49 protein-coding genes (2 of these 49 only partly in view) are annotated in these 57,671 nt (G+C 70.8%); 32 read left to right on the forward strand and 17 right to left on the reverse strand.

The genetic code is table 11. The annotated features are described in order from the left end of the window. A protein-coding gene (gene glgC / locus ACFY10_RS22180) for a glucose-1-phosphate adenylyltransferase (protein ID WP_390666887.1) crosses the window boundary here: on the forward strand, positions 1–273 show its final stretch. The gene continues 948 nt to the left of window position 1, outside the view; only the last 273 of its 1,221 coding nucleotides appear in the window; its start codon lies beyond the left edge, outside the window; its stop codon occupies positions 271–273. 21 nt (positions 274–294) lie between these two features. Here the strand turns inward: glgC and ACFY10_RS22185 are convergent, their stop codons facing one another. Then, entirely contained in the window at positions 295–678 is a 384-nt protein-coding gene (locus ACFY10_RS22185; RefSeq protein ID WP_390666888.1) for a hypothetical protein, read from the reverse strand. 159 nt (positions 679–837) lie between these two features. Between ACFY10_RS22185 and ACFY10_RS22190 the strand changes: the two genes are divergently transcribed. The 5 genes from ACFY10_RS22190 (at position 838) to ACFY10_RS22210 (ending at position 9,208) form a co-directional block, all read left to right on the forward strand. Then, a complete protein-coding gene (locus ACFY10_RS22190; RefSeq protein ID WP_390666889.1) occupies positions 838–3,450 on the forward strand; it encodes a PA14 domain-containing protein in 2,613 nt (870 codons plus the stop codon). A gap of 29 nt (positions 3,451–3,479) precedes the next feature. Further along, positions 3,480–5,801: a GH92 family glycosyl hydrolase gene (locus ACFY10_RS22195; RefSeq protein ID WP_390666890.1), complete on the forward strand. Its 2,322-nt coding sequence runs from the start codon at positions 3,480–3,482 to the stop codon at positions 5,799–5,801. 144 nt (positions 5,802–5,945) lie between these two features. Beyond that, positions 5,946–7,277: a wax ester/triacylglycerol synthase family O-acyltransferase gene (locus ACFY10_RS22200; protein ID WP_390666891.1), complete on the forward strand. Its 1,332-nt coding sequence runs from the start codon at positions 5,946–5,948 to the stop codon at positions 7,275–7,277. Positions 7,278–7,402: 125 nt separating this feature from the next. Further along, complete coding sequence (locus ACFY10_RS22205) at positions 7,403–8,896, forward strand: SDR family NAD(P)-dependent oxidoreductase (RefSeq protein ID WP_390666892.1); 1,494 nt, start codon at positions 7,403–7,405, stop codon at positions 8,894–8,896. A gap of 75 nt (positions 8,897–8,971) precedes the next feature. Next, a complete protein-coding gene (locus ACFY10_RS22210) occupies positions 8,972–9,208 on the forward strand; it encodes a hypothetical protein (protein ID WP_390666893.1) in 237 nt (78 codons plus the stop codon). Positions 9,209–9,244: 36 nt separating this feature from the next. On the opposite strand, the gene ACFY10_RS22215 is transcribed toward ACFY10_RS22210, so the two are convergent. The 3 genes from ACFY10_RS22215 to ACFY10_RS22225 form a co-directional block, all read right to left on the reverse strand. Beyond that, on the reverse strand, positions 9,245–10,066 hold the full coding sequence (locus ACFY10_RS22215) for an SDR family oxidoreductase (protein ID WP_390666894.1): 822 nt from the start codon (positions 10,064–10,066) through the stop codon (positions 9,245–9,247). A gap of 25 nt (positions 10,067–10,091) precedes the next feature. Then, on the reverse strand, positions 10,092–10,541 hold the full coding sequence (locus ACFY10_RS22220; RefSeq protein ID WP_390666895.1) for a hypothetical protein: 450 nt from the start codon (positions 10,539–10,541) through the stop codon (positions 10,092–10,094). A 114-nt stretch (positions 10,542–10,655) separates the two neighbouring features. Next, complete coding sequence (locus tag ACFY10_RS22225; RefSeq protein WP_390666896.1) at positions 10,656–11,783, reverse strand: ABC transporter ATP-binding protein; 1,128 nt, start codon at positions 11,781–11,783, stop codon at positions 10,656–10,658. A 377-nt stretch (positions 11,784–12,160) separates the two neighbouring features. Here ACFY10_RS22225 and ACFY10_RS22230 point away from each other — a divergent pair, with 377 nt between their 5' ends. Continuing rightward, the gene (locus ACFY10_RS22230) at positions 12,161–12,334 is read left to right on the forward strand and encodes a hypothetical protein (RefSeq protein ID WP_180292383.1); all 174 of its coding nucleotides are present in this window, start codon (positions 12,161–12,163) and stop codon (positions 12,332–12,334) included. A gap of 54 nt (positions 12,335–12,388) precedes the next feature. After that, positions 12,389–12,871: a GNAT family N-acetyltransferase gene (locus tag ACFY10_RS22235; protein ID WP_390666897.1), complete on the forward strand. Its 483-nt coding sequence runs from the start codon at positions 12,389–12,391 to the stop codon at positions 12,869–12,871. A 23-nt stretch (positions 12,872–12,894) separates the two neighbouring features. Here ACFY10_RS22235 and ACFY10_RS22240 read toward each other — a convergent pair whose 3' ends face one another. The 3 genes from ACFY10_RS22240 to ACFY10_RS22250 all read right to left on the reverse strand — a co-directional run bounded on the left by ACFY10_RS22240 (position 12,895) and on the right by ACFY10_RS22250 (position 15,693). Continuing rightward, positions 12,895–13,539, reverse strand: coding sequence for a LysE family translocator (locus ACFY10_RS22240; RefSeq protein ID WP_390667110.1), 645 nt, complete (start codon positions 13,537–13,539; stop codon positions 12,895–12,897). Positions 13,540–13,609: 70 nt separating this feature from the next. Further along, positions 13,610–14,293 carry a hypothetical protein gene (locus tag ACFY10_RS22245; protein ID WP_390666898.1) on the reverse strand — a complete coding sequence of 228 codons (684 nt, stop codon included), beginning with the start codon at positions 14,291–14,293 and terminating at the stop codon, positions 13,610–13,612. A gap of 56 nt (positions 14,294–14,349) precedes the next feature. Next, positions 14,350–15,693, reverse strand: a complete 1,344-nt coding sequence (locus tag ACFY10_RS22250) for an amidase (protein WP_390666899.1) — start codon at positions 15,691–15,693, stop codon at positions 14,350–14,352. A gap of 266 nt (positions 15,694–15,959) precedes the next feature. On the opposite strand from ACFY10_RS22250, the gene ACFY10_RS22255 reads away from it, so the two are divergent. Genes ACFY10_RS22255 through ACFY10_RS22265 form a run of 3 tightly spaced genes read left to right on the forward strand, consistent with a single transcriptional unit; the run spans position 15,960 to position 21,715 of the window. Beyond that, positions 15,960–18,314, forward strand: a complete 2,355-nt coding sequence (locus ACFY10_RS22255) for an alpha-L-fucosidase (RefSeq protein WP_390667111.1) — start codon at positions 15,960–15,962, stop codon at positions 18,312–18,314. Continuing rightward, complete coding sequence (locus ACFY10_RS22260) at positions 18,307–20,154, forward strand: family 20 glycosylhydrolase (RefSeq protein ID WP_390666900.1); 1,848 nt, start codon at positions 18,307–18,309, stop codon at positions 20,152–20,154. The genes ACFY10_RS22255 and ACFY10_RS22260 overlap by 8 nt, the downstream gene beginning before the upstream one ends. 19 nt (positions 20,155–20,173) lie before the next feature. Beyond that, positions 20,174–21,715, forward strand: a complete 1,542-nt coding sequence (locus tag ACFY10_RS22265; RefSeq protein WP_390666901.1) for an alpha-L-fucosidase — start codon at positions 20,174–20,176, stop codon at positions 21,713–21,715. Between the two features lie 68 nt (positions 21,716–21,783). On the opposite strand, the gene ACFY10_RS22270 is transcribed toward ACFY10_RS22265, so the two are convergent. The 5 genes from ACFY10_RS22270 to ACFY10_RS22290 all read right to left on the reverse strand — a co-directional run bounded on the left by ACFY10_RS22270 (position 21,784) and on the right by ACFY10_RS22290 (position 25,010). Then, the gene (locus ACFY10_RS22270) at positions 21,784–22,401 is read right to left on the reverse strand and encodes a hypothetical protein (protein WP_390666902.1); all 618 of its coding nucleotides are present in this window, start codon (positions 22,399–22,401) and stop codon (positions 21,784–21,786) included. 82 nt (positions 22,402–22,483) lie between these two features. Continuing rightward, complete coding sequence (locus tag ACFY10_RS22275) at positions 22,484–23,101, reverse strand: DedA family protein (protein ID WP_390666903.1); 618 nt, start codon at positions 23,099–23,101, stop codon at positions 22,484–22,486. 23 nt (positions 23,102–23,124) lie between these two features. Then, a complete protein-coding gene (locus ACFY10_RS22280) occupies positions 23,125–23,655 on the reverse strand; it encodes a MaoC family dehydratase (protein ID WP_390666904.1) in 531 nt (176 codons plus the stop codon). A 47-nt stretch (positions 23,656–23,702) separates the two neighbouring features. Further along, the gene (locus ACFY10_RS22285) at positions 23,703–24,608 is read right to left on the reverse strand and encodes a helix-turn-helix domain-containing protein (protein WP_390666905.1); all 906 of its coding nucleotides are present in this window, start codon (positions 24,606–24,608) and stop codon (positions 23,703–23,705) included. Between the two features lie 159 nt (positions 24,609–24,767). Continuing rightward, positions 24,768–25,010, reverse strand: coding sequence for a DUF397 domain-containing protein (locus tag ACFY10_RS22290; RefSeq protein ID WP_123969107.1), 243 nt, complete (start codon positions 25,008–25,010; stop codon positions 24,768–24,770). Between the two features lie 249 nt (positions 25,011–25,259). Here ACFY10_RS22290 and ACFY10_RS22295 point away from each other — a divergent pair, with 249 nt between their 5' ends. Both ACFY10_RS22295 and ACFY10_RS22300 read left to right on the forward strand, forming a co-directional pair. Further along, complete coding sequence (locus ACFY10_RS22295; RefSeq protein WP_390666906.1) at positions 25,260–25,808, forward strand: ATP-binding protein; 549 nt, start codon at positions 25,260–25,262, stop codon at positions 25,806–25,808. 344 nt (positions 25,809–26,152) lie between these two features. Beyond that, positions 26,153–26,461, forward strand: coding sequence for a protease inhibitor I42 family protein (locus ACFY10_RS22300; protein ID WP_390666907.1), 309 nt, complete (start codon positions 26,153–26,155; stop codon positions 26,459–26,461). Between the two features lie 62 nt (positions 26,462–26,523). Here ACFY10_RS22300 and ACFY10_RS22305 read toward each other — a convergent pair whose 3' ends face one another. The 3 genes from ACFY10_RS22305 to ACFY10_RS22315 form a co-directional block, all read right to left on the reverse strand. After that, positions 26,524–27,039: a hypothetical protein gene (locus ACFY10_RS22305; protein ID WP_390666908.1), complete on the reverse strand. Its 516-nt coding sequence runs from the start codon at positions 27,037–27,039 to the stop codon at positions 26,524–26,526. A gap of 31 nt (positions 27,040–27,070) precedes the next feature. Beyond that, complete coding sequence (locus ACFY10_RS22310; protein WP_390666909.1) at positions 27,071–28,180, reverse strand: C1 family peptidase; 1,110 nt, start codon at positions 28,178–28,180, stop codon at positions 27,071–27,073. A 391-nt stretch (positions 28,181–28,571) separates the two neighbouring features. Continuing rightward, on the reverse strand, positions 28,572–29,618 hold the full coding sequence (locus ACFY10_RS22315) for a LacI family DNA-binding transcriptional regulator (RefSeq protein WP_390667112.1): 1,047 nt from the start codon (positions 29,616–29,618) through the stop codon (positions 28,572–28,574). Positions 29,619–29,838: 220 nt separating this feature from the next. Between ACFY10_RS22315 and ACFY10_RS22320 the strand changes: the two genes are divergently transcribed. The 9 genes from ACFY10_RS22320 (at position 29,839) to ACFY10_RS22360 (ending at position 43,541) form a co-directional block, all read left to right on the forward strand. Then, positions 29,839–31,131, forward strand: a complete 1,293-nt coding sequence (locus ACFY10_RS22320) for an ABC transporter substrate-binding protein (RefSeq protein ID WP_390666910.1) — start codon at positions 29,839–29,841, stop codon at positions 31,129–31,131. Positions 31,132–31,137: 6 nt separating this feature from the next. Beyond that, positions 31,138–32,058: a carbohydrate ABC transporter permease gene (locus ACFY10_RS22325; protein ID WP_390666911.1), complete on the forward strand. Its 921-nt coding sequence runs from the start codon at positions 31,138–31,140 to the stop codon at positions 32,056–32,058. Continuing rightward, a complete protein-coding gene (locus ACFY10_RS22330; protein ID WP_390666912.1) occupies positions 32,055–32,966 on the forward strand; it encodes a carbohydrate ABC transporter permease in 912 nt (303 codons plus the stop codon). Before ACFY10_RS22325 ends, ACFY10_RS22330 begins: the two co-directional genes overlap by 4 nt. A gap of 26 nt (positions 32,967–32,992) precedes the next feature. Further along, positions 32,993–34,252, forward strand: coding sequence for a glycosyl hydrolase (locus ACFY10_RS22335; protein ID WP_390666913.1), 1,260 nt, complete (start codon positions 32,993–32,995; stop codon positions 34,250–34,252). Beyond that, positions 34,249–36,279 carry an endo-beta-N-acetylglucosaminidase gene (locus ACFY10_RS22340; RefSeq protein WP_390666914.1) on the forward strand — a complete coding sequence of 677 codons (2,031 nt, stop codon included), beginning with the start codon at positions 34,249–34,251 and terminating at the stop codon, positions 36,277–36,279. The genes ACFY10_RS22335 and ACFY10_RS22340 overlap by 4 nt, the downstream gene beginning before the upstream one ends. Before the next feature lie 45 nt (positions 36,280–36,324). Further along, entirely contained in the window at positions 36,325–39,345 is a 3,021-nt protein-coding gene (locus ACFY10_RS22345; RefSeq protein WP_390666915.1) for an alpha-mannosidase, read from the forward strand. 180 nt (positions 39,346–39,525) lie between these two features. Then, positions 39,526–39,906: a hypothetical protein gene (locus tag ACFY10_RS22350; RefSeq protein WP_390666916.1), complete on the forward strand. Its 381-nt coding sequence runs from the start codon at positions 39,526–39,528 to the stop codon at positions 39,904–39,906. Next, positions 39,903–42,971, forward strand: coding sequence for a penicillin-binding transpeptidase domain-containing protein (locus ACFY10_RS22355; RefSeq protein ID WP_390666917.1), 3,069 nt, complete (start codon positions 39,903–39,905; stop codon positions 42,969–42,971). Before ACFY10_RS22350 ends, ACFY10_RS22355 begins: the two co-directional genes overlap by 4 nt. A gap of 102 nt (positions 42,972–43,073) precedes the next feature. Beyond that, complete coding sequence (locus ACFY10_RS22360; protein ID WP_390666918.1) at positions 43,074–43,541, forward strand: DUF4231 domain-containing protein; 468 nt, start codon at positions 43,074–43,076, stop codon at positions 43,539–43,541. A gap of 192 nt (positions 43,542–43,733) precedes the next feature. On the opposite strand, the gene ACFY10_RS22365 is transcribed toward ACFY10_RS22360, so the two are convergent. Next, on the reverse strand, positions 43,734–43,886 hold the full coding sequence (locus ACFY10_RS22365; RefSeq protein WP_390666919.1) for a hypothetical protein: 153 nt from the start codon (positions 43,884–43,886) through the stop codon (positions 43,734–43,736). A 165-nt stretch (positions 43,887–44,051) separates the two neighbouring features. Between ACFY10_RS22365 and ACFY10_RS22370 the strand changes: the two genes are divergently transcribed. After that, positions 44,052–47,693 (forward strand): tetratricopeptide repeat protein, encoded by a 3,642-nt coding sequence (locus ACFY10_RS22370; protein ID WP_390666920.1) that lies wholly within the window; start codon positions 44,052–44,054, stop codon positions 47,691–47,693. Here the strand turns inward: ACFY10_RS22370 and ACFY10_RS22375 are convergent. Then, on the reverse strand, positions 47,683–48,411 hold the full coding sequence (locus ACFY10_RS22375) for a FadR/GntR family transcriptional regulator (protein WP_390666921.1): 729 nt from the start codon (positions 48,409–48,411) through the stop codon (positions 47,683–47,685). The two genes, ACFY10_RS22370 and ACFY10_RS22375, sit on opposite strands and share 11 nt — an antisense overlap. A gap of 164 nt (positions 48,412–48,575) precedes the next feature. Here ACFY10_RS22375 and ACFY10_RS22380 point away from each other — a divergent pair, with 164 nt between their 5' ends. The 9 genes in view from ACFY10_RS22380 to ACFY10_RS22420 are tightly spaced (at most 54 nt apart) and all read left to right on the forward strand, a layout consistent with a single transcriptional unit that may run on beyond the window. Then, on the forward strand, positions 48,576–49,649 hold the full coding sequence (locus ACFY10_RS22380; protein ID WP_390666922.1) for a sugar ABC transporter substrate-binding protein: 1,074 nt from the start codon (positions 48,576–48,578) through the stop codon (positions 49,647–49,649). Beyond that, positions 49,646–51,163 (forward strand): sugar ABC transporter ATP-binding protein, encoded by a 1,518-nt coding sequence (locus tag ACFY10_RS22385; protein WP_390666923.1) that lies wholly within the window; start codon positions 49,646–49,648, stop codon positions 51,161–51,163. The genes ACFY10_RS22380 and ACFY10_RS22385 overlap by 4 nt, the downstream gene beginning before the upstream one ends. Then, a complete protein-coding gene (locus ACFY10_RS22390) occupies positions 51,156–52,184 on the forward strand; it encodes an ABC transporter permease (RefSeq protein ID WP_390666924.1) in 1,029 nt (342 codons plus the stop codon). Before ACFY10_RS22385 ends, ACFY10_RS22390 begins: the two co-directional genes overlap by 8 nt. Before the next feature lie 36 nt (positions 52,185–52,220). After that, positions 52,221–53,570 carry an L-fuconate dehydratase gene (locus ACFY10_RS22395; protein WP_390666925.1) on the forward strand — a complete coding sequence of 450 codons (1,350 nt, stop codon included), beginning with the start codon at positions 52,221–52,223 and terminating at the stop codon, positions 53,568–53,570. Beyond that, positions 53,567–54,322, forward strand: coding sequence for an SDR family NAD(P)-dependent oxidoreductase (locus ACFY10_RS22400; protein WP_390666926.1), 756 nt, complete (start codon positions 53,567–53,569; stop codon positions 54,320–54,322). Before ACFY10_RS22395 ends, ACFY10_RS22400 begins: the two co-directional genes overlap by 4 nt. Continuing rightward, entirely contained in the window at positions 54,319–55,311 is a 993-nt protein-coding gene (locus ACFY10_RS22405; RefSeq protein WP_390666927.1) for an aldo/keto reductase, read from the forward strand. The genes ACFY10_RS22400 and ACFY10_RS22405 overlap by 4 nt, the downstream gene beginning before the upstream one ends. Then, entirely contained in the window at positions 55,308–55,622 is a 315-nt protein-coding gene (locus tag ACFY10_RS22410; RefSeq protein ID WP_390666928.1) for an L-rhamnose mutarotase, read from the forward strand. The genes ACFY10_RS22405 and ACFY10_RS22410 overlap by 4 nt, the downstream gene beginning before the upstream one ends. Next, the gene (locus ACFY10_RS22415; protein ID WP_390666929.1) at positions 55,619–56,458 is read left to right on the forward strand and encodes an amidohydrolase family protein; all 840 of its coding nucleotides are present in this window, start codon (positions 55,619–55,621) and stop codon (positions 56,456–56,458) included. Before ACFY10_RS22410 ends, ACFY10_RS22415 begins: the two co-directional genes overlap by 4 nt. Before the next feature lie 54 nt (positions 56,459–56,512). Next, a protein-coding gene (locus tag ACFY10_RS22420) for a P-loop NTPase fold protein (RefSeq protein ID WP_390666930.1) crosses the window boundary here: on the forward strand, positions 56,513–57,671 show its 5' portion. 998 nt of this gene lie beyond the right edge of the window; the window shows 1,159 of its 2,157 coding nt (coding positions 1–1,159); it begins with the start codon at positions 56,513–56,515; its stop codon lies off the right edge, out of view.

Genomic DNA, 57,671 nt, shown 5'->3' on the forward strand with positions numbered 1-57,671 from the left:
ATCAGCGCCGGCTGCCTGATCCGCGGCCAGGTCACGCGGTCGATTCTGTCGCCGGGCGTCAGGATCGACCCGGGTGCGGTGGTCCAGGGCTCGATCCTGCACGACAACGTCCACATCGGCCGCGGCGCGGTGGTGCGCGGCGCGGTTCTGGACAAGAACGTCGAGGTGCCGCCCGGCGCGACGATCGGCGTCAACCCGGAACGGGACGCGGAGCTGTACACGGTCTCCAAGGGCGGGGTGATCGCGCTGGGGAAGGGGCAGCTGGTCACGTAGGCGCCGGGAGGTGTCGGAGCCTCAGCCGGGCGGCCGCATCGACTCGAAGTTCTTCATGATCACCTCGCTGGTCCGGCGCAGCTCGTCCTTGGGGCTGATCTGCAGATACTCGCTGCCGGGCTCGGTGTGGACGGGCACATGGCCGGGCGGGGCGTAGAAGGCGTCCCCGCTCTGGTAGGTCTCGTCGTGATCCGCGTAGTGGAAAGTCAGCTCGCCCTTGAAGACATAGCCCCAGTGCGGGCACTGGCACCGGTCGTCGGGCAGCCCCTTGAGCAGCGGCCGGTGGTCGACGTCCTCGCGGAACGTCAGGAAGTCCACCGTGTAGTCGTCGAACTCCTCGGAGCGGTCCACGACCATGCCGTAGTCGCCGCCCTGGGTGGCCGTGTCCCTGGAAACCTTCGGCATCTTCGTCGCCTTCTCTCCGCCGAGGTGGCCTCTCCTGCCCATCCTCCGCGTCCGCCCGGCGAACGGCATCCGGTGGGACTTGTCATGTCCCTGGACGCAATTCGGAATCCGTGTTGTCATGCCAACTGCTGTCCATGACAACGTTGTTATGGGGGTTCCGTGCACATCAGACGCCTCAGAGACCGACTCGCCCTACTGCTCGCAGCGGCCCTCGGCGCGGCCGGGCTGGCCACCGCCGCCCCGACCGCGACCGCCGCCGAGGACCCCGTGGAGATCCACGGCCTGAAGGGCGAGTACTACACCCAGTCCGCCCCCGGCGCCTTCGACTTCGACCAGCTCAAGGCCACCGGCTTCGACCCGAACCTCGACTTCGACAACCTGGAGCCGCGCCTCGCCTTCACCACCGGGCAGTCGGACGACGTCAGCGTCCGCTGGACCGGAAAGATCGTCCCGGAGAGGACCGGCCCCCACACCTTCTCGATCACCGGCGACAACGGCTTCCGGCTGTGGATCGACGGCAAGATCGTCATCGACCACTGGGTGGACGACTGGGACCGCGAACAGACCGGTGAACCCGTCGAGTTGACCGCGGGCAAGGCCTACGACATCAAGGTCGAGTACTTCGAGCACTACGGCGGCTCCAACCTCCACCTGCGCTGGACCCAGCCCGGCGGCAGCAAGGAGGCCGTCCCCCAGTCGGCCTTCCGCCTCCCCGACGGCTGGGCCTACGACGGCGCCACCGCCGCCACGGTCACCGGCACCGGCCGCACCCTCAAGCTCGACTTCGGCCGGCGCCTCGCCGCACCCCCGGCCGGCCTGACCGACCACCTCGAAGCGGTGATCGGCGGCGCCAAGTGGCCACTGGAGGCCGCCCAGCTGGATCCCGCCGACCCGAGGGCGCTGCTCGTCGCCCTGAAGGAACCGGTCGTCGGCAACAAGACCGGCAGCGCACGCGGCACCGCCGACGTCCGCTACGACGGAAACGGCGGCCTCGGCACCGCGGACGGCAACGTTGTCAAAGCGTTCTGGAGCAGCGGCCCCAACCACTCCACATACGAACTGCGCACGAAATGGGCCGACCAGGTGGGCCCGGACAACGCCCTCCCGGAGTACCCGCGCCCGCAGCTGACCCGCGCCGACTGGCGCAACCTCAACGGCCGCTGGCAGTTCGCCGCAGCCCGGGCGGGCGAGCAGCCACCCGTCGGCAGGACGCTCGCCGAGCGCATCCTCGTCCCGTACCCGGTCGAGTCCCAGCTGTCCGGGCTCGAACGGCACGAGGACCGCATGTGGTACCGCCGCACCTTCACCGTCCCCGCCGACTGGGAGATCGGCTCGGGCAAGCGCCTCCGGCTCAACTTCGGCGCGGTCGACTGGCGGGCCGAGGTGTACGTCAACGGCACCAAGGTGGCCCAACACCAGGGCGGCTACGACAAGTTCAGCGCCGACATCACCGACGCCCTCAAGCCCGGCCGCACCCAGGAACTCATCGTCGGCGTGTACGACCCCACCGACGCGGCCGACGGCGAGAACCCGCCGCTCGGCAAGCAGCGCCTGGACCCGAGCGGCATCTGGTACACGCCGACCTCGGGCATCTGGCAGACGGTGTGGATGGAGCCGGTGGCGGCCGATCACGTCGACTCCCTGAAGCTCACCCCGGACGTCGCGCACAGCACCCTCACCATCGAGGCGCAGGGCGTCCGCGACGGCGTACCGATCACCGCGACGGCGTACGACGGACAGCGCAAGGTCGCCACGGCCCGCGGCCGCACCGGCGGCTCGCTGACCCTGACCATCGACAACCCGCACCTGTGGTCGCCCGACGACCCGTTCCTCTACGACCTGAAGGTCACCGTCGGCGCCGACCGGGTCGGCAGCTACTTCGGGATGCGCTCGATCGCCGTCGAGAAGATCAACGGCGTCCCGCGCACCGTCCTCAACGGCAAACCCGTCTTCATGATGGCCACCCTCGACCAGGGCTTCTGGCCCGACGGCCTGTACACGGCACCCACCGACGAGGCCCTCGCCTACGACCTGAAGGTCCACAAGCAGCTCGGCTTCAACGCCGTCCGCAAGCACATCAAGGTCGAGCCCGACCGCTGGTTCTACTGGGCCGACCGCCTGGGCCTCATGGTGTGGCAGGACATGCCCGCGATGACGGCCGGGGTGAACCCGAGCACGGCCGCCCGCGCCGAGTACGAGCGCGAGATGAAGCAGATGATCGACGAGCACATCAGCAGCCCGTCGGTCGTCATGTGGGTGACCTTCAACGAGGGCTGGGGCCAGTACGACGAGGCCCGCATCGCCGACCAGGCGAAGTCCTGGGACCCGACCCGGCTGGTCAACTCCATGTCCGGGCTCAACCTCGGGGCCGACGGCGGCACCGGCGACATCATGGACGAGCACGGCTACCCCAGCCCCGCCCTGCCGCCCTACCCCGACGGCCAACGCGCCCTGGTCAGCGGCGAGTACGGCGGCCTCGGCCTCGCGGTGCCGGGACACGCCTGGTCCGTGCAGCAGTCGTACGTCGACGTCGACCCGACGGCCTACACCGACGACTACCTGGCCAAGCTCGCCGAGGTGCACGCCCTGGCCTGCAAGGGCGGCAACGGCGCGGTCTACACCCAGATCTCGGACGTCGAGGGCGAGCTCAACGGCCTGCTGACGTACGACCGAAAGGTCCTCAAGCCCGACGCGCAGCGGCTGAAGACCGCCCAGCAGGCCTTGATCCGAGATGCTTCGCAGGCGACTCCCGCAGGCTGCCCGACCACCTGAACCCCACGTCTTTTCGGAGGACTCCCGACATGAGATGGACCCGGCGCCTGCGCCTGTGCGTGGCAGGTGCGCTGGCAGCGTCCGCGCTGTTCGCCGCACCCGCCGCCGCGCAGGCCACCGAGCCGAGCGACGCCCAACTCACCGATCTGGTCAACCCGTTCATCGGAACCGAGAACGAAGGCAACACCTATCCCGGCGCCGCCGTGCCCTTCGGCATGGTGCAGCTGTCGCCGGACACCGGCCACAACACCGGCTACGACTACTCCCAGAACCACATCCGCGGCTTCTCCCTGGTCCATCTGTCGGGCGTCGGCTGCGGCCTCGGCGGCGATCTGCCCGTGCTGCCGACCACCGGTGACGTCACACAGACGGACTACGCCAAGTACGCCGCCGAGTTCGGCCACGACGACGAGGCCGCGAGCCCCGGCTACTACCGGGTCGGCCTGAGGACCGGCATCGAGGCCGAGCTCACGGCGACCGCGCGCACCGGCGTACAGCGCTACACCTTCCCGGCCACCGACAAGGCCAACGTCCTGCTCAACGCGGCCCAGTCCCTGCACACCACGGTCTCCACCAAGGTCGAGATCCTCGACAGCCGCACCGTGCGCACCGCCATCACCGGCCGCGGCTTCTGCCAGGACACCAAGCCGTACACCGTGTACACGATCACCCGCTTCGACCGTCCGTTCACCGCGTACGGCACCTGGGACGGCTCGACCGTGACCGCGGGTTCGAAGAGCGGGGCCGGCGGCGCGTACGTCCGCTTCGACACCACCAAGGACCGCACGGTCGAGGCGACCACCGCCCTGTCCTACGTCGACGCGCGCGGCGCGGCGGTCAACCTCCGTGCGGAGGGCGGCCGTTCCTTCGACGCCGTACGCCACAGGGCGCAGCAGGCGTGGGAGGACCGCTTGGACGACGTCCGCGCCCAGGGCGGCAGCGACATGCTGCGCCGGACCTTCTACTCGTCCCTGTACCGGTCGTTCCTCGCCCCGAACATCGGCAGCGACGCCGACGGCCGCTACACCGGCTGGGACCAGAAGATCCACCGGACCGACGGCTTCACCTACTACCAGAACTGGTCCCTGTGGGACACCTATCGCACCCAGTCCCAGCTCCTGTCCCTGCTCGCGCCGCGCGAGGCCCGGGACATGGCGATCTCGGTGATCAAGATCTCCGAGGAGAGCGGCTGGCTGCCCAAGTGGGGCTACGGCACGGTCGAGACGAACATCATGACCGGCGACCCGGTCACCCCGTTCCTGACCAATGCCTACCAGCAGGGGCTGCTCAAGGGATACGAGGAGCGGGCGTACCGGGCGCTGAAGCAGAACGCCGACGGGGTGCCGCCCGCCGACTCGCCGGCGGTGGGCCGGGAGGCGAACAAGGAGTACATCGCCGAGGGCTTCGCGCCGTACATCAAGGGCCGCCCGCATGTGAAGCCGGGCGACTCGGACTACGACCACGGGGCCTCGGCGACCCTGGAGTACGCCCTGTCGGACGCGATGCTCGCCCAGATGGCGCGCGGCCTCGGCCACGACGCCGACGCGGCGCGCTATGCCGCCCGCGCCCAGAGCTACCGGCACATCTTCGACCCCTCGACCGGCTTCTTCCGCGCCCGCGACGCCTCCGGCGCCTTCACCGGCCCGGCCGACCCGGCGCAGAGCGAGGGCTTCCACGAGGGCACGTCCTGGCAGTACCAGTGGCTGGTGCCGCAGGACCTGCCCGGCATGGTCGGCCTCATCGGCGGCAAGCAGGCGGCCAACGACCGGCTCGACTCGTTCTTCGCCTACGACCAGCTGCTGGCCGACCCGGCGAAGACGGCCCGCGAGGTGTGGGTCAACGGCCCGTACGACTACTACAACGCCGACAAGTACAACCCGCAGAACGAACCCGACCTCATCGCCCCGTACACCTACCTGTCGACCGGCGAGCCGTGGAAGACGACCGACGTCGTGCACGCGGCGCTGACCCTCTTCACGGACGCGCCGACCGGCATGACCGGCAACGACGACCTCGGCACGATGTCCGCGTGGAACGTGCTGTCGTCGATCGGGATCTTCCCGGTGCAGCCGGGCTACGACACGTGGGGGCTGTCCACGCCCGTCTTCGACCGGGTCGATGTGACGCTGGACCGCCGCTACTACCCGCGCGGCGCCCTGACGATCACCGCGCGGGGCACCTCCGCCGCCGAGCGGTACATCCAGTCGGCCCGGACGGACGGGGCTGCCTACGACCGGACCTACCTGACGACCGGTTCGCTGCGCTCCCTGCGCTCGCTCGACTTCACGGTCGGCCCGCGCCCGTCTGAGTGGGGTACGTCACCACAGGCGGCGCCACCTGCACTGAAGTGACCTCAGGTGTCTCTTGAGTCCCGCCTCTCACAGAGGGGCGGGACTTAATCTGCTGTTAACTGTGCGTAGCTTGATCGTACTTGACCGTAATCGCCCAGGGGGGGTTGACTGCTGGCTCACCCTTCGTCGACGCGAGGCAAGCCATTGACTTCTGACCTGCTCGCTCCTCTCGACCTTGCGTTCTGGAACATCGAGTCCGCCGAACACCCCATGCACCTCGGCGCGCTGGGGATCTTCTCGGCGCACTCGCCCACCGCGGGCGCCCACGCCGCCGACCTGCTCGCTGCGCGGGCCGCGGCCGTACCCGGACTGCGGATGCGCATCCGGGACATATGGCAGCCGTCCCCCCTGCAGCCGCTGTCCTTCGGCAGCGCCAGCCGCGAGCCCGACCCCGACTTCGATCCCCTCCACCATGTGCGGCTGCACGCCCCGACCGCGGACTTCCACGCCGAGGCCGGCCGGCTCATGGAGCGGTCGCTGGAGCGCGGCCGGCCGCCGTGGGAGGCGCATGTGCTGCCGGGGGACGACGGCGTCTCCTTCGCCGTGCTGTTCAAGTTCCACCACGCCCTGGCGGACGGCCTGCGCGCGCTCACGCTGGCCGCCGCCATCCTGGACCCGATGGACATGCCCGAGCGCAAGCCCCGCCCGGAGGAGCCCAGGCGCGGCCTGCTGCCCGACGTGCGCAAGCTGCCCGGGCTGGTCAGGGGTGCTGTGTCAGACGTGGGCCGCGCCCTCGACATCGGCGCCTCGCTGGCCGTCTCCAGCCTGGGGGTGCGCTCCTCGTCGGCGTTCACCGCGGAGGCCACCGGCACCCGCCGCACCGCCGGAGTCGTCCTCGACCTCGACGACGTGCACCGCGTGCGCAAGGCCCAGGGCGGCACCGTCAACGACGTCCTGATCGCCCTCGTCGCGGGCGCCCTGCGCCGCTGGCTCGACGAGCGCGGCGACGGCAGCGACGTCCGGCCGCGCGCCCTGATTCCCGTCTCCAAGCGCCGCCCGCGCACCGCGCACCCACAGGGCAACCGGCTCTCCGGCTACCTGATACGGCTCCCCGTCGACGACCCCGACCCGCTCGGCCGGCTCGACACGGTCCGCTCCGCCATGGACCGCAACAAGGACGCCGGCCCCAACCGCGGCGCGGGCGCCGTCGCCCTGCTCGCCGACCATGTCCCCGCGCTCGGCCATCGGCTCGGCGGACCGCTGGTCAGCCAGGCCGCCCGGCTCTGGTTCGACATCCTGGTCACCAGCGTGCCGCTGCCCAGCCTCGGCCTGAAGCTCGGCGGCAACCCGGTCACGCAGGTCTTCCCGTTCGCCCCGCTGGCCCGCGGCCAGTCCCTGGCGGTGGCCGTCTCGACCTACCGCGGACACGTCCACTACGGCCTCGTCGCCGACGCCGAGGCCGTACCCGACCTGGACCGGCTGGCCGCCGCCCTCACCGAGGAGGTGCAGACGCTGATCACCGCCTGCCGTTCCTGAGCCGCATCCTTTTTGCTCGTTCGCGGGCGGGTTTGGTGGACCGGCCCGGCGCTCCGTAAAATTCGCCCTTCGAAAGCGAGCGCGACCGGAGCGCCGCGACGGCAGACCAGGGAACGGCAGCGGCGATGACGGTGACAGACAACGGCTCGGCGGCCATGGACGAGGTCGTGTACGGGCCCGGCATCGACCCGGAGCGGCTCGCCGTCTGCCTCAGCGTGCTGGAGGAACTCGACAAGCTGGAGGTCGACCACCCCGACGCGATCGCCGTGCGCCGGGCCACCGCCGGCATCTACCGCACGGTCAAGCAGCGCCGCCGCCAGGAGCGCCGGGCCGCCAAGACCGCCCATGACAAGGCGGTCACGGAGGCCACGGCGACCGGCTCCGCCCAGCGCATCGACGACGAGACGGAGGGCATCCTGCCGTCGTCGGTCACCGAGGAGGGCAAGATCGCGGGGATACTCCAGCGCCCGCGCTCCTGCTACACCTGCAAGACCCGGTTCGTGGAAGTCGACTACTTCTACCACCAGCTCTGTCCCGACTGCGCCCGCCTGAACCGCGGCAAGCGCGACGCCCGCGCCGACCTCACCGGCAAGCGCGCCCTGCTCACCGGCGGCCGCGCCAAGATCGGCATGTACATCGCGCTCAGGCTGCTGCGCGACGGTGCGCACACGACGATCACCACGCGCTTCCCCAAGGACGCCATCCGCCGCTTCAAGGCCATGGACGACTCGGCGGACTGGATGCACCGCCTGGAGGTCGTCGGCATCGACCTGCGCGACCCGGCACAGGCCGTGGCCCTCGCCGACCAGGTCGCCGATGCGGGCCCGCTCGACATCCTCGTCAACAACGCGACCCAGACCGTGCGCCGGCTGCCCTCCGCCTACGCCGCCCTCATCGACGGCGAGAGCGCCCCGCTGCCCGCCGGGGAGCTGCCCGCACACCACGTCATCGGCGCCTTCGGCTCCGGTGCGGTCGACGGCCTGGCCGCATTGCCCGTCGGGATCTCCGGCCTCGACGCCCAGCAGGTCGCCGACCTCGCGCTGGTCGCGGGCAACGCCAGCGTCGCCCGGCATCTCGACGGCACCGCCATCGACGCGGGCGGCCTGGTCCCCGACGTCGTCGACACCAACACCTGGGTGCAGACCATCGAGCAGATCTCCCCGGTGGAGCTCCTCGAAACCCAGCTGTGCAACTACACGGCCCCGTTCATCCTGATCAGCAAGCTCCGCCCGGCCATGGCCGACGCCGCCAGGAAGGCGACGAGCGGACGCGCGTACGTCGTGAACGTCTCCGCGATGGAGGGCGTCTTCGGCCGCGGCTACAAGGGCGCGGGCCACCCGAACACCAACGCCGCCAAGGCCGCGATGAACATGGTCACCCGGACCAGCGGCCAGGAGATGTTCCAGAGCGACGGCATCCTGATGACCTCGGTCGACACCGGCTGGATCACCGACGAGCGCCCGCACTACGACAAGCTGCGCCTCGCCGAGGAGGGCTTCCACGCACCGCTCGACCTGGTCGACGGGGCCGCACGGGTTTACGATCCGATTGTGCGCGGCGAACAGGGCGAGGACCTGTACGGCGTCTTCCTCAAGGACTACGCGCCCGGCAAGTGGTGAACCACCGGCCGTGACGTGTGGCCCGGCGCCCGTGGGGAACTCGGGCCCTGGTGAGTACCGCGCCAGGGAGTGACCATGGGCAGTCCACACAGCATTGATCCGCGAGCGTTCAACGATCCGCGCAATCGCTACGAGACCGACGAGGAGTTCTACGCGAGCGATCGCCCGGAACACGCCGTAATCCCGGAGGACCGGCCCCGCGGAGGCGGGACCGGGTACGCCCCGCTCAAGCACCGCGGCACGTGGGCCACGGTCGCCCTCGTCGCCGGCATCATCCTGCTGATCCTTGTGGGGATCGCGCTCTTCCCGTGAGGGATGCAAAGCCCTCCCGGGAACACATGGCCACCGTCAAGAGCGAGGTGGTGCGTATGAGCGAAGGCGGTCGTGGACGGCGTACTCCCGCGCGGAGTGCGCCGTCCTGACGCGTGTGCCCCCGTCCACCAGCAGATCCGCCCCGGTGATCCACTGCGCGGCGTCCGAGGCCAGCCACACCACGGCCCGTGCGACGTCCTCCGGCTCACCGATCCGCCCCAGCGGCAGCCCTGCGGCCAGCTGTTCTTCGCCCGGCTCCCACACGAACCGCGCCATCTCGGTGCGCACGAGCCCGGGGGAGACCGAGTTGACCCGCACCTTCGGCGCCAGCTCCCCGGCCAGCTGCTGCGTCAGGTGCAGCAGGGCCGCCTTGCTCGTGCCGTACGCGCCCACATGGGGCCCGACATGCCCGGCGCCCTCCGTGCACACATTGACGACCGAGCCGCCGTGCTCCCGCATCCAGGCCCGCCACGCCCACTGCACCAGCCGCAGCGGCGCCTCGACGTTCACGGCGAACGCCTCCCGCCAGGCATCGGGATCGGCATCCATGAGCGGCCCGTACGGCTGGTTCGTCGCCGCGTTGTTGACCACGACGTCGATCCGGCCGAACGCCCGCAGGGCCAGCTCCGTGACCTCCCGCAGATGATCCGGATCCCCGACACTGCCGCTCACACCGATGCCGCCCAGCTCGTCGGCCGTGCTGCGCACCTCCTCCGCATCCCGCGCGGTCACGCACACCAGCGCCCCCGCCGCGGCCAGCTGCCCGGCGACGGCACGTCCGATCCCGCGCGTCGCTCCGGTGACGACGGCGGCCCTGCCCTGGAGCCCGTACCCCTCGAGTGCGTACGACGACGTCATCGCCGTACCGTCTCATGACGGACCGTCAGTCGACAGCCCCGAGACGGGAGTTCCGTGCCGCGACGAGCTCCAGCACCGTGCGCCAGTCCTCCAGCACCCCCGCGTCGAAGCCGGCGCTGCGGCCCTCCTCGTCCGCCTGCCGCAGGCGCAGCAGATCGTCGTCGGCGGGCAGCTCGCAGCGATGGTGCTCGCGCACGAGACGGGCGACCCGCTCGCCGAGCAGGCCCCGCACCGCGTCGGCCGCGCAGTCCGGGTGGGCACTCTCGTCGCCCGGCCGCAGCAGCGGGCCGATGGCGTGGACCAGGCCCGCGACCTGGAGCTCCTTGTCGGCGGGGCGGCGGCGCCGCAGCAGTGCGGCGGTCTGCAGCGCGTGTTGATGCAGATCGACCCGGCGACTTCGCAGGCCCGGGGCGTCCCATGAGCCCCGGCAGGCGTACAGCAGATCCATCAGCTCTTCGACACTGCGCAGCTCCATGCGCCAGTCCTTCCGCCGGACAAGCCGTTGCCGTCCCGCCAGCAGATCATGGCCGCCTTGCGATTCGGCCAACGGGACTTGAACTGCGCGGCCAGTTCACGGCTCTGCGTGACCTCACCGCAACGGCGAGGCGTCCGCGTCCTCGGGAAGCCGCCGTCCCGTCACGGCCGAGAAGCAGTGCACGCCGTCCGCGCGGACGGCCACCCGCAGCGTGGCTCCCTGGCCGTAGGTGGGACGTCCCGGTAGGCGGACGACGATGTGGGCGAGCCCCTCGCCGGACCACGCGGTCGTGTGGAGGTAGACGACGGCGCCGGTGTCCTCGACCGTCTCCACCACGAGGTCCAGCCCCGGTGTCTCCCGGTCCTGGGGCGAGAGGAACTCGAACTGCTCGGGCCGGACGCCGAGCACGATCTCGTCGGCGCCCCCGGCACCGGCCGCGCGCAACGTGCCACGGGGCAGCGGCACGTCGAGGGCGCCGAGCCGGGCCCCGGCCGCGGACAGCGGAAGCCTGAAGAGATTCATCGCGGGCGAGCCGATGAAACCGCCCACGAACGTGTTGACCGGATGCGCGTAGAGCTCCTTCGGCGTGCCCACCTGCTGCAGCACACCGTCCCTGAGCACGGCGAGGCGATCGCCCACGGCCATCGCCTCGGCCTGGTCGTGGGTGACGTACACCGTGGTGATGCCCAGATGGTTCTGCAGCCGGACGATCTGCATGCGGGTCTGCGCCCGCAGCCGGGCGTCGAGGTTGGACAGCGGCTCGTCCATCAGATAGACCCGCGGGTCCCGCACGAGCACCCGCCCCGTGGCGACACGCTGCTGCTCGCCGCCCGCCAGCGATCCGGGCCGGCGGCCGAGGAACTGCTCGATGTCGAGGACGGAAGCGGCGTACTCGACCCGCTGCCGGGCGCGCACCCTGGACATGCGGGCGATCTTGAGGGCGAAGCCGATGTTGTCGGCAGCCGACAAATGCGGGTAGAGGGCGTAGTCCTGGAACACCATCGCGATGTCGCGGTCCCTGGGCGGAAGATGGGTGACGTCCCGGACGCCGATGAGGATCGAACCCGAGTCGACGTCCTCGAGTCCGGCGAGCATGCGCAGGCAGGTCGACTTTCCGCACCCGGAAGGACCGAGCAGGACCATGAACTCACCGTCCCCGATCTCGAGGTCGAGCGAGTCCACGGCCGGCCGGTCCGCCGACGGGAAGCGCCGGGTGGCCTTGTCGAAGGTGACGGACGCCATGACATCCCCCTCCCGGACATGTCCCTCGCACCCAGCATGGAACGGGTGTTGCCCCTTCGGCACGCCTGTAGGCCGAACGAGTGACAGGAGAGGGGTCTGAAACCGGACGACTTATGACAGTAACCCCAAATTTTCAGCCCCATAGAGCGGATGCCCGCTCATTTGGTTAATCTGGAGTGGACGGACAGTACCACCGGGTCCAACCCACACCCACGTCCGTCCCGGGGCAGGCCGGTCGACAACGGCCTGTTCTCACACGAGTTACCGGCGCCACCGCGTCCTAACTGCTTTCGACTCACACCCGAGCGGGCGTCAGGCGCCGGAACGCCAAGGGACCGGCCCGCCCCGAGGGTGACCCGACACATAAGGAGTGCGCGGTGACACCGGAGAAGACGAATCGCGAACAGCGCCCCAAGGAACGCACGGAGCGCCCCGGCCGACGGTCGGACGAACTCGGCAGCCTGGAAGTCTGGGCCCACGCGGCCCCCATCCGCCTGGCAGGCTACGAGGACGACCTGGCCGAGCCCCACATCCTGCCCAGCGTGGACTGAACCCGGCAGGACCTTCGCGATCGCCGACTGCATGGGCGTGCGACACTCACGCCCATGCAGATCAGAGAAGCCGCGGCCGAGGACTGGCCTCGGATCTGGCCTTTCTGGCACCGCATCGTCGCCGCCGGCGAGACCTACGCCTGGGACCCGGACACCTCCGAGGAGGCGGCCCGGGCCCTGTGGATGAACCCGGCCAAGCGCGTCTACGTCGCCGAGGACGAGACCGGCGCCGTCGTCGCCTCCGCCTACGTCACCCCCAACTACGGCGGCCCCGCCGCCCACATCGCCAACGCCGCCTTCATGGTCGACCCCGACCGGGCAGGCCGCGGCATCGGCCGCGCCCTCGCCGAACACATCCTGGCCGCCGCCAAGTCCGACGGCTACGACGCGATGGTCTTCAACGCGGTTGTCGAGACGAACCCGGCCGTGCAGCTGTGGACGTCCCTGGGCTTCGAGATCCTGGGCACGGTGCCGGACGCGTACGAGCACCCACGGTACGGGCGGGTGGGGCTGCACGTGATGTACCGGGCGCTCTAGGCCTTCTCCGGCCCGCCCGGACCTCACCCGTCCTTGCGCCCCGTCACCGCCACGGTCACACCCAGACCGATCATGGTCAGTCCGCCCGCCCCGCCGACCGCCGAGAGCCGTCGTGGCGAGCGGGCGAACCAGTCCCGGGCGGTTGCCGCAGCCAGGCCCCAAAGGCTGTCGGAGGCCACGGCGATGGCGTTGAAGACCAGGCCGAGCAGCAGCATCTGCAGCGTGACGTGGCCCGCGCCGCGGTCGACGAACTGCGGCAGTACGGCCGCGAAGAAGACGATGGTCTTGGGGTTGGTGACGCCGACGGCGAACCCCTCCCAGAACGTGCGCAGACCGCTGTGCGCCGCCACCTCGCCGCCCGCGAACACCGCACGCAGCGAACCGCGTTCGCGCCACGCCTTGACGCCGAGGTACACCAGGTAGGCCGCGCCGGCCAGCTTTAGCACCGTGAAGACGAGGACCGAGCGTTCCACGACGGAGCCGATGCCGAACGCCACCGCCACGACGAGCAGATACGCGCCGAGGGTGTTGCCCACGACGGTGGTCAGCGCGGCCCGGCGCCCCTGCGCGAGCGCCCGCCCGATCACGAACAGCACACTCGGCCCGGGTATCACGATCAGCAGGAGGGACAGCGCCGCGAAGGCGAGCAGACGGTCGGTGGACATCATGCGGTCCATGCAAGCACGGGCAGGGGCCGGTCTTCAGCCCGATTTATGCCGGGGCCCACCGACCCGGGACTTACGCCTCCGCTTGCGTCGCGGACGCGGGCCGTGCGGTGCGCCGGCGCAGGCGGTCGGCGAGGGGGAGGGCCGCCGCGCCGAGGAGGAAGCCGTAGACGGCGACCAGGCCGTGGCCGTTGTCCTGGGCCAGCCACATCGCCAGGCCCGCCGCGGGCACGCTCAGCGCGAGCAGGCGCTGCCTGGTGTCGGCGGTGGTCAGGAGGAGGGCCGCCGCGAGGGTGGCGGCGAGGAAGTACGTCGCACCGGAGCTGCCGGCGAAGTTGCGCGGGTCGGTGCTGCGGGAGCTCTCGCCGAACAGCGCGTCGATCCGCTCGGGCAGCAGGATGCCGGCGGCGAAGAGGGCCACCATCAGGGGGCCGCGCCAGAACCACTGGGCCAGCGCGGCCATCGCCGCGAGGGTGACGATGTTCCACGCGGCGCCGAAGAAGCCGCCGTTCTGCATGAAGACCGACGTCACCACACGCCACCAGCCAGATTTCCGCGGGTCGCTGTCGAGCGCGTCCATCGCCCCGGACCAGCACTGCTGGAGCACCACGCCGCCGACCGCCACCGCCGTGAGGCCGACGGCCGCCCACGGGACGGGGCGTCGGCGCAGGGTGTCCTCGCCGATGAGCGCCAGGCCGCTCTTGAACATCAGCACCATCAGTGCTGCGGTCGTCAGGTTGAACACAATGGTGCCCACGCGGATCAATCCCCCGTTGAAAGATCGTGATTGAAGGTCGGGGGGAACAATAACGCCTAGTCCAGCGGCGCCGTCCGCTGCCACGGATGCAGCTTCTCCAGCTGCTGCGCCACCTCCAGCAGCATCGCCTCCGAGCCCGGGCGGCCCACCAGCTGGACGGCGCAGGGGGCGCCGGAGGGCAGGGTGCCGAAGGGGAGGGACATGGCAGGCCAGCCGGTCAGGTTCCACGGCGGGGTCAGCGGCGAGTAGTTGGTGTTGGCGAGGACGTTGGCCAGCCAGCCGCGCTCGTGCCAGGCCACCGACTTGGGGGAGCGGCGGGCGAGCGCGGGGGTGAGCAGGACGTCGTACTCGGCGAAGAACGGCTCCATGCGGCGGCGCAGTCGCTCCCGGCTGTCGCCGGTGCGGACGCTGCTGAGGAAGCGGCGGCCGATGGTGGCGTGCACGCGGGTGCGGCGGGTGAGCAGGCGCGGATCCAGGCCCTGGGCGTCCACCGCCGTGCCCGCGGTCCAGTGGGCGAGGGACATCGTGCTCAGGGAGAGCGGGTAGGGCGGGTCGGCGCGGCGGACCTGGTGACCGGCCTTGATCAGGACGCCGGCCGCGTCGCGGGCCGCGGTCGTGTACGGCTTGGTGATCGTGACGCCGGCCAGGGGGCTGCGCAGCGAGACGGCGATCTTGCGCATGGCGGGCTCGGAGGGCGCCGCCGCCTCGGTGTCCGCCAGCACCGCCAGCATCAGGCGCGCGTCCTCGACCGTCGTGGCGAGCGGCCCGTTCTCCGACATCCCGAACCAGTCGCCGTCGCCGATGCCCGCCGGGACGATCCCGTGGCCCGGCTTGATGGTGACCAGGCCGCAGTTGGCGGCCGGGATGCGCAGCGAGCCCATGCCGTCGTTGCCGAGCGCGATCGGCACCAGGCCGGCGGCGACCGCGGCCGCGCTGCCGCCCGAGGAGCCGCCCGCCGTGCGGGTCGGGTCCCATGGGTTGCGGGCGGTGCCGTGGACGCCCTCGGTGGTGCCGAAGATGCACAGCTCGGGCACGTTCGTCAGGCCCACGACCACCGCGCCCGCCGCCCGCAGCCGGGCCACCGTGATGTGATCGTCGGTGGCGGGCGTGTCCGGCGTCGCGGCCGAGCCGACGCGGTTGGACTCGCCGCGCACGGCGAGGTTGTCCTTGACCGCCACCGGCACACCGGCCAGCGGCAGTTCGGCCAGATCGTCGCGGGAGGCCAGCTCGTCGGCCTCGGCGAGCGCCGCCTGCGCCCGCACGACCCGGAATGCCCCGATCCGCCCGTCGAGCCGCTCGATCCGGTCGAGGTGCTCGGCCACCACTTCACGGGGCGTGGCCCGCTTCTCGCGTACGGCGGCGGCGATCTCGGCGGCGGTCCGGCCGACCCAGCTGGTCACGGGCGCTCCTCGGGGTGCGGTACGTGGAACTACTCATGAGTACGCAGAGCACTCTGCCCCGCTGCGGCCTCCGCGTCGAGAGCACTCGCTCTTGGACATTCGGGCGGCTCTTCTTGGACTTTTCGCGGGGCGTCGGTCGGCCACGGCACCTTCGCCCGCAGGTCATCCGATCAATGGGGTAACTCCCGCCAGATCACGCCCCATTGACAGGCATCAGGGGCCACCCAATCATCAGACATCGGATGAATCGGGAGCCGCTCATGAGTATGAGTCCCTGTCCAAGACGTCAGGTCCTGACTGCCGCGGCCGGAGCCGCCGCCGCGGCCGCCCTGCCCCTCACCGCCGCGACCGAGGCGCACGCCGCCGAACCGGTCGACGCCCCTGCCGGATCCCCCCAGTGGGTGCCCGTCCCCGCCCCGGTGCCCGTCCCGCTCGACAGCCTCTACGACAACGACGGCATCGACACCGCCTCCGCCGGCGGCGGCGACTTCGACGGCTCCGGCTACACGTTCCCGGGCGAGGAACTCCCCGCGGGCCGCGTCGAGGTCGACGGCATCCCCTTCCTCTTCCCGGCCGCGACGGCGGGCGCCAAGAACAACGTCGTCGCGCTCGGCCAGCGCATCGAACTGCCCAAGGGCCGCTATCTGTCGGCCGTCTTCCTCACCGCCGGCAGCTACGGCAACGCCTCCGGCAAGGCCACCGTCCACTACGCCGACGGCTCCACGAGCACCGCCGGTCTCGGCGGCGCCGACTGGTACTCGGCGGGCGGCTCCCTGTCCGCGCCCTACCGCTACAAGCCGGACGGCAGCAAGGACGAGCACGGTGTCGGCATCGGCACCTCGGAGGTGTGGACCGACCCGCAGCGCGAGGCCGTCGCCGTCACCCTGCCGGTCACCAACCCGGCCGAGGCGAACAAGGCCTCCCTGCACATCTTCGCGCTCTCCCTCCAACCCGTCGCCCAGGGACGGGCGTTGGCCCTGCGGGACGCCCGCTCCACCCACTCCCTGCTGCCCTCCACCGGCGCCCAGAGCATCGAGGCCACCGTCGTCAACGCGGGCACCGTCGCGATCCTGGCCGCCGACGACGTGTCCGTACGTGTCGACGTCCCCGGCGCCCGCACCGTCGAACCCGCCCGCATCCGCCGCCTCGATCCCGGCGAACAGGCCCGCGTCCGCGTCGGCATCCGCAACCGCACGGGCACCGCACCCGGAACGCAGCGGGACGGCTCGGTGGCGGTCGCCGGACGCGGCGCTCAAGTCGCCGTACAAAAAGGCCGGTTGACACTCGGCACCGCCGACTACCAGCCCACCGAGGCCTCCCTCTCCGGCCACCAGGCCCCGTACTGGTTCCAGGGCGCCAAGTTCGGCATCTTCATCCACTGGGGCGTCTACGCGGTGCCCGCCTGGGCGCCGGTCGGCAAGCAGTACGCCGAGTGGTACTGGGACCAGATGCAGGACCCGAACAACCCCACCCACGCCTACCACCGGGACACCTACGGCGAGGACTTCGCCTACGACGACTTCATCCCGCGCTTCACCGCGCAGAAGTTCGACCCGCGCGCGTGGGTGGAGCTGTTCCGGGACGCCGGCGCCCAGTACCACGTGCTCACCTCCAAGCACCACGAGGGCTTCGCCCTGTGGGACACCAAGGTCTCCGACCGCAACGCCGTGAAGCTGGGCCCGAAGCGGGATCTGGTCAAGGAGCTGTTCGAGGCGTCCCGGCGCTATGCCCCCGAACTCCACCGCGGCCTCTACTTCTCGATGCCCGAGTGGTTCAACCCCGACAACCCGTGGATGGGCCACGCCCCGCGCAATCCGTACACCCTCGAGCCGGTCCCGTACACCGGATACACCGCGGGCAAGGACTACGTGAAGGACTACCAGGCCCCGCAGCTGCTCGAGCTGATCCACGGCTACGACCCGGAGCTCATCTGGTGCGACATCGGCGGCGTCAACGACAGCCTCCACGTCCTCGCCGAGTACTTCAACCACGCCAAGAACCGGGCCCGTCCGGTCGACGTGACGGTCAACAACCGTTCGGGGATCGCCTTCCACGACTTCACGACGCCCGAGTACACGACGTACGAGAACACGGTCGTCGCCAAGTGGGAGTCCAGCCGCGGCCTCGACCCGTTCAGCTACGGCTACAACAGCGCGACACCCGACGACGCCTACATGACCGCCGAGGAGGTCGTGCACAGCCTCGTCGACATCGTCTCCAAGAACGGCAACTTCCTGCTCGACATCGGCCCGCGCGCCGACGGCACCATCCCCCAGATCATGCAGACCCGGCTGCGCGAGACGGGCGCCTGGCTCGAGGTCAACGGCGAGGCGATCTACGACACGACGTACTGGTCGCGGATGGCGCAGCTGGGCGACGACCTGCGCTTCACGGTCCGCCCCGACCAGGCCTTCTACATCCACTCCCTGACCCGGCCGGGCGCCAAGCTCACCGTCGAGGCACCTGTGCCGGTCCGCGCCGGCGACAGGGTGACGATGCTCGGCCACGACCGGCCCCTGACCTGGACCGTCAGCAAGGGAGCACTGGTGATCGACGTACCCGAGGCAGCCCGGAAGGCGGGACAGCACGTGTGGGTGTTCAAGGTGGAGTGGCATGGGTGAGTTCAGAAAGAGACTGCTGCGGCTGCTCGGCGCCGCGGCTGCCCTGACGCTGCTGGTGGCGCCGACCTCGGCGGTCGCGCAGGACCGGCCGAAGGCGCCGGTCACCGTGCCGGCGCTGAGCAACTGGGCTGCGGAAACCGGCAGTTACCAGTACGGCAAGGGCGTACGGCTGGTGGCCGACAGCCCGGCCGAGCGCCGTGTCGCGGACACCCTCGCCGACGACCTGCGCGCGGCCGGCCACGGCACCGTCCCGGTCGTCCGCGGCGGCGCCCGCACCGGCGACATCGTGATCGACGTACAGCCCGCGACGACCTCACTCGGCACCGAGGGCTACGAACTCCACGCCGGCCGACGGCTTTCGGTGACCGGCGCCACCGAGACCGGCGCCTTCTACGGCACCCGCACCGTCCTCCAGCTCCTCGCGCAGGGCGACCGGATCCCCGCCGGGCGGACGGTCGACGTGCCGCGCTACAAGGAACGCGGCGTCGGCGTCTGCGCCTGCTACATCCACATCACGCTGCCCTGGCTGGAGAACCTGGTCCGCGAGATGGCGTACAACAAGCTCAACCAGCTGCTCGTCGAGCTGAAGGTGAAGAGCGACGCCCACCCCGAGGCCAACACCTGGGGCTACTACACCAAGGACGAGATCCGCCGGCTCGTCGCCCTCGGCGACAGGTACCACGTCGAGATCATCCCGGAGATCAACTCCCCGGGGCACATGGACCCGTGGATCGAGAGCCGCCCGGACCTGCAACTGACCGACTCCGACGGCAACAAGCAGCCCGCCCGCCTCGACGTCACCCAGCAGGCCGCCTTCGACTACTACACCAGCCTGATGGACGAGTACGCGCAGGTCTTCACCGCGAAGTCCTGGCACATGGGCGCCGACGAGTACATGCTCGGCTCCGACTACTCCAAGTACCCGCAGATGCTGCGCTACGCCCAGGACAAGTACGGCCGGAACGCCACCCCGCAGGACGCCTACATCGACTTCATCAACCGTGTCCAGGCCTACGCCGCGAGCAAGGGCAAGCAGCTGCGTATCTGGAACGACGGCCTCACCGGCGCCAACACCGTCCCGGTGGCCGCGGGCACGACGGTCGAGCACTGGCTGAACGTGACCACGAAACCCAGCCAACTCATTGCCCAGGGCTACCCGTTGATGAACGCCGCCTACTCGCTCTACCTCGTCCGCGGCGGCTTCCACAGCGACACCGAGTCCCTCTACGACCAGAGCTGGGACCCGCGCAGCTTCGAGGGCGAGAAGCTGACCTCCGGCAAGGGCGTCACCGGCGCGAAGATCAGCCTCTGGCCCGACAACGGCCGCGGCGAGACCGAGAACGAGGTGGCCGTCGAACTCTGGCCCGCGCTACGGCACATCGCCCAGGCCACCTGGGGTGATCCCCATCCCGACGCCACCTACGCCGAGTTCACGGCGCGTGGTACGGCCGTCGGGCACGCGCCCGGGTGGCGGGACCTGACGCGGCTTCCGGTGGCAAACGGCACGTACACCTTCCGTACCACCGGCGCGTCCTTCGAAGCCGACATCACCCGCACCGCCGACGGATACGCGACCGTGCGCACCGCGGACGGCTGCCTGGAGGTGAGCGGCGGCAAGCTCACCCTCAACGTGCCGCTCCAGCCCGGCGTCGAGGCGACCTGGAAGAACTGCGACCCCGCCGACACCCTGCAGCGCTGGCAGCCGGCCCCCGCGGCCGACGGCTTCCACCTGGTCAACGTGATCACGCAGATGGCGCTGACCGTGACGGACGACGGCCGGCCCGTGCAGTACCCGCCGGACCAACGCACCCCCGCCGTCTGGCACCTGACCGCACCCTGATCCGAGGAGTGGACCTCGTATGGCCCTCTCGAGACGTCTGTTCGTCACCTCGGCCGCCGCGCTGGCCGCCACCGGCCTGCCCGCGCTGCCGGCCTCGGCGGCCCCACGGCCCGCCGATTCCCGCTACCGCATCCCCGTCGGCCCCGACGACACCCCCGACGAGCTGGTCCGCAAGGCCTCCCAAGTCCGGCCCACCGCACGGCAGATCGCCTGGCAGGCCCTGGAGCGGACCGCGTTCCTGCACTTCGGCGTGAACACCTTCACCGGCCTGGAGTGGGGCACCGGCGACGAGGACCCGAACGTCTTCCAGCCCGCCGGCCTGGACACCGACCAGTGGGCCCGCGCCCTGCGCGACGGCGGCTTCAAGCTCGCCATCCTCACGGTGAAGCACCACGACGGCTTCGTGCTCTACCCGTCCCGCTACACCAACCACACGGTGGCATCCAGCAGTTGGCGGAGCGGCCACGGCGACGTGCTGCGCTCGTTCGCCGACTCCATGCGCCGCCACGGCCTCAAGGTCGGCGTCTACATCTCGCCCGCCGACGAGAACCAGTACCTGCACGGCGTGTACGCCAACGGCAGCGCCCGCTCCACCCGGACCATCCCGACCCTCGTCGACGGCGACACCCGCTCCCCGGACCGCGTCTACACGCTGGACGCCACCGACTACGGCGCCCACATGCTCAACACGCTCTACGAGGTGCTCACCGAGTACGGCCCGGTCGACGAGGTCTGGTTCGACGGCGCGCAGGGCCGCATCCCGCCGGGCAAGGTCGAGGACTACGACTGGGACAGCTGGTACTCGCTGGTCAGGTCATTGGCCCCGGACGCGGCGATCGCCGTGACCGGCCCGGACCTGCGCTGGGTCGGCAACGAGGCCGGCACCGCGCGGGAGAACGAGTGGAGCGTCATCCCGGTCAAGGAGAACCAGTACGGGCGCACGGACTGGGCGCTGTCGTACGACACGCCCGACGAGGGCAGCCGCAACGCGCTCGTCACCGCGCAGCCGAACACCGACTACCTGCAGTGGTGGCCCGCCGAGTGCGACGTGTCGATCCACGACGGCTGGTTCTACCACCCCGACCAACTCCCCAAGAGCGTCGACGACTTGATCGACATCTACTTCGGTTCGGTCGGCCGCAACTCGGTCCTGCTGCTCAACGTCCCGCCGGACACCGACGGTCTGCTGGCGGACCGGGACGTGGCACGGCTGCGCGAGTTCCGCGAACGCGTGGACCGCGAGCTGCCCGAGGATCTGGTGCGAGGAGCCCGCACCACCGTCTCGCCGGGGCAGGTCGCCGTCGACCTCGGCACGGAACGGGAGGCGGACCGCATCCGGCTGGCCGAGGACATCCGGCACGGTCAGCAGGTCGAGAGCTTCGTCGTCGAGGCGTATCGCGACGGCGCCTGGACGCAGGTCACCGGGGCCGGAACGATCGGCGCGAGCCGCATTCTGCTGCTGTCGACGCCCGTACGGGCCCGGCGGTGGCGGCTGCGGGTGACGGGATCCCGGGGCGCCGTACGGATCGCGGAGTTCGGGCTGTACCGATCTCGAGTCTGAGGAGGACCTGGAACGGGGCGGTCACCAGGGCGTCGGCGGCCTGGTGACCGTTCCTTCGCCGGCGGATGTCATTGCGCAGGCGTCGCGACATTCGGTCGGCGGGCGAGGAACACACTGGCGGCGATGATCCACAGCCCGGACGCGAGGAACGCGAAGAATCCGGCGAACGGAATGAACATCAGCACCCCGAGGACGATTCCGGCCCACCCGAGCCAGCGCGGCAAAGGAGTTCCGCTACGGGCTGTGTTCAGACCGGCGGCGAGCAGCATGACGGCAATTCCGCCGACAAAGGGAATGAAGAAATCATTGCTGATGGCATTCATGGCCTGAAAGGCCTGCCCGCCGACCCGCCGTTTGTCGCTGGCGTCGACCAGGGCGAGCGCGATGCTCGCCGCGGCCCAGAAACCGGCGGCCGACAAGATCCCGCCGGCAAAGGCGACTTGGGGCAGCCAGCCGTGCCGGTCGGTCTCGGCGAGGTGGTGCCGCAGGCTTCCGGCGAAGAACACCAGGACCGCTCCGGCCAGGATCAGCAGATACAGGGCGGTGCCCTGGCGGGCGTCGTGCTGGTGGTAATAGAGCTTGATCTGCGGGCCGGGATCCCCGATGTCCGGTGACGATCCGCCCACCCCGAAAGCGATCGCGATCAGCACAACGGCCACAATGCCGGTGAATGGTCCGAGGCGCATCGGAATCCTCCGATCCGGACATTCGGATACCTTTTTTATGCTTCCATGCAACTCGGGGCCCTGCAACTCGACCGGAATGCAGTCACGAGTGCTCCCGGTGGTGCCGGCGGTAAAGGCGTATACGCCAGACGACGAGGCACACGATCACAAGCCCGGCCGTCGCCAGAGCGACGGTCCGGCCGACCAGGCTCACGGCGCGCTCGTAGGCGGCTCCCGCGGCATAGCCGAGGAGGGCGTTGCCGACGCCCCAGATCAGGCCGGCCAGGGCGTTGTAGAGCAGGAAGCGGCGGTACGGCATTTTCGACGCGCCCGCCATCGCCGGGACGAGGGACCGGAAGAAGCCGACGAAACGGCCGACGAACACCGCCGCCGGGCCGCGCCGGCGGATCAGGTCGCGCGCCTTGTCCACGCGCTCGGCGCGCCGGCGCAGGGGGCGGCGGTCGAGGAGCGGCGGTCCGAGCCGTCGGCCGATCTCGTACCCGACGCTGTCCCCGGCGATCGCCGCGAGGACGACGGCGACCATCAGCCAGACCAGGTCGACGCTGCCCTGCCGGGCCAGTGCACCGCCGATGATCACAGCGGTCTCGCCCGGCAGGACGAACCCGAAGAACAGCGCGTCCTCGGCGAACACCATGGCTGTGACCACGACGTAGACCACGGGTCCGGACAGATCGGCGAGCCAGTCGCCAAGAGCGTGCATCTGCCGACCCCCTTCTCTGCCGGTTACGAGTACCCGGCAGAGGCGGCCTCGCCCGCGGCTGTCCGGCGCAGCAGAAAGTTCACCGCGGTCATGGTCAGGACCGGCTCGCCGAGCTGGTTGAGGACCTCGATTCCGGTGTGCACGAGTCCGCGGTCCGGCTTGGAGCGGGAGGGGCGGCTCTCCCGGACGGTCGTGCGCAGGCAGAGGCTGTCGCCGGGCCGGACCGGCCGTACCCAGCGCAGTTCGTCGATGCCCGGGGAGGCCAGGCCGCCCACCTTGCTGATGTAGTGGTCGGCGTACAGCCGCATCATCACGGCGCAGGTGTGCCAGCCGCTGGCGATCAGCCCCTGGTACGGGCCCCGCAGCGCGGCCTGCGGATCGATGTGAATGCCCTGCGGATCGAACTCCCGGGCGAAGCGGAGGATGTCCTCCTCGGTGACGGTGATGCTGCCGTAGACGTAGACCGCGCCCGGCACATAGTCCTCGAAATAGCGGTCCTCGATGGGTACGGCGAAGTCCGCGTCGCTCAGTGTGGTGGTGGTCGGTGCTGTCATCCGCGCACGATAGCCGCCGGGTGGGGCGACCTCGCGGCGCGGCGGGCTCAGATCTCCTTGAGGACCTGTTCCAGGAAGGGCACCGAGTCCACGGCCGGCGAGGCCACCAGGCTGAGGCGGTCCATGACCGCGAGGTAGTGGTCGACCTCCTCGGGCTTGTCCAGGTACAGGGCGCTGGAGAGCTGCTCGAGGTAGACGACGTCCGGCAGGTCCGGAACGGGGAAGCGCAGCACGGTGATCGGCCCGCCGGCCGCCGCGTGACCGCCGACGTGGAAGGGCAGCACCTGGAGCGTCACGTTCGGCCACGCGGCCGCCTCGATGAGGTGCTGCAGCTGGGCCCGCATCACCTCGGCCCCGCCGAGCGGACGGCGCAGCGCCGCCTCGTCCACCACCACCCACAGCTTCGGCGCGTCCGGCCTGGAGAGCAGCGCCTGCCGGGTCATGCGCAGCTCGACCCGGCGCGCGATGGCGTCCGGGGAGGTGATGGGGTGGCCGAGCCGGATGACGGCCTCGGCGTAGGCGGGGGTCTGCAACAGGCCCGGGACGAACTGGACTTCGTAGGTGCGGATGAGGGAGGCGGCCTCCTCCAGGCCCAGGTGCTGCTCGAACCAGTTCGGGAAGGCGTCTCCGTACGCCCGCCACCAGCCGGGTTCGTTGGCCCGCCGCACCGAGTCCAGGAACTCCTGGCGTACGGCAGGGTCCTGGACGCCGTACAGCGTGAGCAGGTCGGTGATGTCGCGCTGTTTGAAGCCGACGCGGCCCAGCTCCATGCGGCAGAGCTTGGCGTCCGAGGCGCGTATCGCCGAAGCGGCCGTGTCCCGGCTGATGTCGAGGGATTCGCGCAGGCGGCGCAGGCGGGTGCCGAGCATGATGCGCTGCACGGTCGGCCCGCCGCGGCGCAGGCTCAGGACGTCGACACCGGAGGGAATGGGTTCTCGCTGAACTGCCGTCATGGTCATCCCCTCGGCCGCCGCACCGGCTGCGTCTGCATGTATTCGGGACTCAACCAAGGAGGGTAGCACCGAGGCGTCGTACGGCTGCGGTGCGTGAAGGGGCCGGAAGGCGCCGGCCGTCGACCGGCGCCTTCCGGTTGTCCGCGGGTGTGCCCGACCTCAGCCGGCGGGGAGTAGGCCGTCGAAGTCGCCGTCCTTCACACCGCGGACGAAGGCGGAGATCTCGGCGCTGGTGTAGACGAGCGCCGGACCTTGGGGGTGGCGGGAGTTGCGGACGGCGACGCTGCCGTCCGGGAGAGCGGCGAGCTCGACGCAGTTGCCCTCCGGGTTGCTGTGGTGGCTCTTGCGCCAGACCGCTCCTGCCAGCTCGGTGGCAGGCATGCCGTTGCTCACGTGCTGCATCTGATCCTCTTTGAGATGAAGTCGCGTTGAGGTGGACGGTGACTCGTGGTCGGCGCTGCAATTGCATCCTCAATTGCATCCACGGGTGGTGTGCGGGACGATAGCGCCCGGCGCCCGCTGCTTGCAAGATCGTCTGCAATTGCAGCGGTAATTGCCGATGCACTTGCGTACGGACTGGCGGACGTAGCACGATACTTCGCACAGGTGTAGCGCTCGGTTGTTCTCTCCGCAGGGGTACCAGGGGTCGCGATGTCCGCAGAGCAGGTCGCAGAACCGGTCAACCCCCTGCGAATCGAGGCGACTTGGCAGTGGCTGTGCCAGGCCGTGGACCACATCGGCCGCCCCGGACCCGGGCTGAGCTTTCCCCTCGCCTCCAGTTCCGAGGACGGGCCCGGCCCCGCCCACTGCTCGGTGCTCGTCGTACCGCCGATTGCCCAATCCGCCCACATCGCCCGCGACTTCACGCGGACCACGCTCGTCGACCGGGCCGCGGACGAGCGCGTCGAGGACGTGGCGGTGACCGTGTCGGAACTGGTGAGCAACGCCCTGCGCTACGGCCAACCACCGGACGGCGAGGACGAGTTGCAACCGGCGCTGTGGCTGGCGTACTGGGACCGCTGGTCCTGCGCCGTGTGCGCGGTCACCGACGAGAGCGACCTGATCCCCGTCGCCGTGCAGGCCGATGAGCTCGCGGAGTCGGGACGGGGACTGCAGGTCGTCTCGGTGCTGAGCGACGCATGGGGGTGGAACCCGCGGACCGTGGGCGGAAAGGTCGTCTGGGCCCTGTTCCGGCTCTGACGCCGCGGCTGCCCGTTCCGCGGGCTTTCCCTCAGGCCTTGCGGCCGAATCCGCACGGCGCGTCCGCCCCGGCGGGGGAGCGGCCCGCGTCGATGGGCGAGGAACTGGCGGATGCCTGCCTCGGCGGCGAGGCGGCGCACCGCCCGGACCAGGAAGCGCCGTTGGAGGCGGGCGAACCGCGCGATGTCGGCACCGGACGAGTCCCTGGCTTCCGCGGTACGACAACGACCGTACGCGGGTTCCTGTTGCGTGCCCGCGACCGGCGATCCGGCCGTCGCTGCGGCTGGCCAGGACCCGGAAGGCGGGGTACACCGATAGGACCAGAGCCGAGGAGGTGCGGTCCCGTGGGTGAAGTGCACGTGTCGGCGCAGGACGGCGAGGTGCGCGTGGGACTCGGCGACGACCTTGTGGTGCGGCTGGCCGAGAACGCCACCACCGGGTACCGGTGGCACGTCGAGGGTCTCGAGGGCGGGCTGGAGGTGGCGGCCAGCGACTACGCGCCGCCGGAAGACCTGGCGCCGGGCGCCGGAGGCACCCGGGTGCTGCGGCTGCGGCCGACCAAGGCCGGTGAGGGACGGCTGGAGCTCGTGCTCAGGCAGCCGTGGGGCGACGACGTGGCCGACCGGTACGCGCTGCGCGTCACCGTCGAGTGACGCGCGAGGGGCCGCGCCCGGCACGATCGGACGCGGCCCCTCGCCGAGCAGGGTGACAAGGGCTACAGCAGATAGATCTCGTGGACCAGACCGTCCGCCTCCTCACGGAAGGAGATCGGCCGGCCCGTCTGGCGGGCCTGGGAGGCCAGCGTCGTCAGCGCGGTGAACGCCCAGTCGCTGCCGTTGAAGATCTTCTTCCAGGCGCCGCCCTTGACGTGCAGGAAGGCGTTGCGGGTCTGGTTGATCGACCACATCGCGTCGACGATCGCGTTCTGCGTCCAAGTTCCCGTGACCGCCGTGGCGGCCTGCGCCGCCGCGAACGCCTGCAGGTCGCCGCGGAGTTCGGGCGTGATCGTCGGCCGGGCCTCGCCGGACGCCGACTGCTCGAACCGCGCGACCATCACATCGCTGGCCGGCTTGCCCGGCGCGGAAAGCGCGCTGCCGTTCTGGCCGACGTCCACACCCGGCGGCAGCAGTACGGGCCGGCCGGCCTCGTCCTGCTCGGCCGCGGAGCGGACCGCCTGCGTCGTGGGTGGCTGCTGCTTCGGCTGCTTGGGGCCGCTGTTCTGCGGGCTCATGTCGTACTCTCCTCTCCCTGGTTCCGCGGTCTCACCAGGCATAGATCTGCTGGACGCTGCCGTTGTCCTCGTACAGGCCGACCTTGGCGCCGTTCGCCTTGGACGCGGCGAGTTCGGCGAGCATCGCCGAGTCGGTCGCGCCGACGGAACCGTTGAGGCTCAGCCAGCCGCGCAGCTCGCCGTACGCCCACACATTGGCGTCGGCCTCGTTGCTCCACAGCGCGAGGATGCGCTGGTCGGGCAGCCAGTTGTGGATGAACGTGCCGAGCGCCGCCACGTTGTGCCAGGTCTCGATGCCGCACTCGCCGTAACCGATGCGGAAGAAACCCTGATCGCCCCAGCCCGGACCCCAGCTGTTCTTGCCGATCCAGCACTGCTGCGCGTCGTCGTAGCCGACGAGCGTGACGCAGTGGCCGCCCGCGAGGTCACCGGTGCGGTGCCGGTAGACGCCGCTCGAGTAGCTGAAGAAGTCCTGGTAGACCAGGAAACAGGCGGTGATGGAACCGTAGTTGGCGATGTTCTCCTTCATCGCCGCCGGGTTGTTGGTGACCGACTGCCAACTGCGGATCTTCACCAGCCGGTTGGGCCAGTCGGCGTTCAGCTTCGAGGCGTCCTGGTCGCCCGCCGTGTACGGGAAGTACTCCTCGATGGTGATGCCGTTGTCGCGCGCCTGGTCGGCGAGGGGCTCCGGGAACCAGCCGTTGCCGCAGTTCCGGCCGGCCTGGCGGCCGTAGTAGTAGAACGCCTGCGCCTCGGACAGGTCGACCGGGAGATACGGCGCGCCGTAGCTGTAGCGCGTGACGTGCTCCATCATGCCCACGGTGCCGAACGCCACGCAGGAACCGCACGAGCCCTGGTTCTTGACCGGCGTCGTGTAGTTCACGCCGCCGATGTTGCGCAGGTCGAACGCGGCGGGCGCGCCCACCGAGTCGGCGGTCGCCGCCACGGCGGCCGCGATGTTGCTCTGCTTCGCGCTCTCGATCGCGGAGCGGTCGCCGGACTCGACGGGGACACCGAGGCGCACCACACGCTGCTCCTCGGTGAGCGCCGTCATGCTGGTCGTGGTCATGTGCCACGGATTGCCCGCCTGGTCGAGTACCGACCTGAGGTGGTCGAGGTCCAGCGGGTCGTTGACAGGCATGAGGAACCCTCCTTCGTGCTCGGGGCGTGTCGGTGCCCCTGCCGGCCGCTGCAGGGCGGGCAGGGCAGGGCGGAGCGCGACCGGGCCCGGACGGGGCGGGGGCGCGTCCGTGACGCCGTGCGGGCACACAACGCCGCACGGCGGGAAGCGGTGGGGACTACGAAAAGGCGGGGCGCGCGGTGCTGACGGCGCTGCTCGCCGGATCACGCCTGGGTGAGATCACATTCTCTGAGAGGCTTTCACAGCCGTACCCCCGTAGATGAGCGACAGCGTGGCAACCCCCGGTGCTCCGCGGCTGTCGAGAGGCAGCTAAGCAGAGAACCGGGGGGTCGGGAATACGCCGGGATGCGGGTACCGCAAGGGAGAGACACCCTTCCTCTTGGCCGCCGGATCAGGCCCCCCGCGCCGCCCCCGTGCTGTCCCGCACGATCACCCGAGGCACCGGCACCCGAACCGTCCGCGCGGGTCCGCCGTCCACCAGCGCGGTCAGCTCCCTGGCCGCCGTACGCCCGAACTCCACGCTGTCGCGGGACAGGGCGGACAGCCAGGGCTTCACCATGCGGCACAGGGCCGAGTCCTCCCAGGCCACCACCGACACGTCGGCCGGTACGGAGTAGCCCAGTTCGGTCGCGGTGGCCACCCCGGCGACGGCCATCACGTCGTTGTCGTAGATCAGGGCGGTCGGGGGAGCGGGGCGCTGCAGGACCCGGCGGGTGACGGCCGCGCCCTCCGCGTCCGAGTAGTCGGTGGTCACCGACTCCACCTCGGACAGGCCCCGGCGCTCGGCCTCCGCGCGCAGGGTGCGGATGCGGCGCTCGGTGTGGGCCAGGCCCGGCAGCCCGGCGATGTGCACGATCCGGCGGTGGCCCAGCGTGTGCAGCTCGTCCACCACCGAGGCCATCGCGCCCGCGTCGTCCGCCCACACCGTCGACAGGCCGGGGTGGCGTTCGTCGGGGGCGCCGCCGATCACCACGGCGGGCAGGCCGAGTTCGTCGAGCAGGTCGGGGCGCGGGTCGTCGGTGCGCGGGTCGACGACCAGGACGCCGTCCACGCGGTGCTCGGCCCACCAGCGCCGGTAGACCGCGCACTCGTCGGCCACGTCCTCCACCACCTGGAAGAGCAGGCCGAGATGACGCTCCGCCAGCACCTCCTGTATGCCCGAGACGAGTTGGAGGAAGAACGAGTCCACCCCGAGCGTGTCCGCGGGGCGGGCGAGCACGAAGCCGACCGTGGCCGCGCCCTCCCCGGACAGCTGGCGGGCCGCCGCGCTGGGCCGCCAGCCCAGCTGCTCGGCGACCCGGCGCACCCGGTCGCGGGTGATCTCGGAGACGCCGGGACGGCCGTTGAGCGCGAAGGAGACAGCGCTCTCGGAGACACCGGCGCGCTGCGCGATGTCCTTCATCGTCGGCCTGCGGGCCGGGGAACGCTTGGCCGGCACGTTGCGCCCCATTTCTGACAGGTTGCAGCTAATGCGCTTGAGTGTGAGAACCCTAAAGCGCATTAGCGATGTCTGGCAAGTTTTCATCTGTACCCCTCTGACCTGCACTAATGAAGAGGGAATTTCTTTAGTTGCAGCCAATCCATTGACTTCCCCGGAAGGCCGCGGGCATGGTCCCAGGCGTCACCGCCACCGACACTCCCAGGGGAGCCGTGTCACCGTGCCCACATCCCGCAGAACATTCGCCGCTGTCGCCGTCTCCGCACTCCTCCTGCCGCTGAGCGCCTGCGGCTCCGGGAGCGACAGCGGGAGTCCGGGCGACGCCTCCGGCAAGATCGAGGGCGACATCACCTTCCAGACCTGGAACCTCCGCGCGAACTTCAAGTCGTACTTCGAGGGCGTGATCGCCGACTTCGAGAAGAAGTACCCGGACACCCATGTGAAGTGGGTCGACCAGCCCGCCGAGGGCTACGCCGACAAGATCAGCGCCGACGCGGCCGGCGGCACCCTGCCCGACGTCGTCAACGTCTCCCCGGACCTCGTCGCCCCGCTCGCCAAGGCCGGCCTCGCCCTCGACCTCGACAAGGCCGCCGCGAAGTACAAGAAGGAGTACCTGGCGGGCGCCTGGGCCAGCCACCAGATACCGGGCATGACCGGGACGTACGCCTTCCCCTGGTACCTCAACACCGGGCCGCTCTTCTACAACAAGTCCCTGTTCAAGAAGGCCGGACTCGACCCCGACCAGCCCCCGAAGACGTACGACGAACTCTTCGCCGACGCGTTGGAGCTGGCGAAAAAGAGCGACGGCAAGGTCGCCACCCTCGCCAACGTGCCCACCATCGAGGACTTCGGCCGCTACGGCGTCGAGCTCATGAACAAGCAGGGCACCGCCTTCACCTTCAACGACGCCAAGGGTGTACAACTCCTCGCCAAATACAAGGAGTTGTACGATGCGAAGGCTCTCGACCCGCAGGCGCTGACCGCCACGCCCGAGTCGTCCGGCAAGAAGTTCCTCACCGAGGCCGTCGCCATGAACCCCGGCAGCGCCCTCGACCTCGGCAACTTCAAGAAGAACGCGCCGAACCTGTACAAGAACATCGGCATCACCGACCAGATCACCAGCACCGGCCACGTCAACATGTACGTCATGGGCGTCATGGTCAACTCCAAGACCAAGCACACGCCCGCCGCCGTCGCCTTCGCGCACTGGGTCACCGACGCCGAGCACCAGATGTCCTTCGCCAAGAAGGTCGCCATCTTCCCGAGCACCGCCGGCTCGCTGGACGACCCGTACTTCACCAAGGAGGACGGGACCGACGAGACACGGGTGCGCATCGCCGCCGCCAAGTCGCTCAAGAACGCGGTCAATTACACGCCCGTCCTGTTCAGCGAGCAGATGAAGACGGCGCTGCGCAACGAGGTCGCCAAGGCGCTGCAGGGCAAGGAGAGCCCCAAGGCGGCTCTCGACAACGCTGTCAAAGCCTGCAACACGCTGCTCCAGCAGCAGGGGTAGCGCGCGATGGCCACTTCTGCCGTGTCCCGGGTGCGGCGTGCGAGGGGAGTGAGGCGCGTGCGGCGCCAACTTCCCGCCAGCCCCTGGCTGTTCGCCGCCCCCGGGCTGCTGATCACCGGCGCGTTCATCCTGTACCCGTTCGTCTCCACGCTGCTCAACGCCTTCACCGACCGCCGCACCCTGATCCCGGGCACGTTCGTGGGCCTCGCCAACTTCCGCGCACTGCTGCACGACGACATGTTCTGGATCGGGCTGCGCAACAGCACGCTCTACGTTCTCGGGGTCGTCCCCGCGCTCGTGATCCTGCCCCTGCTGCTCGCGCTGCTGGTGCAGAAGAACATCCCCGGTATCACCTTCTTCCGGTCCGCCTTCTACACCCCGGTCGTCGCCTCGATCGTCGTCGTCGGACTGATCTGGGTCTGGCTGCTCGACGAACGCGGCCTGATCAACTCCCTGTTGGAGACCGTCGGCGTCGGCCGGGTCGGCTTCCTCAGCGACCAGTGGCTGCTCCTGCTGAGCGCGATGGCCGTCACGGTCTGGAAGGGCCTCGGCTACTACATGATCATTTATTTGGCAGCGCTGGCGAACGTGCCCCGCGAACTGCACGAGGCCGCCGCGGTCGACGGCGCGGGCGCGTTCCGCCGCTTCCTCAGCGTCACCGTCCCCGCCGTCCGCTCCACCATGGTCCTGGTCGGCGCCCTCTCCTCGGTCGCCGCCTTCAAGGTGTTCTCCGAGGTGTACCTGATGGCGGGCCCGAGCGGCGGACCGGCCGGCGAGGACACCACCCTCGTCATGCTCGTCCAGCGCACCGGCACCGGCCTGACCGGCCGCGTCGGCTACGCCTCCGCCATCTCGGTCGTCGTCTTCGTCGTCACCGTCGCCCTGATGCTGCTCGTGCTGCGCGCCGACCGGAGGGAGGAGAGGTGAGCGTCGTCGAGAAGGTACGACCCGTGCAGGCGCCGGCTCCCGCACGGGAGCCCCGCGTACGCGTCACCGACGAGCACGGCCGCCGTATCCGGGTGTGGGAACTCGCCCTGCGCTACGTTCTGTTGCTCGCCGTACTCGCCCTGACCGTCGGCCCGTTCCTCTGGCAGCTGTCCACCTCGCTCAAAGGCCCGACCGAGGACATCTACAGCTCTCCGCCGAGCTTCCTGCCCGGCCACCCCACCCTGCACAACTACGAACGGGTCGCCGACACCATTCCCGTCTGGGACTACGCGTTCAACTCGCTGAAGGTGGCCACCGCCAACGTCGTGACCAACTGCGTGGGTTCGGCCCTTGCCGGCTATGCGCTGGCGCGACTGCGCTACCGGGGACGGAGGGCGGCCACGCTGGTGTTCATCCTGGCGATGCTCGTGCCCGTCGAGGGCATCATCATCGCCCAGTTCACCACCATGCGGGAGCTGGGCCTCAACAACACCCTGGTGGGCGTGGTGCTGCCGGGCTGCATCGGCGCCATGAACGTGCTGCTGATGCGCAACGCCTTCCTCAACCTGCCGTACGAGATCGAGGAGGCGGCCTACGTCGACGGCGCCAACGTCTGGCAGCGGTTCCTGCGCATCGCGCTGCCCGCGGTGAAGGGGACTCTCGCCGTCGTCGCGATCTTCGCCTTCATGGGCGCCTGGGACGACTTCCTGTGGCCGCTGATCGTGCTGAGCGATCCCTCCAAGTTCACCCTGACCATCGGCCTCAACTACCTGCACGGCACCTTCGCCAACGACGAACGGCTCGTCGCCGCGGGCACGGTCATCGCCGTCGCACCGCTGATCGCCCTCTTCGCCTGTCTGCAGCGGTACTTCTTCCGCGGGGTGGGCGAGGGGGCCGTGAAGGGCTGACCTCCCCTGAGCTCAAGGACTTCCGCATGCCTTCTGCCGTGCGCTTCGGCGTCAACTACACCCCCAGTGAAGGGTGGTTCCACCACTGGCTCGACTTCGACCTCGACTCCGTACGGGCCGACCTCGACTCCATCGCCGCGCTGGGCCTGGACCACATCCGGGTCTTCCCGCTGTGGCCGTACTTCCAGCCCAACCGGAGCCTCATCCGGCCGCGGGCGGTCGAGCAGCTCGTCGCATTGGTGGACGCCGCCGCCGAGCGCGGGCTCGACGTCAACGTCGATGCTCTGCAGGGGCACTTGAGCAGCTTCGACTTCCTGCCGGCCTGGACACGGACCTGGCACCGACGGAATCTGTTCACCGACCCGGACGTCCTCGACGGCCAGGCCGCCTACCTGCGCACTCTCGCCGCCGCTCTCGCCGAACGCCCCAACTTCCTCGGCATGACCCTCGGCAACGAGGTCAACCAGTTCTCGGCGGCGCCTCATCCCGACCCGGACCGGGCCACGTCCGACGAGATCGACACGTGGCTGGCGCGCATGCTGGCCGCCTGCGAGCAGGGCGCCCCCGGCAAGCTGCATCTGCACGCCGAGTACGACGCGACCTGGTACCAGGACGACATGCCCTTCACCCCGGCCCAGGCCGCCCGGCACGGCGCCGTCACCGCCGTGCACTCCTGGGTGTTCAACGGCACCGCACAGCGGCACGGCCGCACCGCTGTCCCGACCGAACACCACGCCGCCTACCTCGTCGAACTGAGCAAGGCCTGGGCCGATCACCCCCACCGCCCCGTCTGGCTCCAGGAGGTCGGCGCGCCCGCACCCCTGATCCCGCCCGAGCACGCCGCCGCCTTCACCGCGGCCACCGTCGCGAACGCCCTCGACTGCCCCGACCTGTGGGGCATCACCTGGTGGTGCTCGCACGACGTGTCCCGGGACCTCGCGGACTTTCCCGAACTCGAATACGGGCTGGGCCTGTTGACGAACGACCGGCGCCCGAAGGACACGGCACGGGTGCTGGCGGAAGCAGCCGATCGCGCGGACACGCCCCCGGCCGCTCCCCGTACCACGGCGCTCGTCGTCCCCGCAGATCCAGTTCTACGTTCCCGCTGCGCCCCCGGCGGCCCTGTCTTCGACGCCTACTTCCGGCTGACCGCCGACGGCGCCCGCCCCACGAGCGTCCTCGACACACGCGCGGACGACAAGGACCACCTCGTCGCCCGCGGCATCACCGAAGTCGTCACTCCCGAACAGGTACTCCCCGCCCCACAAGGAGGCACCAGCTCGTGAACCCCACCAGACGCACCGTCCTGATCGCCGGCGCAGGCGCCGCGGCCGCTCTGCTTCCGCCGCTGCCCGCCAACGCGGCACCGAAGGCCGACCCCGCCGCGACCCCGCCGTACGCCTCGTACTGGTACCCGGACTCGCTGCCCTCGGGCACTCCGGGCAGCGGCATCACCTGGCGCAGCCTCAAGTCCTGGACGGCCGCCGGTGATGCGGACCTCGCCTTCAACGCCGCGTCCGTGCCGCTCGCGCCGCGCTTCACCCCGACACCGGCGAACAGCACCGCGCGCTCGGGGCAGGCCCGCATCCAGTCGCTGGTCTCCTTCGGGCCGACCTCCAGCAACCCCTCACAGGGCTCGGCCACTGCCGACTACTACGCGCTCACGCACTGGGCGTACGTCGACGAGCTGGTGTTTTGGGGCGGCTCGTCCGGTGAAGGGCTCATCCTCGCCCCGAACGCGCCGATCGTGGACGCCGCCCACCGCCACGGCGTGCCGGTCCTCGGCAACATCTTCCTGCCGCCGACCGCCTACGGCGGGCAGTTGCAGTGGACGCGGGACCTGGTGCAGAAGGACTCCTCCGGGCACTATCCGCTGGCGGCCCAACTTGTCGCGGTCGCGGCGGCGTACGGCTTCGACGGGTGGTTCGTCAACGCCGAGACCGGCGGCGGGGATGCGGCGCTGGGTGCGGACATGCTCGGCTTCGTCAAAGAGCTCAAGTCGCTCGCCGCCGCGCGGGGGCAGCGGGTGACCTGGTACGACGCGATGACCGTCAACGGCACGGTGAGCTGGCAGGGCGCGCTCAACAGCCAGAACCAGGCGTTCTTCCAGGCCGCCGACGACATGTTCGTCGACTTCCGGTGGAGTGCGAGCACGCTGGCCTCATCCGGACAGAAGGCGGATCAGCTGGGGCGCAGCCGCTACGAGTTGTGGGCCGGCGTCGACGTCGAGTCCAACGGGTCGAACACGAGCGTGAGCTGGGACGCGATCGTGCCGGCCGGCAAGGCCCACATCACCTCGATCGGCTTCTACCGGCCCGAGTGGACCCGCAACCACCTGCCCGCGTCCCGGACTCCGGCCGACTTCCACGCTGCCGACGACCGGTTCTGGACCGGCCGTTCGCTCGATCCGTCGCAGCCCGACGCCTCCGACCCGTGGCGGGCGCCCGCGGTGTCGGTCGCGGACCGGTCGACGGTGTCCGGGGTGCCGTTCGCGAGCGTGTTCAACACCGGGCACGGGCTGCGGTGGTACGAGGACGGGGTGGTCACCTCGGACGCGCCGTGGAATCACCTCGGGCTGCAGGACCGGCTGCCGTCGCGGCGGTGGGTGGTGCGGACGGAGGGGGAGCGGCCGGCCGTTTCGTTCGACTTCGCGGAGGCGTGGCGGGGCGGCAGCAGCGTGCTGGTGGACGGTGAACTGGACGAACCCACGACCGTGGAGTTGTATGCGACACGGCTGCCGATCACTGTTGACACGGTTTTCGAGCTGACGCACCGGACCGACGCGGGGGCTGTGAACGTCGAGCTCGCCGTGGCCACCGCCGAGCCGAGCGCGCCCGGTGCGACGCCGCCGTACACATTTCTGCCTGTGAACTCGGTCAACGACCTGCATGTGAACTCGGTCAACGGCTGGCAGACCGTGACCGTCCCGCTCACAGGTCTCTCCGGCACCATCCATGCCATCGGTGTGCGGCTTACCGCGACCGACGGGCCGGTGAAATGGCGTCTCGGCGGGCTCGCGGTTCGGGAGACGGTCGGGACACCCGCCGCCCCCTCCGGCCTGCGCATCACCGCCGCCTCCGGAGGCGATCTACGCCTCGCCTGGAACCCCGCCCCCGGCGACGTACGCCACTACACCCTGCACCGCCTGCTGCCCGACGGCTCGCGCCGTTTCCTCGGCGGCACCTGCCAGCGGGCCTACTTCCTCGCCGGGCTGCAGCCCGAACAGGGCGAGCAGGCGGCCCGGTTGGAGCTGCGGGCCGTGGGGGAGCTGTACACCGCCTCGGACCCCGTCACCGTGACCCACACCTGGTAACCATCCGCCACCGGACGACCCCGGTAGACCTACGGAGCACCCCGCATGCATGACGACCGCAGCCTGGTCGAAGCCCGTCTCAAGCGTGTCCTCGACGAGCGCATCCGCCCTGCCGTGTACCCCGAGTCCGTGCCGCTGGAGGTCGCGGTGTGGCATGCGCCCGGCGAGCCGGTGCCGGTCGCCGAGGGGCTGGCGGCCGAACCCGAGCCGATCGCGGTGGGCGCCCGCTGGGGTGCTCCGTGGGGGACCAGCTGGTTCCGCGTCACCGGGACGGTTCCCGAGGCGTGGGCCGGCAGGACCGTCGAGGCGATCCTCGACCTCGGCTTCGACGAGAACATGCCCGGCTTCCAGTGCGAGGGCCTGGTCTACCGGCCCGACGGCACCCCGGTGAAGGGCCTCAATCCCCGCAACCAGTGGGTGCGCGTCGGCGCGCCCGTCGCGGGCGGTGAAGAGGTGCGCCTGCACGTCGAGGCCGCCTCCAACCCCGTCATCCTCGACTACCACCCCTTCCTGCCCACCCAGTTGGGCGACAAGGAGACCGCCGGCAGCGCACCGCAGTACACCCTCGCCCGCATGGACCTCGCCGTCTTCGACGAGACGGTGTGGCAGCTCGTGATCGACCTCGAGGTGCTCGGCGAGCTGATGGCCGAGCTGCCGGTGGAGTCGGCGCGGCGCTGGGAGATCCTGCGCGCGGTGGAGAAGGCGCTCGACGCGGTGGACCTGCAGGACGTCAACGGCACAGCCGGGGAGGCCCGTGCACGCCTGGCCCACGTCCTGTCCGTACCCGCTGCACCCTCCTCCCATCGCATCAGCGCCGTCGGCCACGCCCACATCGACTCCGCCTGGCTGTGGCCGCTGCGCGAGACGGTCCGCAAGGTCGCCCGTACGACCTCCAACATGACCACGCTCCTCGACGACGAGCCCGACTTCGTCTTCGCCATGTCGCAGGCCCAGCAGTGGGCGTGGGTGAAGGAGCACCGGCCCGAGGTGTGGGCGCGAGTGAAGAAGGCGGTGGCGGACGGGCGGTTCGTGCCGGCCGGCGGGATGTGGGTGGAGTCGGACACCAATATGCCGGGCTCGGAGGCGATGGCCCGTCAGTTCGTGCACGGCAAGCGGTTCTTCCTCGACGAGTTCGGCATCGAGAACGACGAGGCGTGGCTGCCCGACACCTTCGGCTTCGCCGCCGGGCTCCCGCAGATCATCAAGGCCGCCGGTGCCAAGTGGCTGCTGACACAGAAGATCTCCTGGTCGCAGACCAACAAGTTCCCGCACCACACCTTCCGTTGGGAGGGCATCGACGGCACCAGGATCTTCACGCACTTTCCGCCCGTCGACACCTACAACTGCTCCATGAAGGGCAGCGAAATCGCCCACGCAGCAAGCAACTTCAAGGACAAGGGCGTCGCCCGCCACTCCCTCGCGCCGACCGGCTGGGGCGACGGAGGCGGCGGCACCACGCGTGAGATGGTCGCGAAGGCCGCCCGGCTACGGGACCTGGAGGGCTCGGCGCGGGTCGTCTGGGAGACCCCGCACGAATTCTTCGAGAAGGCCGAGGCCGAATACCCCGAACCGCCCGTCTGGGTCGGCGAGCTCTACCTCGAACTCCACCGCGCCACCCTCACCAGCCAGGCGAAGACCAAGCAGGGCAACCGGCGCAGCGAACACCTCCTCCGGGACGCCGAGCTCTGGGCCGCCACGGCCGCCGTACGCACCGGATTCCCTTATCCGTACGAGGAGTTGGACCGCATCTGGAAGACGGTGCTGCTGCACCAGTTCCACGACATCCTGCCCGGCTCGTCGATCGCATGGGTGCACCGGGAGGCGCGGGCGACGTACGAACGCGTGGCGGCCGAACTGGATGCGATCATCGATGCGGCCCAACGCGCCCTGGCCGGTGAGGGATCGACGCTGCTCGTCTTCAACTCGGCGCCGCACACCCGTCACGGGATCCCGGCGGGCGGTGCGGGGACCGCGACCACCGAGGGCAGGACGACCCTGACCCCGCGCCCCGACGGCGGACTCGTCCTCGACAACGGCCTGCTGCGCATCGAGATCGACGCCCAGGGCCTCGTCGTATCGGCCTACGACATCGAAGCCGACCGGGAGACGATCGCCCCGGGCCGCGCCGCGAACCTACTCCAGCTCCATCCCGACTTCCCGAACATGTGGGACGCCTGGGACGTGGACGAGTTCTACCGCAACACGGTCACCGATCTCACGGATGCCGACGAGGTGGTCCCTGGCGAGGACGGCACGTCGGTGCGGATCGCGCGGTCCTTCGGCGCCTCGCACCTCACGCAGGCGCTGTCGCTGCCGCCGGGGGAGCGGCGGCTGGTGGTGGACACGGAGGTGGACTGGCACGAGACGGAGAAGTTCCTCAAGCTCGCCTTCCCGCTGGACGTGCACGCCGAACGGTATGCGTCGGAGACCCAGTTCGGGCACTTCCACCGGCCCACGCACACCAACACCTCATGGGAGGCCGCCAAGTTCGAGGCCTGCAACCACCGCTTCGTCCACTTCGAGGAACCCGGCTGGGGCGTGGCGGTCGTCAACGACTCGACGTACGGCCACGACGTGACCCGCACGGTCCGCACCGCCGGCGACCGCGGTACGACCATCACGGTCCGGCTGTCGCTGCTGCGCGCCCCGCGCTTCCCGGACCCGGAGACCGACCAGGGCGTCCACCGCTTCCGGCATGCGCTGGTGCCCGGGGCGGGGATCGGGGACGCGGTGCGGGAAGGGTGGCGGATCAACCTGCCCCAGACGCGGATCAACGGGGCAGGAGACGTCGCCCCCTTGGTGACGTTCGATCACGAGGCGGTCGTGGCCACCGCGGTCAAGCTGGCCGACGACGGCAGCGGCGATGTGGTGGTCCGCTTCCACGAGGCGCATGGGGGACGGGCACGGGCCGTGCTGACCGCCGGGTTCGAGGTCGCCGACGCCACGGCGACCGATCTGCTGGAGCGGCCGTCGGCCGAAGGCGTCTCGATCGAGCGCAACGGCGACCGCATTGCCGTACGGCTGCGCCCCTTCGAGCTGGTGACGCTGCGACTGCGGCGGGCGTAGCGCTGCGTAGCGCCGTACCGGCGGGGCGGGACCGGACGCGTGGGGCGGGACGGGCGAGTGTCGGCCACAGTCGCTGATGGGGTGTCAGAACCTGCTCCCGCCCGGCGGGAAGGCTGCCAGACTGGACGCGGCGAGGTCCTGTCGCGCTCCATGTGCCGGGCCCCGCGCGGGGGAGGGCTCATGTCCGGAGAGTTGAGCATCGTCGCTGTCAGACACGACGAAGCGGCCGTCGTGCCGGCCTGGCGGTGGGAAGCGCTGCGTGAGGATCTGCTGGCCCTGGACGTTGAGCGGGTGGGCCCGCCGGCCCTCGGGCCCGCGCCGCCCGGCAGCCGGTCCGCAGCCGCCGAGGCCGTCGGCGCGCTGGCCATCGCGCTACAGCCCGCACTGCCGGTGCTGGAGGCCGTGGTCACGGTGGTTCGGGACTGGATCGGCCGGTCCGATCGCCGCTCGGTGGTGCTTGAACTCCGCGGAAACCGACTGGAGTTGACCGGTGTCGACAGCGCGGACCAACGACGGCTGGCCGAGGAGTGGCTCGCGGCGGTGAGGGCGGACGGGCCATGAGCGAGCGGCGGCGCCATGCGCTCCTGGTGGCCGTCGGCACTTACGAGGACGACACGCTGCGCGGGCTGCGAGCGCCGAGGCGCGATGCCACGGATCTCGCCCGGGTGCTCGGCGATCCCGCCATCGGCGACTTCTCGGTGGAAGTGCTGGACGACCCGGGCGCGCACGAACTGCGCCGCAGGGTAGAGGACTTCTTCGCCGACCGCATGGCCGCGGACACCCTCCTGCTGCACTTCGCATGCCACGGCTTGAAGGACGAGGGGGGCAAACTCTTCCTCGCCGCGTCCGACACCATGCACACCCGCCTGGAATCAACGGCGATACCGGCCGAGTACGTCAGCCGGCTGATGATGCGCAGCCGGGCCGGCCGCGCAGCCGTGCTGCTGGACTGCTGCTACGCCGGGGCGTTCGAGCGCGGCATGTTCAGCCGGGCGGACACCGAGGTGCACGTCGAGGACAACTTCACCGCACTGGAGCGCGTGGCGGGTGAACGCGGCCGGGCCGTGCTGACCGCGTCGAGTGCCGTCGAGTACGCCTTCGAGGGCAGCCGGGTCGTGGCCGGTGAGGCCGCCGGTTCGACCATGGAGGCCGGCCCCTTGGACCCGCCCGGACCGTCACTGTTCACCGGTGCATTGGTGGAGGGCCTGCGGACCGGCGAGGCGGATCTGGGCGGGGACGGCGACGTCGGACTGGCGGAACTGGCGGAGTACATCGGCCAGCAGGTGCGTGCCGTCACCCCGAACCAGAACCCGCAGTTGTGGATGTTCGGGGCCCACGGCGACCTCGTCATCGCCCGGGCGGCGCGCCGTGACGGCACCCTCCTCCCCGGTGCCCCGCTGGCCCGAGCGGAGTCGGCGGAACCGGAACAGCGGCTGTGGGCCGTAGCGGATCTTCAGGCGGTCCTCGAAGGACCGGACCCGCCGGTCGCGCTGGCCGCCCTCGCCGCGCTGCGGCGGCTTGCCGAGGACGACAGCCGGCGCGTCTCCGAGGCGGCACGGCAGTCCCTCGCCGCCGTCGCTCCGCGGATCGCGCAGACCCACTGGGACCTGGGCGTGACACCTGCAGGGCAGTCGGCGGCCGAGATCGAGGTGCCGGTGCTCGGCCCGCCGGTGGTGCGCGCGCACCTGAAGGCGTCGGCGGACGGGTGGGTGCGGGTCCGCCCCATCCCTCAGGGACTCGCACTGTCGGCGTTCGCGAAGGAGCCGGGGGTGCGCGAGGCCCGTGTGGACGTGCGGACCGCAACGGGGGAGTTGACGCTGACGGTCCGGGCGGAGATCATCGCGCCCTTGGCGGGTGAGGCAGACCGATCGTCGCCCGGGGAGCCGGGCGGGCGAAATCGGGGCTTGCGCCTTCCGGCCGGACTGCATGCGGGGGCTGCCGCGCTGCTGCTGGCCGCCGCCGCTGTGCTGGCGGCGGGTGTCGCGGAGCGTGCCTTGTCGGCGGTCCTTGCCTTCGGCGTGCTCGGCGCGACGGCGGCCTGCGCCTGCGCGGCGCTGTCGGCGGCGCTGTGGCGTGGGGCGCGGCAGAAGACCGCCGACGCCGTGCTGAGGTGGAGCGCAGTCGAGGCTGGGCTGTGCACCGTGTCCGCCGTGGTCCTGGGCGTCGGCTCCTACGGCTTCCGGGTGGACTTCCTCCTTTTCGGCGCCGGCACCGCGCTGCACGCGGTGGCGACCGGCACGCTCCTGTCGCGGGCTCTCCGCCGACGGTGGCTCCTGACCCGTACGAGCGTCTGGCTCGCCGCGGCCCTCGTCCTCGCCTTGGTGCTGCTTCAGCCCGACGTCAAGGTCGGCCGCTTCGACCGGCCGCGCGGGAACATCCTGGTGCAGGGTCACGCCGTCACCGGCTCCGAGGACACCGGCGGAACACTGCGCTACCGGCGCACGTACACCGACGGCAAGCTGTACGCGCCGGTCACCGGCCACGCTTCGCAGGCCCTCGAGAAGTTCACCGGTCTCGAGGACGGTGAGAACGACGTTCTGGCCGCGACCCGAGCCGCTCAGCACAAGGGCGGAGACATCCTCACCACCATCAACGCCGCAGCACAGAAGGCGGGTTACGACGGGCTGGGCGGCAGGCAGGGCGCCGTCGTCGCCCTCGATCCGGGCACCGGTGCCGTCCTCGCCCTGGTCTCCACCCCTTCCTACGATCCGTCGGCGTTCGCGGGCAACTCCGAGCGGGACCGCGCCGCCTACGAGAAGCTGGGGAAAGACCCTCAAAAGCCGCTCCTGAACCGGGCACTGGATCAGCTCTACCCGCCCGGCGCCGCCTTCGAGGTGATCACAGCGGCCGCGGCACTGGAGCACGGCCTTTACACCAACGCCGACGAGGCCACGAACTCGCCCGCGTCGTGGACGCTGCCGGGAGCCGCCACCGGCCTGAAGAACTCGGACGGCACGCACTGCACGAACGCCAGCCTCCGGCAGGCGTTGCGGTACTCCTGCGACGTCGTATTCGGCAAGATCAGCGTGGATCTGCCGCAGAACGCGATCATGAAAGAGGCGAAGAAGTTCGGCTTCGGCAAGAGTGAGTGGATCAAGATGAGCACCGCCGTCTCGGTCTATCCGGAGGACACCCTCGCATTGCAGAACGGGCTCGCCGCCATCGGCCAGTACGACAACAGGGCAACCCCGTTCCAGATGGCCAGGGTCGCTGCGGCCATCGCCGACGACGGCAGCCTCAAGTATCCGTATCTGGTGCAGGAGGCACCGGTGGGCAGCGACGAACACGGAACCGAGGAGGAGCAGCGTCCGCTGTCGCAGAAGAACGCCCGGAGCCTGCAGTCGATGATGGAGACGGTCGTCGAGGGCGGCACCGCCCGGAACGCGCGGATCACCGGCGTCACGGTGGGCGGCAAGACCGGCAGCGCCCAAAACGGCGTCAAGGACATGGCGAAGCCGTATTCCTGGTTCATCGGGTACGCCAAGGCGGCCGAAGGCACGCCGCCGGTTGCCGTGGCAGTGGTGGTCGAGGACGAGGACGCCAGTCAGGGCGACAGCCCCGGCGGCGGCCTGTCCGCCTCCATCGCACGGAAGGTGATGGAGGCGGTCCTCAAGAAGCAGGGCTGACAGCGGACCAGTTGGAGCGCCCGCCGACCGAGGCGGCGCCGGCAGCCCGACGGCCGCCCGGTCGGCTTTCCTCGGTGTGCGTGCGCCCTCGATGATGGGTTGATGAGACGAAGAACGGTCATCGACCCGGACTGGTCCGCGCAGCCGGACCCGGTGCTGGCCCTCGCGCGGCAGGACTTGGCGTTCTACGGGCGCACGCGCGACCGGGCCAGACGCCTGCACCACGCGACGGAACTGGGCGCGCTCGCCTCCACGTCGGCGACGGTCGTGGCCGCCGGGCTGCACGCTCCGGCATGGCTGACCGCCCTGATAGCCGGCGGCGCCGTCTTCTTCACCGGCATGCGCCAGCTGTACAACCCCGGCTCACGCTGGATCGTCGCCGCGCAGTCCCGCGAGACCCTGCGCCGAGCCGTCGACCGCTACCTGCTGCTGGCGCCGACGGAACGCGACGCGACGGCGCGGGCCGCGCTGCAGGCGGCGATCGAGGAGGTGGGCGGCAACGAACTGCGGGAGTGGGCAGAGACGCAGGGCCGGCGCGCGGATGCGTCGCTGCCCGCGGCGGGCGGCTGAACCGGGCGGCCTGCGGCCCGCCGGGTCTTCGCGGTCCCCGGCCACAGCAGCCGGCAGGCTCGTGAACGGACCTGTTGGAAGGGGCGTTTGCGCCGATGCCACGACGGGGCCGAGCCGGGGCATATGGTGCCTCGGGATACGGCCCTCGCCGTGCGTCGGCGCATCGCGCGACTGCGCAACCGGGCGCCGTGGTCAGGAGCGGACCAGATCCAGCAGCCAGGCGACCACCGCCCGGGTGAGCCCGGTGACGAAGCCGGTCAGCAGGGCTCGCTCCACCCTCAGCCCTTCCGAACGCGCCGCTCGATTGCGGCACTTGTGGTCTTCGGTCTTGCGGTCAAGGCACATGGGTCCTCCAGCAGAGGTGTTCGCGGTTCGGCTCGGCACGACCGGTCCGGAAAGAGCCTGGGGCCCGTCCTGGCGCCGACTCCGAGTTGCGACGAGTGAGGCGCGGGACGCGGTGTCCGCGCCGGCCGGGCGCGCGGGACCGGCCCGGTGCGAGAGCATGGTGCGATGAGTGGCGACGGCGGGGGCGCGCCGACGAGGCGGCCTCGGCGCCTGGAACGGGCGCGGGCGGGACCGGGTCCGCTGGGCGATCTGAAGGACCTGCTGTACCGGCTGTACCTGGCGGCAGGCACTCCGACGCTGGACGAGATCGCCGAAGACATCGCCGCCGACGACTCCTTGACCGGCGCACCCGGACGCGACACGATCCGACGCTGCATCAGTTCGCCCGAAGCACCGCCCAACCAGGCCGACGCGATCGCCGTGGCCATCGTGCTCGGCCGCCGCGACAGCTGGAACACCGAAGAACTGGCCGCCCGGGTCGGCGGGTTGTGGGTCGACGCGCACCTGGACGAGCGACCCGGCAGGCCGCTGTGCGCGGTGACCGATCCCTTCGCTCTGGAGGTGCACCGGGCCATCGACCTCGACGCGCCGCCCGGCGGCACGGCACTCCCGGAACTACCGGTCTACGTCGAACGCGACCACGACGGGAAACTGCACACCGTCGTGGCGGAGGCGGGAGCCGGCAGCAGCCGTCTCGTCACGCTGGTGGGCGAGTCGTCCACGGGCAAGACACGGGCCTGCTGGGAAGCGCTGCGCGCCCTGCCCGCCGGGTGGCGCCTGTGGCACCCGATCGATCCCACGCGGCCCGAAGCGGCCCTCGCCGACCTGGCGCGGCTGCCGCCCCGCACCGTGGTGTGGCTCAACGACGCCCAGCACTACCTCCTCACCCCCGGCACCGACCTCGGCGAACGCGTGGCGGCCGGCCTGCGCACCCTGCTCGGCGACCCGGACCGCGCCCCGGTCCTGGTCCTCGCCACGGTGTGGCCCGAGTACTGGACGATGCTCGCCACCCCGCCGACCGCACGCGCCGGCACCGACCCCCATGCCCAGGCCCGCGCGCTGCTGACCGGCCACGAAGTACGGGTCCCGACCGCCTTCAGCGGGCTGGATCTGCTGGCGGCCGCCCGGGGCGCGGAGCAAGACCCGCGTCTCAAGTACGCCGTCGAGCACGCGGAACAAGGGCAGATCACCCAGTACCTGGCGGGCGCCCCCGCCCTGCTGGAGCGCTATCGCACGGCCCCCGCCGCGGGCAGGGCCCTGATCGAGGCCGCGATGGACGCCCGACGCCTCGGCCACGGCCTCGCGCTGCCCCTGAAACTGCTCGAGGCCGGTGCCGAGGGCTATCTCACCGACGACGAGTGGGACCTCCTCGACGACGACTGGCCGGCCATGGCGCTCGCCGCCGTTGCGAGCCCCTTGCGCGGCACTCGCGGACCCCTCGGCCCGCTGCGTCCGCGGGGCGGGCGGAAGTTGCCGGCGGAGCCTTGCCTCAGACTTGCCGACTACCTTGACCAGCACGGCCGCGAGAGTCGGCGCACGGCCCGCGTCCCCGAAGCGCTCTGGAACGCTCTTGAGGCCCATGCGGCCCCGGCCGACAGGCTCAAGCTCGCCCGGGAGGCTCGCGATCGGGGGTTGCTCCGGATCGCCGCCCGTCTGTACGACGCGGCCGCGACGGCCGGCGATACGAGTGCCCTGCTGGCCCTGGCCGACATGCTCGACGAAGCCGGGCGGCCGGACGAGGCCCTCGACTGCTGTCGGCGCGCGGCGGACCGCGGTGGCGTGCGCGCCGTCTGGGCGGCTGCCGAAATGCTGCACGAGAACGGGCGCAGCGGCGAGGCCCTGTCCTGGTACCGGCGCGCAGCCGAAGCCGGTGACGAGCGTGCGATGCCCGCAGTGGCGGAGCTCCTGGAAGAGGCGGGCCGCCCCGAGGAGGCGATCCCCTGGTATCAACGAGCCGCTCGCTGCGGTGACCGCCACGCCCTGCGGGCGGCGGCCCACCTGCTGCACCGAGCGGGCCGGGCCGACGAGGCGATCGCCTGGCTGCGCCCCTTCGCGGAGAACGGCGACGGCCAGGCATGGCGCATCACGGCCAGATTCCTGGCCAGGGCGGGCCGCACCGACGAGGCCGCCCACGCCTACGGGCGCGCCGCCGCTCTCGGCGACCCTCATTCCGCACGGGAAGCATCGCTCATGCCGAGGTGGCTGGGACGGGCGGTCGAGGCCACTGCCCGTTCCACTCGGGATCCGGAGCCGGGCCGCCTCGGCAAGCGGGAAGCCACGCCGGAAACCGGTGAGAGTACGGAGGAGACGCTCGCCGGGCTGCAATGCCGTGCCGAGCAGGGCGATCCGCAGGCCATGAGAGCCATGGGGGAGAAACTCCGCGACGTCGACCGCACGGACGAGGCACTCGTCTGGTTCCGGCGTGCCGCCGACGCCGGCGATGCCGACGCTTTCGGGCCGCTCGCAGAGCTGCTCGGGGAGGCTGGACACACCAGCGAGGCGCTGGACTGGTATCGGCGGGCCGCCGACGGCGGAGACACCGGCGCGGTGTGGGCGGCGGCGCGGATGCTGAATGCGGCCGAACGCGTGGATCAGGCGCTGGACTGGTACCGGCGGGCCGCCGAGACGGGCCGTGACAACCACCTTTGGGCCGTGGCCCGCGCGCCGGGCGAACGAGAGCGGTTGGACGAGGCAGTGACACGGCTGGGGCAGCGCGCCGACAGCGGTGATGGCGACGCCCCGCGGGTCGCCGCCGCCAAACTCAGGGAGGCCGGCCGGGTGCGCGAGGCGGTGCAGTGGTACCGGCGGTCCGCAGACGCCGGCCACGACGACGGGCTGGAGAGCGCTGCCGAACTGCTGGCCGAACTGGGCGACGTGGACGATGCACTCGGTCTGCTCCAGGAGCGGGCCGACGCCGGAGACGCCGACGCGTTGTGGGCGGTGGGGAGCATGCTGCGAGAGGCCGGCCGGACGGACGCCGCCCTGGACGCCTACCGGCGGGCCGCGGCGGCAGGCAGCGATGACGGACTGTGGTCCCTCGTCGCTCTGCTGTGCGAAGAGGGCCGGGCGACCGACGCCCGCGACGTGCTGCGTTTCGCCCCGTACGGGGTCCGGTCGATGCCCGGCACAGAGATCGTGGACACGGTGGCCGGGATGCTGGAAGAGGCCGGCCGGACGGACGAGGCGATCGGCTGGTATCAGCAGGCGGCCGACGCCGGCAGTCGTCCTGCCCTCGAGCGGGTCGTCGAGCTGAGCGTCGAGACGGGCCGGACGGAGGAGACACTCGGCTGGCTGCAGCGCCGGGCGGAAGCCGGAGACACGGAGGCGGCACGCACCTCGGCCCGGGTCCTGGCCGAGGCGGGCCGGGTCGACGAGGCGTTCACTTGGTACCGGCGCGCGGCCGAGCAGGGCAACCCCCATGCCGGCCGGGAGGCCGCCGACATGCTGGCACGGGGGGAACGACCGGCGGACGCCCTCGTGTGGCTGCGGGAGCACGCGCATGCCACAGGAGACGTCAACTGCCTGTGGCAGGGCGCCGGACTTCTCCTGGACCAAGGCCGTGTCGACGACGCCGTGGCCTGGTACCAGGAGGCCGCGGACTGCGGCTACCCGCTCGCCCTGCCGCGCGCGGTCCAGCTGCTGCACACCGCCGGGCGCGTGGACGACAGCCTGCGGCTGCGCAGATTCGGCTGGGAACCGGACGGCTCGATCGCCGGCCCCTGGCAGGCGTCGGCCTCGGGCGATGCGCCGGACCGGAGCACCACTGCCGAAGGTCCCGTAACCGTACGGGGCGCGGTCACCCACTGAGCTGCGAGCGCAGCCACTGCTCCACCTCGCCCACATGCGCGGCCGCCGCCGCCCGCGCCGCCTCCGGATCGTGGGCGACCAGGGCGCGGTGGATCGCCGCGTGCTCGCGGCGGGTGCGGGCGAAGGCGCCCTCCTCCTGGTAGCCGCGCCACACGCGGGCGCGGAACGTGCGCGAGGACAGGCCCTCCAGGATGGCCGCCATGGTGTCGTTGCCGGCGGCGGCCGCGATCTCGCGGTGGAAGGCGAGGTCGTGGGCGAGGATCTCCTCGGGGTCGTCGGTGGCGTTCATCGCGGTCAAGTGCTTCTCGACCTCGGCCAGTTGGTCCGGGGTGATCCGGGCCGCCGCCAGTGCCGTCGCCGTCGACTCGAGGATGCGGCGCACTTCCAGGAGCTCCACCAGGCGCGGGCCCCGCGACAGGTCGGCGACCACGCCGAAGGTCTCCAGGAGGTCGCCGGCCTCCAGCTGGGTGACGTAGATGCCGGAGCCGTGGCGGGCCTCCAGCACGCCGAGCACCGTGAGTGCGCGGATCGCCTCGCGCATGGAGCTGCGGGAGATGCCGAGCTGGGCGGCGAGATCGCGCTCGGTGGGCAGGCGCTGGCCCGGCTCCAGCCGGCCCTCCGCGATCAACGCCTTGATCTGCTCGATGGCGCGCTGCGTCACGGTGCCCTTCTGCGGCGCGGGTCCGGGCTGTGCCCCCTGGGGCAGGGTCTCGTCCACGCCATTCCTCCACTCACCGGGTGCGCCGCAGTCTAACCGGCAAGGTGGTCGGACCACTATGGCTCGAATCCGTGAAAATCTGCCGCTGGAGGGTGTTGTTCCGGCGGAGTGGTCTGATAAGTATGCGGGCATCTGCTCGAACACGCTCAACGAGGAGCCGCCAGATGCCCGGCAGGACAGTGGGGAAGTGGAACAGGTTTCGAATGATCGGTGTGATGGCCGTGGCCGCGAGCGCCTCGCTCGCACTCGCCGCGTGCGGTAGCACCAAGGACACCGGAGGCTCCGGCAGCGCGGGAGGCGGCGGCACCGGCAAGGTCGGGGTGATCCTGCCCCTGCTGACCTCGCCGTTCTGGCAGTCGTACAACGACTACGTGCCGAAGATGGCGAAGTCCGAAGGCGTCGACGCGCTGAAGACGGTCAACTCCAACAGCGACCCCTCGCAGCAGATCACCGACATCAACAACCAGCTCAACCAGGGCGTCAAGGGCCTGGTCGTCGCCCCGCTGGACAGCGCCGCCATCGAGGCCGGCCTCGACCAGGCCGAGCGCAAGAGCGTGCCGGTCGTCGCGGTCGATGTCGCGCCCGACAAGGGCAAGGTCGCCATGGTCGTACGCGCCGACAACGTCGCGTACGGCACCAAGGCCTGCGACTACCTCGGCCAGCACATCACCAGCGGCAAGGTCGTGCAGATCATGGGCGACCTGGCCTCGGTCAACGGGCGCGACCGCTCCGAGGCCTTCCGCTCCTGCGTGAAGAAGAAGTACCCCAAGCTCAAGGTCCTGGAGATCCCCGCCAAGTGGGAGTCCGACACCGCGGCGTCCAAGCTCGACACCCTGCTCAACGCCAACCCCGACATCAAGGGCATCTACATGCAGGCCGGCGGTGTCTACCTCGCGCCGACCCTGCAGACCCTCAAGGCCAAGGGCCTGCTGAAGAAGGCCGGCACCGCGGGCCACATCACCATCGTCTCCAACGACGGCATCCCGCAGGAGTTCGACGCCATCCGCAAGGGCGAGATCGACGCGACCGTCTCCCAGCCCGCCGACGCCTACGCCAAGTACGGCATGTACTACATCAAGGCGGCGATGGAGGGGAAGACGTTCAAGCCCGGTCCGACCGACCACGACTCGACCATCGTCAAGCTGCCCAGCGGCATCCTCGAGGACCAGCTGCCCGCGCCGCTGGTGACCAAGGACAACGTGGACGACCCCAAGCTGTGGGGGAACACGGTCAAGTGAGTGTCCAGGACAGCCCGTTGGTGCCCCTCGTCGAGGCGCGGGGCATCGTCAAGCGCTACGGCCCCACCACCGCCCTCGCGGACGGCCGGCTCACCGTGCGGGCCGGCGAGTCGCACGCCCTCGTCGGCCGCAACGGCGCCGGCAAGTCGACCCTGGTCCGGATCCTCACCGGCCTGGAGGCGCCCGACGAGGGCGCGGTCCGCTTCGACGGCGAGCCCGCGCCCGCGCTCACCGACCGCGACGCCTGGCGCCGCAAGGTGGCCTGCGTCTACCAACACCCCACGGTCGTCCCGGAGTTGACGGTCGCCGAGAACCTCTTCATCAACCGCCAGCCGCTCTGCCGCGGCTTCATCAGCTGGCGCCGGCTGAAGACCGAGGCGGCCGCGCTCCTGGACACCTGGGACGTGCACGTCGACCCCGAGGCGCGCACCGCCGACCTCAAGGTCGAGGACCGCCAAATGGTGGAGATCGCACGGGCGTTGAGCTTCGGCGCCCGCTTCATCATCCTCGACGAGCCGACCGCCCAGCTCGACAACCGCGAGATCGAGCGGCTCTTCGACCGCATGCGCGGCCTGCAGGACTCGGGCGTCACCTTCCTGTTCATCTCGCACCACCTGCAGGAGGTCTACGAGGTCTGCCAGACCGTCACCGTCCTGCGCGACGCCCGCTGGATCACCACGGCCCCCGTCGCCGACCTGCCGAGGGCGGCGCTGATCGAGGCCATGGCGGGGGAGTCCCTCGAGACGATCGCCGAACAGGCCGTGCAGGAGCAGATCGTCGACGACAGCGCGCCCGTCCTCCTCGACGCCCGCGGGCTCACCTCGGAGGCGTACGAGAACGTCGACCTGACCGTCCGCCGCGGTGAGGTCGTCGGGCTCGCCGGCTCCAGCGCCAGCGGCAAGATCGAGCTGGCGGAGGCTTTCGCGGGCCTGCGTACGCCCACCGCGGGAACCGCCCAACTCGACGGCGAGCGGCTGCAGTTCGGGTCGGTGCAGGCTGCCCTGAAGGCCGGTATCGGCTGCGTCCCGCGTGACCGGCACGAGCAGGGCCTGGTGCGGGGCATGAGCATCGGCGACAACGCCACCATGAGCGTCCTGGACCGGCTCGGCCGCTTCGGCTTCATCGGCACCGACCGCAGGCGCGGCTTCGCCACCGAGCTGATCGACCGCCTCGACATCCACACCGAGGGCCCCGAGCAGCCGGTCTCCGACCTGTCCGGCGGCAACGCGCAGAAGGTCGTCATGGCCCGCGCCCTCGCCTCCGACCCGCGGCTGCTGGTCCTGATCAACCCCACCGCGGGCGTCGACGTGAAGTCCAAGGAGTCACTGCTCGCCCGGGTGGACAGCGCCCGCGAGGACGGCACCGCCGTCCTCGTCGTCTCCGACGAACTCGACGACCTGCGGCGCTGCGACCGCGTCCTCGTCCTCTTCCACGGCCGCGTCGTCGCCGAGCACCCGGCGGGGTGGCGCGACCACGAGCTGATCGCCTCCATCGAAGGAGTTGACCATGGCTGACACCAAGGCGGCGCAGCCGCTCGCACCGCTGAGCGCCCCCGTCGCGCGGTCGGCCAAGACGGTACTGCTGCGCCGGGCCCGCGAACTGGCCCTCGTACCGGCCCTGTTGCTGTTGATGGTGCTGGGCGCGGTGGTCAATGACGCGTTCCTCACCGAGCGCAACCTGATCTCCATCCTCGGCGCCTCCGCCGCACTCGCGATGGTCGTGCTCGCCGAGTCGCTGGTCCTGATCACCGGCAAGTTCGACCTGTCCCTCGAATCGGTCGTCGGCATCGCGCCCGCCGTCGGCGCCCTCCTCGTGCTGCCCTCCGCGCAGTCCGGCTGGGGCACCGAACTCCCGCCCGGACTCGCCCTGTTCGCGATCCTGCTCGTGGGCGGAGCCGTCGGCGCCTTCAACGGCATCCTGGTCGTCAAGTTCAAGCTCAACGCGTTCATCGTGACGCTCGCGATGCTGATCGTCCTGCGCGGACTGCTGGTCGGCGCGACCAAGGGCAAGACCCTGTTCGGCATGCCCGACAGCTTCTACACCCTGGCCACCAGCACCTTCCTGACCGTCCCGATGTCCGTATGGCTGGCGGCAGTTGCCTTCGCCGTCGCCGGACTGATCCTCAAGTACCACCGCATCGGACGCGCCCTGTACGCCATCGGCGGCAACGCGGACGCGGCCCGCGCGGCCGGCATCCGTGTCGAGCGCGTGATGCTCGGCGTGTTCATCGTCGCGGGGGTGCTTGCCTCCGTAGGCGGGATCATGCAGACCGGGTACGTCGGCGCGATCAGCGCCAACCAGGGCCAGAACATGATCTTCACCGTGTTCGCGGCGGCGGTCATCGGCGGCATCAGCCTCGACGGCGGCAAGGGCACCATGTTCGGCGCCCTCACCGGTGTCCTCCTCCTCGGGGTCGTGCAGAACCTGCTCACCCTCGCCCAGGTGCCGTCCTTCTGGATCCAGGCCATCTACGGCGGAATCATCCTGGTCGCCCTCATGATCGCCCGCGTGACGACGGGCCGCGCCCAGGACTGACCCCGCCCCGACCTGTCACCGACCGAAAGGCCCTCCGTGTCCCCGACGCCCGGCACCCCCGTCCGTATCTCCGCGGTCGACACCTACGACATCCGGTTCCCGACCTCGCGCGAGCTCGACGGCTCCGACGCGATGAATCCGGACCCCGACTACTCGGCCGCCTACGTCGTGCTGCGCACCGACGCCGAGGACGAGCAGGAGGGGCACGGCTTCACCTTCACCATCGGGCGGGGCAACGAGGTCCAGGTCGCCGCGATCCACGCGCTGCGCCACCACGTGGTGGGACGGTCCGTCGACGAGGTGTGTGCCGACCCGGGAGCCGTCTACCGGGACCTGATCGGGGACAGCCAACTGCGTTGGCTGGGGCCCGAGAAGGGCGTGATGCACATGGCGATCGGCGCGGTCATCAACGCCGTGTGGGACCTGGCGGCGAAGCGTGCCGACAAGCCCCTGTGGCGGCTGCTCGTCGAGGCCGACCCCGAGTGGCTGGTCGGGCAGATCGACTTCCGCTACTTGACGGACGCGCTCACGCCCGAGGAGGCGCTGGAGATCCTGCGCCGGGGCAGGGAGGGCGCCGAGGAGCGCACGGCCCGGCTGCTGGAGCGCGGCTACCCGGGGTATACGACCTCCGCCGGCTGGCTCGGCTACAGCGACGAGAAGCTCACCCGCCTCGCCGCCCAGGCGGTCGCCGACGGCTTCAAGCAGATCAAGCTGAAGGTGGGCGCGGACCTCGACGACGACGTACGGCGCTGCCGGGTCGCCCGCTCGGTCGTCGGCCCGGACATCCGCATGGCCATCGACGCCAACCAGCGCTGGGACGTCGAGGAGGCGATCCGCTGGACCAAGGCCCTCGCCGAGTTCGACCCGTACTGGATCGAGGAGCCCACCAGCCCCGACGACGTCCTCGGCCACGCGGCCATCCGCACGGCGGTGGCTCCGGTCAAGGTGGCGACCGGGGAGCACGTCCAGAACCGCATCGTCTTCAAGCAGCTGTTGCAGGCCGGCGCTCTCGACGTCCTCCAGATCGACGCGGCCCGGGTCGGCGGCGTCAACGAGAACCTCGCGATCCTGCTGCTCGCGGCCAAGTTCGGGGTGCCGGTCTGCCCGCACGCGGGCGGCGTCGGCCTGTGCGAACTCGTCCAGCACCTGTCGATGTTCGACTACGTGGCGGTCACCGGCACCACCGAGGACCGGGTCATCGAGTACGTCGACCATCTGCACGACCACTTCCTCGACCCGGTGGTGATCCGCGACGGTCACTACACGGCACCGACCGCGCCGGGCTTCTCGGCCGCCATGCGCCCGGAGTCCATCGCGCGGTACACCTTCCCCGGCGGTACCTTCTGGGTCGCCGATCTCGACGAGAAGAAAGGACGGGCGGCATGAACGACTTCGAGGGTCTGAGGGCCCTGGTCACGGGCGGGGCCTCCGGCATCGGGCGGGCGACGGCCGAACTCCTCGCCGCCCGCGGCGCCCAGGTCGCCGTCCTGGACCTCGACCCGACCCAGGTCGACAAGCCGCTGCTGGCCTACCGGGCCGACGTCACCGACGACACATCCGTACGGGAGGCGGTGGCCGCGGCGGTCACCGAGCTCGGCGGCCTCGACATCGTGATCAACAACGCGGGCACCGGTGCCCAGGGCACCGTCGAGGACAACGACGACGCCGAGTGGCACCGCGTCCTCGACGTCAACGTGATCGGCATGGTCCGCGTCGCCCGCGCCGCGCTGCCCCACCTTCGCCGGTCGCAGCACGCGGCGATCGTCAACACCTGCTCCATCGGCGCCACGGCCGGCCTCCCGCAGCGGGCGCTGTACTGCGCGAGCAAGGGCGCGGTGTATTCGCTGACCCTCGCCATGGCCGCCGACCACGTCCGCGAGGGCATCCGCGTCAACTGCGTCAACCCCGGTACGGCGGACACCCCGTGGGTCGGCCGCCTGCTGGACGCGGCCGACGACCCCGTCGCCGAACGCGCCGCGCTGGAGGCCCGCCAGCCCACCGGCCGCCTCGTCAGCGCGGCCGAAGTCGCGGGCGCCATCGCCTACTTGGCGAGCCCGCTGTCCGGCGCCACCACCGGCACCTCACTCGCCGTGGACGGCGGCATGCAGGGCCTGCGCCTCAGGCCGGTGGGCCAGTGAGAGCGAACCGGCTGGGCGGCAGTGACGTCGAGGTCAGCGCACTGGCCTTCGGCGGGGCCGTGATCGGCAACCTCTACACCGAGGTGAGCGAGGAACAGGCGCACGAGGCCGTGGCCGCCGCCTGGCAGCACGGCGTCCGCTACTTCGACACGGCCCCGCACTACGGCCTCGGCCTGTCCGAACGCCGCCTCGGCGCCGCCCTGCGCGAACACCCCCGTACGGCCTACACGATCTCGACCAAGGTCGGCCGCCGCCTGGAGCCGTCCGGCGAGGGCGGCGACGACCTGGCGAACGGCTTCGCCGTGTCCGCCACCCACCGCCGTGTGTGGGACTTCAGCGCCGACGGCGTACGCCGCACCCTCGAGGCCGGCCTGGAACGGCTCGGCCTCGACCGCGTCGACGTCGTCTACCTCCACGACCCTGACGACCATGCCGAACAGGCCTTCCGCGAGGGCTACCCGGCGCTGGAGAAGCTGCGCTCGGAGGGAGTCGTGGGCGCCATCGGCGCGGGCATGAACCAGGCCGAGATGCTCACCCGTTTCGTCCGCGACACCGACGTCGACGTCGTCCTGTGCGCCGGCCGCTACACGCTCCTGGACCAGCGGGCGCTCACCGAACTGCTGCCCGCGGCGCAGGAACGCGGCACGTCGGTGGTCATCGGCGGTGCCTTCAACTCCGGTCTGCTGGCGGATCCGAAGCCGGGAGCGACGTACAACTATGCAGCTGCACCAACGGAGTTGCTGGATCGTGCGCTGCATCTGAAGGCGGTCGCCGACCGGCACGGCACCACGCTGCGCGCCGCCGCCCTCGCCTTCTGCGCCGCGCATCCGGCGGTCGCCAGCGTGCTCGTAGGGGCCCGTTCGGCGGCGGAAGTCCGCGACTGCGCCGAGCAGTTCGCCGCCGACGTACCCGCCGCCTTCTGGCAGACGCTGCGCGAGGAAGACCTCCTGCCGCCCGACGCCCCCGTACCCGCCGAGGAACCGTCATGAGAGTCGCCCTGCACACCAAGGTCCGCGCGGACCGCATCGCCGAGTACGAGGCCGCCCACCGCGAGGTCCCGAAGGAGCTGACGGACGCGATCCGCGCGGCCGGCGCCGGCTCCTGGACGATCTGGCGCAGCGGCACCGACCTCTTCCACGTCCTGGAGTGCGAGGACTACGCCCGCCTCCTCGCCGAACTGGAGAAACTCCCCGTCAACATCGCCTGGCAGGCCCGCATGGCGGAGCTGCTGGACGTCGTGCACGACTACTCCGACGAGGGCGCGGCCGCGGGCCTGCCCGTGGTCTGGGAGCTGCCATGACGGTGGACGCCCACCACCACGTGTGGGACCTGTCGGTACGGGACCAGGACTGGATCAAGGGCCCCGAACTCAGCCCGCTCCGCCGGGACTTCACTGTCGCGGACCTCGAACCCCAGGCTCGGGCAACGGGCGTGGACCGCACGATCCTGGTCCAGACGAACACCGTGCCGGAGGAGACCCCGGAGTTCCTGGCCCTCGCCGCCGCCCACGACCTGATCGCGGGTGTCGTCGGCTGGACCGACCTCACCCGGCCGGACATCACCGACGAACTCGCCCGCCTGCGCGAACTCCCCGGCGGCCACTACCTGAAGGGCATCCGCCACCAGGTCCAGGGCGAGCCGGACCCCGAGTGGCTGCTCCGCCCGGACGCACAACGAGGCCTCGCCGCGGTGGCCGAAGCGGGCCTGGTGTACGACCTGGTCGTCCTCCCGCACCAGTTGCCGTCCTGCACCAAGGCGGCAGCCGGCCTCCCCCAACTCACCTTCGTCCTCGACCACTTGGGCAAACCGCCCATCGCCTCCGGCGCCCTGAAACCCTGGGCGACCGACCTCCACGCCCTCGCCGCCCTGCCCAACACCGTCGCCAAACTCTCCGGCCTGGTCACCGAGGCGGACGTGAGCTCCTGGACCGTCGACGACCTTCGCCCCTACGCGGACACGGCCATGGAGGCCTTCGGTCCGGACCGCCTGATGTTCGGCTCGGACTGGCCGGTGTGCACGTTGGGGGCGTCGTACGGTGAAGTGATCGCCGCGGCGGGGGAGTTGTCCGGTGGGCTGAGTGGAGCCGAACGCACCGAGGTCTTCAAAGGTACGGCCACGCGGGTTTACGATCTTTGATCCGTGGGCTGCCGAAATCGGGAACCCGGAAAGAGCCGAACCGCCGGGGGAGCCGTGGCCGCGCAGCAGCAGTCGTACGGCGCTGCAGGGAACGAGCGGCCGGAGGCTGCACGACGGTTCTCCCTCCTCAGTGACGAGCCCTTGGACGATGCTGCCTCCGACCTGCTGGGCGCGCAGCGCGCCGCCGGTCAGCTCGCCGGGCTTCTTCTGACATCCCGGCCCTCCACCCCGTTCACCCTGGCCGTCGACGCCGGCTGGGGCATGGGAAAGAGCAGCCTCATGCGCCTGGTCGAGGCGGAACTCCGTGCCGCCGGCGCCGTCGAGACCGTGTGGTACAACGCGTGGACATCCACAGGTGCGGACGCCCTCGAGGGTCTGATCAAGTCCGTGCTGCTGCGGCTGGACCGCCGTGTCCTGCGCCGTTCGCTGGCGCGGATGTCGGAGCGGCGAGCGCTCGTACGGGTAGTGCGCTCCGTCCTGTTGCTGCTCGCAGGGCCGCTGGGGGTGGCCGGTCTGGTCGACGAGCTCTGGCGCAGCATGAGCGTCGACTCGGCGGCTCGCAACGAGATGCGGGACGCCATCCGCGAGTTGACCGAGGAGTGGGCGCAGACTGCCGGAGAGGTGGACTCCCGGCGGATGATCGTCGTCTTCATCGACGACCTCGACCGGTGCTCGGAGGAGACCGTGCTCGCGGTCTGCGAGGCGGTGAAGGTCTATCTGGACGTACCGTGGCTGGCGTTCGTCATCGGCTGCGACCGGTCGGCGCTGGGGCCGAACGGCCTGCTGCGGGATCTGTCGCCGGCCGGCTCGGCGTTCATGGAGAAGATTTTCCAGACCAGTTACCGGATTCCGGCAGCCGACTCGGACGGCATCAAGGAGTACATCCGCAGCTGTGCCGGGCAGGCCGGCATTGCCGGCGATCTGGACGAGGAACTCATCGGGTTGCTCGCCGAGCGGTCGAGCCGCAATCCCCGCCGTATCAAGCGACTCATCAACGGGCTCGTGCTGGAAGCGACGCTCAATCCGACGTGGGAGTCGTTCGGATACGGCGCGATGGTCAGGACGTTGCTGCTCCAGTACTTCTACGGTGACTTCTACCGGATGATGACCGGCACCCTCGGTGGGGTTGAACTGCATGCGGTGGAGGAGTTCCGAGAGTACGCACAAGTGAGGCTCGACTTGCGCGGCCCGATGCCCGAGTCGCTACCGGAGA

The organism is Streptomyces sp. NPDC001401, assembly GCF_042895385.1.
Classification (GTDB): Bacteria; Actinomycetota; Actinomycetes; order Streptomycetales; family Streptomycetaceae; genus Streptomyces.

What these genes read in the sequence shown, in the direction of transcription:
- ACFY10_RS22205 (WP_390666892.1), top strand. Translation starts at nt 7,403, where the DNA reads ATGACGGTGACAGACAACGGCTCGGCGGCCATGGACGAGGTCGTGTAC.
- ACFY10_RS22335 (WP_390666913.1), top strand. Translation starts at nt 32,993, where the DNA reads ATGCCTTCTGCCGTGCGCTTCGGCGTCAACTACACCCCCAGTGAAGGG.
- ACFY10_RS22265 (WP_390666901.1), top strand. Translation starts at nt 20,174, where the DNA reads ATGGCCCTCTCGAGACGTCTGTTCGTCACCTCGGCCGCCGCGCTGGCC.
- ACFY10_RS22260 (WP_390666900.1), top strand. Translation starts at nt 18,307, where the DNA reads ATGGGTGAGTTCAGAAAGAGACTGCTGCGGCTGCTCGGCGCCGCGGCT.
- ACFY10_RS22270 (WP_390666902.1), bottom strand. Translation starts at nt 22,401, where the DNA reads ATGCGCCTCGGACCATTCACCGGCATTGTGGCCGTTGTGCTGATCGCG.
- ACFY10_RS22360 (WP_390666918.1), top strand. Translation starts at nt 43,074, where the DNA reads ATGAGACGAAGAACGGTCATCGACCCGGACTGGTCCGCGCAGCCGGAC.
- ACFY10_RS22415 (WP_390666929.1), top strand. Translation starts at nt 55,619, where the DNA reads ATGACGGTGGACGCCCACCACCACGTGTGGGACCTGTCGGTACGGGAC.
- ACFY10_RS22255 (WP_390667111.1), top strand. Translation starts at nt 15,960, where the DNA reads ATGAGTCCCTGTCCAAGACGTCAGGTCCTGACTGCCGCGGCCGGAGCC.
- ACFY10_RS22390 (WP_390666924.1), top strand. Translation starts at nt 51,156, where the DNA reads ATGGCTGACACCAAGGCGGCGCAGCCGCTCGCACCGCTGAGCGCCCCC.
- ACFY10_RS22220 (WP_390666895.1), bottom strand. Translation starts at nt 10,541, where the DNA reads ATGGAGCTGCGCAGTGTCGAAGAGCTGATGGATCTGCTGTACGCCTGC.
- ACFY10_RS22380 (WP_390666922.1), top strand. Translation starts at nt 48,576, where the DNA reads ATGCCCGGCAGGACAGTGGGGAAGTGGAACAGGTTTCGAATGATCGGT.
- ACFY10_RS22275 (WP_390666903.1), bottom strand. Translation starts at nt 23,101, where the DNA reads ATGCACGCTCTTGGCGACTGGCTCGCCGATCTGTCCGGACCCGTGGTC.
- ACFY10_RS22345 (WP_390666915.1), top strand. Translation starts at nt 36,325, where the DNA reads ATGCATGACGACCGCAGCCTGGTCGAAGCCCGTCTCAAGCGTGTCCTC.
- ACFY10_RS22195 (WP_390666890.1), top strand. Translation starts at nt 3,480, where the DNA reads ATGAGATGGACCCGGCGCCTGCGCCTGTGCGTGGCAGGTGCGCTGGCA.
- ACFY10_RS22365 (WP_390666919.1), bottom strand. Translation starts at nt 43,886, where the DNA reads ATGTGCCTTGACCGCAAGACCGAAGACCACAAGTGCCGCAATCGAGCG.
- ACFY10_RS22235 (WP_390666897.1), top strand. Translation starts at nt 12,389, where the DNA reads ATGCAGATCAGAGAAGCCGCGGCCGAGGACTGGCCTCGGATCTGGCCT.
- ACFY10_RS22185 (WP_390666888.1), bottom strand. Translation starts at nt 678, where the DNA reads ATGCCGAAGGTTTCCAGGGACACGGCCACCCAGGGCGGCGACTACGGC.
- ACFY10_RS22350 (WP_390666916.1), top strand. Translation starts at nt 39,526, where the DNA reads ATGTCCGGAGAGTTGAGCATCGTCGCTGTCAGACACGACGAAGCGGCC.
- ACFY10_RS22210 (WP_390666893.1), top strand. Translation starts at nt 8,972, where the DNA reads ATGGGCAGTCCACACAGCATTGATCCGCGAGCGTTCAACGATCCGCGC.
- ACFY10_RS22410 (WP_390666928.1), top strand. Translation starts at nt 55,308, where the DNA reads ATGAGAGTCGCCCTGCACACCAAGGTCCGCGCGGACCGCATCGCCGAG.
- ACFY10_RS22290 (WP_123969107.1), bottom strand. Translation starts at nt 25,010, where the DNA reads ATGCAGCACGTGAGCAACGGCATGCCTGCCACCGAGCTGGCAGGAGCG.
- ACFY10_RS22280 (WP_390666904.1), bottom strand. Translation starts at nt 23,655, where the DNA reads ATGACAGCACCGACCACCACCACACTGAGCGACGCGGACTTCGCCGTA.
- ACFY10_RS22295 (WP_390666906.1), top strand. Translation starts at nt 25,260, where the DNA reads ATGTCCGCAGAGCAGGTCGCAGAACCGGTCAACCCCCTGCGAATCGAG.
- ACFY10_RS22310 (WP_390666909.1), bottom strand. Translation starts at nt 28,180, where the DNA reads ATGCCTGTCAACGACCCGCTGGACCTCGACCACCTCAGGTCGGTACTC.
- ACFY10_RS22355 (WP_390666917.1), top strand. Translation starts at nt 39,903, where the DNA reads ATGAGCGAGCGGCGGCGCCATGCGCTCCTGGTGGCCGTCGGCACTTAC.
- ACFY10_RS22370 (WP_390666920.1), top strand. Translation starts at nt 44,052, where the DNA reads ATGAGTGGCGACGGCGGGGGCGCGCCGACGAGGCGGCCTCGGCGCCTG.
- ACFY10_RS22240 (WP_390667110.1), bottom strand. Translation starts at nt 13,539, where the DNA reads ATGATGTCCACCGACCGTCTGCTCGCCTTCGCGGCGCTGTCCCTCCTG.
- ACFY10_RS22225 (WP_390666896.1), bottom strand. Translation starts at nt 11,783, where the DNA reads ATGGCGTCCGTCACCTTCGACAAGGCCACCCGGCGCTTCCCGTCGGCG.
- ACFY10_RS22215 (WP_390666894.1), bottom strand. Translation starts at nt 10,066, where the DNA reads ATGACGTCGTCGTACGCACTCGAGGGGTACGGGCTCCAGGGCAGGGCC.
- ACFY10_RS22285 (WP_390666905.1), bottom strand. Translation starts at nt 24,608, where the DNA reads ATGACGGCAGTTCAGCGAGAACCCATTCCCTCCGGTGTCGACGTCCTG.
- ACFY10_RS22400 (WP_390666926.1), top strand. Translation starts at nt 53,567, where the DNA reads ATGAACGACTTCGAGGGTCTGAGGGCCCTGGTCACGGGCGGGGCCTCC.
- ACFY10_RS22305 (WP_390666908.1), bottom strand. Translation starts at nt 27,039, where the DNA reads ATGAGCCCGCAGAACAGCGGCCCCAAGCAGCCGAAGCAGCAGCCACCC.
- ACFY10_RS22325 (WP_390666911.1), top strand. Translation starts at nt 31,138, where the DNA reads ATGGCCACTTCTGCCGTGTCCCGGGTGCGGCGTGCGAGGGGAGTGAGG.